General features: G+C 68.9%; 40 protein-coding genes (1 of these 40 only partly in view). 23 read left to right on the plus strand and 17 right to left on the minus strand.

Annotated elements, in window-relative coordinates; translation table 11 throughout:
* The first annotated feature begins 347 nt into the window (after nucleotides 1-347).
* Nucleotides 348-500, plus strand: coding sequence for a hypothetical protein (locus AB3X08_RS03140; RefSeq protein WP_369938395.1), 153 nt, complete (start codon nucleotides 348-350; stop codon nucleotides 498-500).
* 510 nt (nucleotides 501-1,010) lie between these two features.
* On the opposite strand, the gene AB3X08_RS03150 is transcribed toward AB3X08_RS03140, so the two are convergent.
* A complete protein-coding gene (locus tag AB3X08_RS03150) occupies nucleotides 1,011-1,763 on the minus strand; it encodes an SDR family oxidoreductase (protein WP_369936171.1) in 753 nt (250 codons plus the stop codon).
* A 97-nt stretch (nucleotides 1,764-1,860) separates the two neighbouring features.
* Between AB3X08_RS03150 and AB3X08_RS03155 the strand changes: the two genes are divergently transcribed.
* Entirely contained in the window at nucleotides 1,861-2,811 is a 951-nt protein-coding gene (locus AB3X08_RS03155) for an AraC family transcriptional regulator (RefSeq protein ID WP_369936172.1), read from the plus strand.
* Between the two features lie 14 nt (nucleotides 2,812-2,825).
* On the opposite strand, the gene AB3X08_RS03160 is transcribed toward AB3X08_RS03155, so the two are convergent.
* Nucleotides 2,826-3,476 (minus strand): TetR/AcrR family transcriptional regulator, encoded by a 651-nt coding sequence (locus AB3X08_RS03160; protein ID WP_369936174.1) that lies wholly within the window; start codon nucleotides 3,474-3,476, stop codon nucleotides 2,826-2,828.
* Here AB3X08_RS03160 and AB3X08_RS03165 point away from each other — a divergent pair.
* From AB3X08_RS03165 to AB3X08_RS03200, 8 genes are all read left to right on the plus strand, one after another.
* Entirely contained in the window at nucleotides 3,475-3,921 is a 447-nt protein-coding gene (locus tag AB3X08_RS03165) for an alcohol dehydrogenase catalytic domain-containing protein (protein WP_369936175.1), read from the plus strand. The genes AB3X08_RS03160 and AB3X08_RS03165 overlap by 2 nt on opposite strands.
* Nucleotides 3,909-4,508: an NADP-dependent oxidoreductase gene (locus tag AB3X08_RS03170; protein ID WP_369936177.1), complete on the plus strand. Its 600-nt coding sequence runs from the start codon at nucleotides 3,909-3,911 to the stop codon at nucleotides 4,506-4,508. Before AB3X08_RS03165 ends, AB3X08_RS03170 begins: the two co-directional genes overlap by 13 nt.
* Before the next feature lie 17 nt (nucleotides 4,509-4,525).
* Complete coding sequence (locus AB3X08_RS03175; RefSeq protein WP_369936178.1) at nucleotides 4,526-4,900, plus strand: nuclear transport factor 2 family protein; 375 nt, start codon at nucleotides 4,526-4,528, stop codon at nucleotides 4,898-4,900.
* A gap of 433 nt (nucleotides 4,901-5,333) precedes the next feature.
* Nucleotides 5,334-8,726 carry a GH92 family glycosyl hydrolase gene (locus AB3X08_RS03180; RefSeq protein WP_369936180.1) on the plus strand — a complete coding sequence of 1,131 codons (3,393 nt, stop codon included), beginning with the start codon at nucleotides 5,334-5,336 and terminating at the stop codon, nucleotides 8,724-8,726.
* A gap of 283 nt (nucleotides 8,727-9,009) precedes the next feature.
* Complete coding sequence (locus AB3X08_RS03185; RefSeq protein WP_369936182.1) at nucleotides 9,010-12,111, plus strand: TonB-dependent receptor; 3,102 nt, start codon at nucleotides 9,010-9,012, stop codon at nucleotides 12,109-12,111.
* A 143-nt stretch (nucleotides 12,112-12,254) separates the two neighbouring features.
* Complete coding sequence (locus AB3X08_RS03190) at nucleotides 12,255-14,696, plus strand: GH92 family glycosyl hydrolase (RefSeq protein ID WP_369936184.1); 2,442 nt, start codon at nucleotides 12,255-12,257, stop codon at nucleotides 14,694-14,696.
* 75 nt (nucleotides 14,697-14,771) lie between these two features.
* Nucleotides 14,772-15,929: a LacI family DNA-binding transcriptional regulator gene (locus AB3X08_RS03195; RefSeq protein ID WP_369936185.1), complete on the plus strand. Its 1,158-nt coding sequence runs from the start codon at nucleotides 14,772-14,774 to the stop codon at nucleotides 15,927-15,929.
* A 158-nt stretch (nucleotides 15,930-16,087) separates the two neighbouring features.
* Nucleotides 16,088-16,519, plus strand: coding sequence for a gas vesicle protein (locus tag AB3X08_RS03200; RefSeq protein WP_184412262.1), 432 nt, complete (start codon nucleotides 16,088-16,090; stop codon nucleotides 16,517-16,519).
* A gap of 51 nt (nucleotides 16,520-16,570) precedes the next feature.
* On the opposite strand, the gene AB3X08_RS03205 is transcribed toward AB3X08_RS03200, so the two are convergent.
* Nucleotides 16,571-18,118 (minus strand): sensor domain-containing diguanylate cyclase, encoded by a 1,548-nt coding sequence (locus AB3X08_RS03205; RefSeq protein ID WP_369938396.1) that lies wholly within the window; start codon nucleotides 18,116-18,118, stop codon nucleotides 16,571-16,573.
* 183 nt (nucleotides 18,119-18,301) lie between these two features.
* Here AB3X08_RS03205 and AB3X08_RS03210 point away from each other — a divergent pair, with 183 nt between their 5' ends.
* Together AB3X08_RS03210 and map are read left to right on the plus strand one after the other, a co-directional pair.
* On the plus strand, nucleotides 18,302-18,514 hold the full coding sequence (locus tag AB3X08_RS03210) for a ParD-like family protein (RefSeq protein ID WP_184412261.1): 213 nt from the start codon (nucleotides 18,302-18,304) through the stop codon (nucleotides 18,512-18,514).
* Nucleotides 18,511-19,287, plus strand: coding sequence for a type I methionyl aminopeptidase (gene map, locus AB3X08_RS03215; protein WP_369936187.1), 777 nt, complete (start codon nucleotides 18,511-18,513; stop codon nucleotides 19,285-19,287). Before AB3X08_RS03210 ends, map begins: the two co-directional genes overlap by 4 nt.
* Nucleotides 19,288-19,309: 22 nt before the next feature.
* On the opposite strand, the gene AB3X08_RS03220 is transcribed toward map, so the two are convergent.
* Genes AB3X08_RS03220 through AB3X08_RS03230 form a run of 3 tightly spaced genes read right to left on the minus strand, consistent with a single transcriptional unit; the run spans nucleotide 19,310 to nucleotide 22,542 of the window.
* On the minus strand, nucleotides 19,310-20,437 hold the full coding sequence (locus AB3X08_RS03220; RefSeq protein WP_369936188.1) for an MBL fold metallo-hydrolase: 1,128 nt from the start codon (nucleotides 20,435-20,437) through the stop codon (nucleotides 19,310-19,312).
* Nucleotides 20,370-21,083 (minus strand): TetR/AcrR family transcriptional regulator, encoded by a 714-nt coding sequence (locus AB3X08_RS03225; protein WP_369936189.1) that lies wholly within the window; start codon nucleotides 21,081-21,083, stop codon nucleotides 20,370-20,372. Before AB3X08_RS03225 ends, AB3X08_RS03220 begins: the two co-directional genes overlap by 68 nt.
* Nucleotides 21,025-22,542, minus strand: a complete 1,518-nt coding sequence (locus AB3X08_RS03230) for an FAD-dependent monooxygenase (protein WP_369936191.1) — start codon at nucleotides 22,540-22,542, stop codon at nucleotides 21,025-21,027. Before AB3X08_RS03230 ends, AB3X08_RS03225 begins: the two co-directional genes overlap by 59 nt.
* Nucleotides 22,543-22,786: 244 nt before the next feature.
* Here AB3X08_RS03230 and AB3X08_RS03235 point away from each other — a divergent pair, with 244 nt between their 5' ends.
* Nucleotides 22,787-25,051 carry a methyl-accepting chemotaxis protein gene (locus AB3X08_RS03235; RefSeq protein ID WP_369936192.1) on the plus strand — a complete coding sequence of 755 codons (2,265 nt, stop codon included), beginning with the start codon at nucleotides 22,787-22,789 and terminating at the stop codon, nucleotides 25,049-25,051.
* 87 nt (nucleotides 25,052-25,138) lie between these two features.
* Here the strand turns inward: AB3X08_RS03235 and AB3X08_RS03240 are convergent, their stop codons facing one another.
* Together AB3X08_RS03240 and AB3X08_RS03245 are read right to left on the minus strand one after the other, a co-directional pair.
* The gene (locus tag AB3X08_RS03240; RefSeq protein ID WP_369936194.1) at nucleotides 25,139-26,035 is read right to left on the minus strand and encodes an alpha/beta fold hydrolase; all 897 of its coding nucleotides are present in this window, start codon (nucleotides 26,033-26,035) and stop codon (nucleotides 25,139-25,141) included.
* 23 nt (nucleotides 26,036-26,058) lie between these two features.
* Nucleotides 26,059-26,967 (minus strand): alpha/beta fold hydrolase, encoded by a 909-nt coding sequence (locus AB3X08_RS03245; RefSeq protein ID WP_369936196.1) that lies wholly within the window; start codon nucleotides 26,965-26,967, stop codon nucleotides 26,059-26,061.
* Between the two features lie 90 nt (nucleotides 26,968-27,057).
* Here AB3X08_RS03245 and AB3X08_RS03250 point away from each other — a divergent pair, with 90 nt between their 5' ends.
* Complete coding sequence (locus AB3X08_RS03250) at nucleotides 27,058-27,444, plus strand: MerR family transcriptional regulator (protein ID WP_369936198.1); 387 nt, start codon at nucleotides 27,058-27,060, stop codon at nucleotides 27,442-27,444.
* A 75-nt stretch (nucleotides 27,445-27,519) separates the two neighbouring features.
* On the opposite strand, the gene AB3X08_RS03255 is transcribed toward AB3X08_RS03250, so the two are convergent.
* A complete protein-coding gene (locus tag AB3X08_RS03255; protein ID WP_184412253.1) occupies nucleotides 27,520-27,999 on the minus strand; it encodes a VOC family protein in 480 nt (159 codons plus the stop codon).
* 288 nt (nucleotides 28,000-28,287) lie between these two features.
* Here AB3X08_RS03255 and AB3X08_RS03260 point away from each other — a divergent pair, with 288 nt between their 5' ends.
* Nucleotides 28,288-28,443 (plus strand): hypothetical protein, encoded by a 156-nt coding sequence (locus AB3X08_RS03260; protein WP_369936200.1) that lies wholly within the window; start codon nucleotides 28,288-28,290, stop codon nucleotides 28,441-28,443.
* 59 nt (nucleotides 28,444-28,502) lie between these two features.
* Here AB3X08_RS03260 and AB3X08_RS03265 read toward each other — a convergent pair whose 3' ends face one another.
* The 6 genes from AB3X08_RS03265 to AB3X08_RS03290 form a co-directional block, all read right to left on the minus strand.
* Entirely contained in the window at nucleotides 28,503-31,676 is a 3,174-nt protein-coding gene (locus AB3X08_RS03265; RefSeq protein WP_369936202.1) for a bifunctional cytochrome P450/NADPH--P450 reductase, read from the minus strand.
* A complete protein-coding gene (locus AB3X08_RS03270) occupies nucleotides 31,673-32,377 on the minus strand; it encodes a TetR/AcrR family transcriptional regulator (RefSeq protein WP_369936203.1) in 705 nt (234 codons plus the stop codon). The genes AB3X08_RS03265 and AB3X08_RS03270 overlap by 4 nt, the downstream gene beginning before the upstream one ends.
* A gap of 272 nt (nucleotides 32,378-32,649) precedes the next feature.
* Entirely contained in the window at nucleotides 32,650-33,948 is a 1,299-nt protein-coding gene (locus tag AB3X08_RS03275) for a carbohydrate porin (protein ID WP_369936204.1), read from the minus strand.
* A 277-nt stretch (nucleotides 33,949-34,225) separates the two neighbouring features.
* Nucleotides 34,226-35,155 (minus strand): dihydrodipicolinate synthase family protein, encoded by a 930-nt coding sequence (locus AB3X08_RS03280; RefSeq protein WP_369936205.1) that lies wholly within the window; start codon nucleotides 35,153-35,155, stop codon nucleotides 34,226-34,228.
* A 122-nt stretch (nucleotides 35,156-35,277) separates the two neighbouring features.
* Entirely contained in the window at nucleotides 35,278-36,675 is a 1,398-nt protein-coding gene (locus tag AB3X08_RS03285; RefSeq protein ID WP_369936207.1) for an MFS transporter, read from the minus strand.
* 103 nt (nucleotides 36,676-36,778) lie between these two features.
* On the minus strand, nucleotides 36,779-37,633 hold the full coding sequence (locus AB3X08_RS03290) for an IclR family transcriptional regulator (RefSeq protein ID WP_369936208.1): 855 nt from the start codon (nucleotides 37,631-37,633) through the stop codon (nucleotides 36,779-36,781).
* 395 nt (nucleotides 37,634-38,028) lie between these two features.
* Between AB3X08_RS03290 and AB3X08_RS03295 the strand changes: the two genes are divergently transcribed.
* Nucleotides 38,029-38,526, plus strand: coding sequence for a hypothetical protein (locus AB3X08_RS03295; RefSeq protein ID WP_369936210.1), 498 nt, complete (start codon nucleotides 38,029-38,031; stop codon nucleotides 38,524-38,526).
* A gap of 35 nt (nucleotides 38,527-38,561) precedes the next feature.
* Here AB3X08_RS03295 and AB3X08_RS03300 read toward each other — a convergent pair whose 3' ends face one another.
* Both AB3X08_RS03300 and AB3X08_RS03305 read right to left on the minus strand, forming a co-directional pair.
* The gene (locus AB3X08_RS03300) at nucleotides 38,562-38,858 is read right to left on the minus strand and encodes a hypothetical protein (protein ID WP_369936211.1); all 297 of its coding nucleotides are present in this window, start codon (nucleotides 38,856-38,858) and stop codon (nucleotides 38,562-38,564) included.
* 109 nt (nucleotides 38,859-38,967) lie between these two features.
* A complete protein-coding gene (locus AB3X08_RS03305) occupies nucleotides 38,968-39,723 on the minus strand; it encodes a nuclear transport factor 2 family protein (protein ID WP_369936212.1) in 756 nt (251 codons plus the stop codon).
* Nucleotides 39,724-39,861: 138 nt separating this feature from the next.
* Between AB3X08_RS03305 and AB3X08_RS03310 the strand changes: the two genes are divergently transcribed.
* The 7 genes from AB3X08_RS03310 to AB3X08_RS03340 all read left to right on the plus strand — a co-directional run.
* Nucleotides 39,862-41,313 (plus strand): sensor histidine kinase, encoded by a 1,452-nt coding sequence (locus AB3X08_RS03310; protein WP_369936213.1) that lies wholly within the window; start codon nucleotides 39,862-39,864, stop codon nucleotides 41,311-41,313.
* A gap of 72 nt (nucleotides 41,314-41,385) precedes the next feature.
* Nucleotides 41,386-42,102, plus strand: a complete 717-nt coding sequence (locus AB3X08_RS03315; RefSeq protein WP_369936214.1) for a response regulator transcription factor — start codon at nucleotides 41,386-41,388, stop codon at nucleotides 42,100-42,102.
* 477 nt (nucleotides 42,103-42,579) lie between these two features.
* Nucleotides 42,580-50,214, plus strand: coding sequence for an SdrD B-like domain-containing protein (locus AB3X08_RS03320; protein WP_369936215.1), 7,635 nt, complete (start codon nucleotides 42,580-42,582; stop codon nucleotides 50,212-50,214).
* Complete coding sequence (locus tag AB3X08_RS03325; RefSeq protein ID WP_369936216.1) at nucleotides 50,211-53,585, plus strand: hypothetical protein; 3,375 nt, start codon at nucleotides 50,211-50,213, stop codon at nucleotides 53,583-53,585. The genes AB3X08_RS03320 and AB3X08_RS03325 overlap by 4 nt, the downstream gene beginning before the upstream one ends.
* A 10-nt stretch (nucleotides 53,586-53,595) precedes the next feature.
* Nucleotides 53,596-54,615: an OmpA family protein gene (locus AB3X08_RS03330; protein ID WP_369936218.1), complete on the plus strand. Its 1,020-nt coding sequence runs from the start codon at nucleotides 53,596-53,598 to the stop codon at nucleotides 54,613-54,615.
* A gap of 747 nt (nucleotides 54,616-55,362) precedes the next feature.
* A complete protein-coding gene (locus AB3X08_RS03335; RefSeq protein ID WP_369936219.1) occupies nucleotides 55,363-56,157 on the plus strand; it encodes a lipo-like protein in 795 nt (264 codons plus the stop codon).
* Nucleotides 56,158-56,350: 193 nt separating this feature from the next.
* Nucleotides 56,351-57,671, plus strand: the 5' portion of a protein-coding gene (locus AB3X08_RS03340; protein WP_369938397.1) for a methyl-accepting chemotaxis protein. The gene runs 938 nt beyond the window's last position; the window shows 1,321 of its 2,259 coding nt (coding positions 1-1,321); it begins with the start codon at nucleotides 56,351-56,353; its stop codon lies beyond the right edge, outside the window.

Genomic DNA, 57,671 nt, shown 5'->3' on the forward strand with positions numbered 1-57,671 from the left:
TGTGCCTGCGGCGAATTGCTCAATCGTCACCGCTTCACGCGGGGCGAAACGTCCGTATCCAGCAAGTAAGGACTAGCCGGTAGCGGGCGGGCTACCTGAATATCAACTATTTGAACTTTATTCGCTTTGCGGGTATTTGCGGTTAGCTGGATAACGGCTACTGCTCCAATGCCAAAGCGCCACGTTCTGGTCGCCGCGACGCAGTTTGGCGCGACGCAGCAGTTCGCACGCAAGGCGCAAGGACTGACCCAGTCTGCACTGGCCGGCCGTCTCCGCCTGAGCCAGTCGCGGGTTTCCCTTCTAAGGCGCAAGGACTGACCCAGTCTGCACTGGCCGGCCGTCTCCGCCTGAGCCAGTCGCGGGTTTCCCTTCTGAAGTTGAACGCCCATGCCTTGAGCGTGGAGCAGCTCCTGGCGTGGTGCGCGGCGCTGGGGTTGGAGTTGACCATCGGCACCCGCGGCGACCCTGCCGCGTCCTCCAGCACGCAAGCGGAGTGGTGAGATGGGGCGTCGATCGCACGGCCGCAGCCTCTCCATCTGGACCAATGGCGTGCGCGTGGCGCGCTGGACGCTTCCTGCGCGGGGGGACGTGGAACTGCACTACGACGCGGACTGGGTCGGCGCCGACCTGGGCCGGCCGCTGTCGCTGCCGCTGCCCTTCAATCGAGCAGTAGCAATCCGTTGCGGCCTCTGCGCTTGAGTGGGTGGCAAGGTGCGCATCACGATGGCCATTGGCGCCTTGCTGATCGCGGCCGCTGGCGGTGTCGCCTGCGGCGAAGGCACGGCGCCGCGCCACGTCGGGCTGTCGCCGCCGGGCCCTGGCGCGGCAACTGCCGGGGAGCACTGTGAGGCCCGGCAGGCGACCACCGCTACCTGCCGACCCCGCAAGCCTTTGGCCTTCAGCGATGTCGTTGGCCACCAGCAGCATGTCGACGACACCATTGCAGGTTTTCCAGCAAAAGCCGGAACCGCCAGGCGTGTCACGCGGACGCGCTTGGCACGATCGCCAACTCAGCCCGCCGCCCCCGCCGCCCACTGCACCGCATCCGCCCCGGCCGGCAGATACATCGGCGCCGACGGATCGGTCGCCGCGCGCCAGACGGCTTCGGCAACGTCCTGCATGCGCGTGCCCGGGCCGGTGGATTCGGCCATGCGCGCGAGGGTCTGGCGCATGAAGTCGCCATAGATCGGGTCGTCCATGCCGCGTAGGCCGGTACGGGCGGTGTCGCGAAAACGCGTCTCGCCGGAGGACCCCGGCAGCACGAGGCGCACGCGCACGCCGAATGGTTCGACTTCGCTCGCCAGCGACTCGGTGAAGGCATTCACCGCCGCCTTGGCCGCCCGGTACACGCCGACCAGCGGCAGCGGCCTGTAGGTGACGCTGGAGGTGACGTTCACCACGACGCCGGCACCGCGTGCGCGCATCTGCGGCAACACCGCCTGGGTGAGCGCCATGGCGCCGAAGGTGTTGGTGTCGAACAGGGCGCGCACGGTGTCCATGTCCATCAGCTCGAACGGCGCAGGCGCGCCGAAGCCGGCGTTGTTGACCAGCACGTCGATCGGGCCGGCCGCCGCGACGGCAGCGCGGATGCTCTGCGCGTCGGTGACGTCCAACGGCAGCACGCGCAGGCGCTCGGATGGCGGCAGCAGGTCTTCGCGCGGGGTGCGCATGGTGGCGATTACCTGCCAGTCGCGGGCGAGGAAGTAGCGGGCGGTTTCCAGGCCGAAGCCGGAGGAGCAGCCGGTGATCAGGACGGTCTTCAAGGGAATTCCTTTGCGCGTGGACGAGAAGCCACGATAGATTGCGGTCGCCGTACTCGCTACGATCCGGAGTCCTTGATTCGTTTGCGAGCGTCCAGCGATGGTGGATCCCCTTGCCGAGGTGGTGACGCTGCTGCAGCCGACCGCCCGGTTCTCCAAGCACGTGGTCGGTGCCGGTGCCTGGCGCATCCGGCGTTCCGACGCCGGGCAGCCCTTCTACTGCGCGGTGCTGGAAGGCGGTTGCTACATGGCGCTCGATGGCGGCGCGCCGATCCTGCTGCAGGTCGGCGATTTCGTGCTCGTGCCCGCGGCTTACCGCATCACGATGTCCAGCCTTGCGCCGCACGCGGACGTGGCCGAGACCATGCCGACCGCGCTGGGCAGCGGCGAGTTCCGGATCGGCACGCAGGAGGGCCCGACCGACTTGCGCATCCTGGCCGGCCACTGCAGCTTCGGCTCGCCGGATGCGGCGCTGCTGGTCTCGCTGCTGCCGCAGATGGTCTATGTGCACGGCGAGCAACGGCTCGCCACGTTGGTGCAGTTGGTGAGCGAAGAGTCGCGCGAGGCGCGGCCCGCACGCGAGGTCGTGCTTTCGCGTTTGCTGGAAGTGCTGCTCATCGAAGCGCTGCGTTCGGCCGCCGGCACGGCGGCGTCGCCGGGCCTGGCGCGCGGGCTGGCCGATGCGCGCCTGGCCGCGGCGATCCGCGCGATGCACGCGCAGCCCACGCGCGCATGGACGGTGGCGGCGTTGGCGAAGGAAGCCGCGTTGTCGCGCTCGGCGTTCTTCGAGCGCTTCGGCCGCACGGTGGGCATGGCGCCGATGGAATATCTGCTGGCCTGGCGCATGGCCTTGGCCAAGGACCTGCTGCGCCGCGATGAGTTCGGCATCGCCGAGATCGCCGAGCGCGTCGGCTACAGCTCCGCAAGTACCTTCAGCGTCGCGTTCGCCCGCCACGTCGGACAGCCGCCGACGCAGTACGCGCGCGCGAGCGGCCGCGACGCTGCGCGCGGCGAGCCGTTGGTTTCCGAAGAAGTCGAGGGCGTGGAGTAGGCAGGCGGCGCGGCCTACCGCTTCCGGGCCGGTGACTTGGTTGGAGGCGGTGCGGGCTGCGCGAGGACCGCGCCGGTCACGAGTTCGAACAGGCGCTCGGAGCGCTTGGCATGCGACGGCTGTTCGCGCAGCCAGGCCAGCGCGGCGATCAGGTCGAACAGCTCGTCGCCGTCCATGTCGGTGCGGGCCTTGCCATCCGCCTGCGCACGCGCCAGCAAGGTCGCGCCCGCGGAGCGCAGCCGCACGCAGGAGGCGTGCAGCGCGGAGGAGTCGTCTTCGATGGCGGACATCATCGGCGCGATGACGCCGCGCTGGCGATGGGTGAAGGCGATGGTCTCCTGCAGCCAGGCCAGCAGCGCCTGGTCCGAGGTCTTGGCCGTGCGCAAGGCATCGGCCTTCGCCGCCAGCGCCTCGAAGTCGTTGCGCAGCAGCGCCTCGAGCAGCGCTTCGCGGGTGGGGAAGTGGCGATACAAGGTGCCCAGGCCGACTTCGGCACGGCGCGCGATGTCGCGCAGCGAGGCGTCGGCGCCGGTGTCGGCCAGCGCCTCGCGGGCCACGTCCAGCAGGCGTTGATAGTTTTTTTGAGCGTCGGCGCGCATGTTGTCCTTTGCAAATGGAGCAGTGCTCCGTATATTCGGAGCACTGTTCCGATCAGGATACGCCATGCACAGTCCCAACGACACACAGCACACCATGAAAGCCGTCCGCCAGCGGGCGTTCGGCGGCCCCGACGTGCTCCATTACGAGGACGCGCCCATGCCCGTGCTGCGGCCGGGCGAGGTGCTCATCCGGGTCAGCGCCATCGGGCTGAACCCTCCCGACCTGTACCTGCGTGAGGGCTACAGCCGCCTGCCGCCGGAATGGCGCCCGCCGGTGGCGTTCCCACTGATCCTGGGCACGGACGTTTCGGGGGTGATCGCGGCGGTGGCGGAGGACGTGGACGGGCTGTCGCCAGGCGACGCCGTGTACGCGATGGTGCGCTTTCCGAGCGGCCTGGCCGGCGGCAGCCAGGCGTATGCGCAATACATCGCCGCGCCGCCAGCGAGGTGGCGCTCAAGCCGGCCGGGATCGATCACGTGCACGCCGCGGGCGCGCCGATGTCGTTGCTGACGGCGTGGCAGTTCCTGATCGCGCAGGGCCACGACGTCGCCAATCCATTGCAGCCCATGCCGCATAAGCCGGTGCCGCTGCAGGGCAGGACCGTGGTGGTCAACGGGGCGGCCGGCGGCGTCGGCCATTTCGCGCTGCAGTTGGCCAGGTGGCAGGGCGCGCGCGTGATCGCGGTGGCCTCCGGCAAGCACGAAGCCTTCGTGCGCGCGCTGGGGGCCGAGACGTTCCTCGACTACACCAAGGTGGCGGCGGAGGACGTGTTGCGCGACGTGGATCTGGTCGTGGATGCCGTCGGCGGCCCCGGCGCCGGCAGGTTCCTGCGCACGCTCAAGCGCGGCGGCGCGCTGTTCCCCATCTTCCCGCTCGGCTTCGATGGGCACGACGCAGCGGCGGCACTGGGCGTGACGGTGTCCACCACCCAGGTGCGCTCCAGCGGCGCGCAACTCGGCGAACTCGCGGCACTGCTGGATGCGGGCACCGTGCGCGTGGCCATCGACAGCACCTTCGCGCTGTCGCAGGCGCGGCAGGCGCACGAGCGCGCGGAGCAAGGGCACATCCAGGGCAAGATCGTGATGACGGTCGAATGAGGGACGAGGATCGCGTCATGGTCGCCACGCGTCCCGTCCAGGCCGCGGTCGAGGATCTCCTCAACAACCGCGAACTCAGTGTTGCGGAGGCCATGGACCGCCATTTCAGCGTGGCGTTTCGTCAATGCACCGATGGGAAATGGGAAGATCGGGCGGCGGTGATTCAGCGTATCGCGCAGCTGCGCGATACGCTGGAGCATGCGACGTTCACCGTTCACGAGGAGCTGTCGTGCGGGACGCGCTACGCGGAACGGCACACCATCGGCCTGGCGTTGTGCGACGGAAGCGCTATCGCATTCGAGGTCCATGTCTTCGCAGAACGCGATCGTGCGGGGCGCTTCCTGCGGATTGAAGAAGCCACGCGGCGGATCCCGGATGACGTCAGGGGATAGACAGGCAAGGCCGCTCTATGGCCATCGGTTGCTGCGTGCTGCGTGAAAGATGGGCGCCATGCACCTTCCGTAATCAACGGAGAAGCAGCGACGTTAGGTTCCAGTGTCGATACGCGCGCGAACTGTTGCGCAGCAGCATGCCACTCCACGACGGACGTGTTACATCTAGTTCCGTTGGATCGATCCAAAACCGTTGATGCAGTGCATCCGGGGGAAGACGGTAGGTAGGGATCGCGTGCTACGAGTTTGCCGGCGCTTGTTGTTGGATCCGCATGCACATGCGGTCCAGGCACCGCAGCGGAGGCGGGCTTGAGCGGCGATCGAACGGGTCGATCCGGTCCACGTTGCGCGGTCACTGCGCGCCGTTGCATACGGAATTCCGTGACGTCATGCGCGTCACGGGCAACCGACCGACTGAGTTTGGGAGCCTGTCATGCCGTTTCGCCCGCGCTTTGCGCACTTGCCTGAATCTTCGCGCCGGTGGTTGGCATGCGTCGCTGCTTCGGCATTGCTGCTCGCAGGCACATGTGCGGCAGCTGTGGTCGATACCGAATTCGCGTCTTCGTTCGAACATGGCGAAACTGTGCCGGCACTGGATGCGCAGTCCAGTCAAAAGGGCGTGCAGGTCGCCATCGGCAACGGTCCCGAACATCCCTACGCGGCCAAGGCCGGCGTGGGCTACACCGGCCTGCACGCGCTGCGCTATCGCGCCACCGCGGCTGGGCGCGCGCAGCTGTTCGCTGTCGATCTGCCGGCGGAGCCGGACACTGTGCTGTCGTGGATGGTGCTGCCGGAGATCGTCGATGGCGAGACGGTGGCGTCCACGGGCGTGGCGGTGGATCTGCTGTTCGACGATGGACGCCGTTTGTCCGAGTTGGACGTGGAGGATCAGCACGGTGCGCCGGTCAGTGCGGCGGCGCAGGCGGCGTCGAAGACGCTGTATCCGCAGCAATGGGCGTTGAAGCAGGTGCGTTTGGGCGACGTGGTGGCCCTGCGCGGCAGGCGCATCCGCGCGATCGAGCTGCAGGTGCAGCCAGGCACAGGCAAGGTGGCGTCGGGCTGGATCGACGATGTCGCGGTGCGCCGAGAGCCAGCATCGCCAGCGGCGCGGCGCCCCAGCGACGAGGTGGTGACCACGCGTGGCACGCAGTCCAACGGCACGTTCTCGCGCGGCAACAACATCCCCGCGACGGCGATGCCGCATGGGTTCAATTTTTTCGTACCGGCCACCGATGCGAGCTCGCTCGGCTGGCTCTACCGTTGGAACGAGCAGAACGGTGCCGACAACCGTCCGCGGTTGCAGGCGCTGTCGATCAGTCACGAGCCCAGTCCGTGGATGGGCGATCGCCAGACCTTCCAGGTGATGCCCTCGTCCACGCGCGGGGTGCCGGAGGCGGATCGCGCGAAGCGCGCGTTGTCGTTCAGTCACGACCACGAGGAGGCGCGTCCACATCTGTACCGGGTGGACTTCGACAACGGCATCCGCGCCGAGCTGGCGCCGAGCGAGCGGGCGGCGATCTTCCGCTTCCGTTTCCCCGAGGGTGGCGACGCCAATCTGCTGTTCGACAACGTCGATGCGCGCGGCGGGCTGACGCTGGACGCGGCGACGCAGACGTTGCGCGGCTACTCGGATACGCGCAGCGGGCTGTCCAACGGTGCCACGCGGCTGTTCGTGTATGCGCGCTTCGACCGCCCATGGATCGCCAGCGGCAAGATCGACACCGGCCGCCCGACCGGCTACGTGAAGTTCGCGCCGGGCGCGGAACGCACGGTGGTGATGCGCATCGCCACCTCGCTGATCTCGGTGGAGCAGGCGCAGCGCAATCTGCAGCAGGAGATCGGCGATGCCGGGTTCGAGGTGGTGCAGTCGCGTGCACAGGACGCGTGGGACGCGCTGCTCGGCCGGGTGCAGGTGCAGGGCGCCAGCCACGACCAGCGGGTCACGGTGTATTCCAACCTGTATCGATTGTTCCTGTATCCCAACATCGCCCACGAGAACGTAGGCGATGCGGCGCATCCCGATTGGCGGCATGCCGACCAGAACAGCTGGTCCAAGGACAACACCGGCGGCGATGCCGAACGCACCTCGGCGCCGGTGCTCCCGGGCAAGGTCTTCGTCAACAACGGCTTCTGGGATACCTTCCGTACGACTTGGCCGGCGTATGCGCTGTTCGCGCCGGAGCAGGCCGGGGCGATGATCGATGGCTTTCTGCAGCAGTACCGCGACGGCGGTTGGGTGGCGCGCTGGTCGTCGCCGGGCTATGCGGACCTGATGGTCGGTACCAGTTCCGACGTGGCCTTCGCCGATGCCTGGCTGAAGGGCGTGCGCGGGTTCGATGCGCACGTCGCCTATGCGGCGGCGCTGCGCAATGCCACGGTGGTGCCGCCGGTGTCGAACGTCGGCCGCAAGGGCCTGGCGCGCTCGATGTACCGCGGCTACGCCGCCAACGACGTGCACGAAGGGCTATCGTGGACGCTGGAGGGCGCGCTCAACGATTTCGGCCTTGCGCAGATGGCGCAGGCGCTGGCGGAACAGGAACAGGAGCCGCAGCAGGCGCAGCGCTACCGCGAGGAAGCCGAGTACTTCCAGGCGCGCGCCACCGATTACGTCTACCTGTTCGATCCCGCCACCCGCTTCTTCCGCGGGCGTACGCCTGCAGGCCACTGGAATGTGCCGGCCTCGCGCTTCGATCCGCGCGTATGGGGCGGCGACTACACCGAGGCCAATGCCTGGACCTTCGCCTTCACCACGCCGCACGACGCCGCCGGCCTGGCCGGGCTGCTGGGCGGCGAGGACGCCATGGCGGCGCGATTGGACGAACTCTTCGCCACGCCGGAGACCGCGGACCAGCGCTTCGCAGGCAGCTACCGCGGCGTCATCCACGAGATGACCGAGGCGCGCGACGTGCGCATGGGCATGTACGCGCACAGCAACCAGCCCTCGCACCATCTGCCGTGGATGTACGTGGCGGCGGGGCAACCGTGGAAGACCCAGCGCATCACCCGCGAGGTGCTGCGCCGGCTGTACCTGGGCAGCGAGATCGGCCAGGGCTATGCGGGCGACGAGGACAACGGCGAGATGTCGGCGTGGTACCTGTTCGCCATGCTGGGATTGTATCCGCTGCGCATGGGCGCACCGGAATACGTGATCGGCTCGCCGGCGTTCCCGCGCGCCGAGGTCGATCTGGGCCAGGGCCGCAAGCTGGTGGTGATCGCGCGCAACAACAGTGCGCGCAACGTATACGTGCAGTCGCTCGCGCTCAACGGCAAGCCGTGGAACAAGGCTTGGTTGCGCCACCAGGACATCGCCGACGGCGCCACGCTGGAGTTCGTGATGGGCGCGACGCCATCGCGCTGGGGCACGGGCGCGAACGCGCTGCCGCCGTCGCTGACCGCGCCGGGCAGCGCGCCGCGCGGCCTGGAGGACGTGGCGTCGCAGGCCGTTGCGGTGTCGCTGGAAGGACAGCCCAAGGCCGCGGTCCTGATCGACGACGATGCGACGACGGCGTTGCCGCTGCCGCAAGGCGCCACGGTCGACCTTCGTTTCGCCAAGCCGCAACGCGCCACGCACTACACGCTGACCAGTGCCGATGCTGCGTTGTCCGGCGTTGCGTGGACGCTGGAAGGGCGCAACGGCGACGGCGCATGGACCGCGCTGGACCAGCGGCGCGCGCAGCGCTTTGCCTGGGCGCGGCAATTGCGTCCGTTCCGCATCGCCAAGCCCGGCGCCTACAGCGCGTACCGCCTGCGCCTGGAGGCAGGCGAGGGCGTGGCGCTGGCGGAGATCGAACTGCTGCAGCCGGTAAGCCGGCAGGCCGTCCCATGACCGGGTGCGAACGCGGCGCGCGCGTCGTGCCAGCCGCTCATCGCGGACGCCGCACAACTCAGTAGGCCCCTGCGCGGCGGCGAGCGCTGCTGCATGGGCTGTATTTTTTAGTGCATTAGAACGATCTAACCGCAGCTGCGCAGAGGAGAAGGAAGTAGGGAAACCGGATCGCCGTAATTGGGAACCGGACGTTTTCGTGTCACACCGCGCGGAGCTCTTGCCCGATCTTTGGATCGATAGAAATCCGCCGCAGCCGATCAATCTTTGGGAGAGGATGATTGAAATGAACTGCATGCCATTCGCACGCAACCGCAGCACGCTGTCCGCCGGCATCGCCATCGCCTTGTTCGCGACCGCCGCCTCCACCACCGCGTTCGCCCAGCAGGCCGACGGCACCCCGGCGCCCCCGGGCCAGGCCGAATTGCAGGCCAAGGACCTGGATGCGGTGATGGTGACCGGCTACCGCTACGCGATCGAGAAGAGCCTGGAGCAGAAGCGCAACGCCAACGCCGTGGTCGATGTGATCACCGCCGAGGACGTCGGCAAGTTCCCCGACAAGAACGTGGCCGATGCGCTGCAACGCGTGCCCGGCGTGGTCATCACCCGCGACGGCGGCGAGGGCAAGAACGTCAGCGTGCGTGGCCTGTCCTCGGAGCTGGTGCTGACCGAATTGAACGGCAACTACATCGCCACCGCCGAATCCAATGGCGACCCGACGCGCTCGTTCAACTACACGCTGCTGCCGTCGAACCTGTTGGGCAGCGCGGAGCTGTACAAGACGCCGGAAGCGCGCATCGACGAAGGCGGCATCGGCGGCACGGTGATCCTGCAGACGCGGCGCCCGCTGGAACTGGAGCCCCATTCCGGCTTCGTCTCCGCCGAGGGCGTGTGGTCGGATACCAGCAAGAAGACCGACGGCCAGTTCTCCGGCTCGTACTCGTGGCACGACAAGGACAACCGCTTCGGCGTGTTCGTCGGCTATACGCAGCAAAAGCGCACCGCGCGCACGCTGAATTCCAGCACCGAGAGCTGGCAGTGGTATGGCCGCGACGAGGGCGGCGCAGCGGTCGACGTGAACGGCAATCCGTCGGACTTCAACGCCAACTGGTGGGGCGGCACCGGCTTCTGGGATCAGAACGGCAAGTACTACACCCGTTTCATGATGCCGACGTCTGTCAGCCTGGACGTCAAACGCGAGGAGCGCGAACGCAAGGGCGGGCAGCTGACTTTCCAGTTCAAGCCGACCGACGACCTGACCCTGACCGCGAACTACTTCCGCTTCGACCTGTCGCAGAACTCGCAGACCAATACCGTCAAGATTCCCGAGTGGAACATCGCGCGCTATTACGGCGACGGCAACTGGCGCGGCGGCCGCCTGCTCGACGGACTGCAGTTCGATCCCAGCGGCACCGTCGTCACCGGCGCCGCCTACAGCCTGCATCCGGGCAAGACCTACTACTGCAGCGAGGCCCAGGCCGCCGCGGCCGGACTGTCGCCGGGCGGCTGGGGCTCGGACGACTGCACGGTGCCGACGCCGCAGATCACCGGCAGCTACAACATCGAAAAATCGCAGTCGCAGACGGTGGACCTGGGCGGCGAATGGCGTGGCGAGAAGGTGGACGTGTCGTTCAAGGCCGGCCGCACCTGGGCCAAGGGCGGGCCGGAGCTGCAGTTCTCCCTGCCGATCAAGCCGCGCCGCCAGAACGCCGACGGCAGCTGGAGCAACGGCAACTTCGCCAGCGCCTGGGACCTGACCGGCACGCCGACCATGACCTTCTCGCCGGAGCTGATGCAGAACCTGCGCGACGGCATCCTGCAGGTCGACCTGGGCTCGACCGGCTCGTCCTGGACCCGCAACACCAACCAGCAGCAGTACGCGCAGATCGATACCACCTGGCATTTCGATGGAGATTTCTTCGACTCGCTGCAGTTCGGCCTCAAGCGCCGCGACGGCGGCATCCACCGCAACACCGGCAACAATTACTGGGTGTGCCCGGGTACCGATCCGGGCGACTACGACAACCGCTACTGGAATGGACGCTGCAACGCGATCGCCACGCAGTTTTCGCCGGATCTGCTGTCTGCGATGGACAACTTCCCCGGCGGGGTCAAGGCCAGCGCGTTTCCGGCGATCAACTTCCCCGGCTACATCGGCTACTTGAACAGCACCTATGGGGCGATGCAGACGCGCAACGAAGACAACTTCGTCTACAACGTCGACGAGGAGATCTATTCCACCTACCTGCAACTCAACTTCCACACCGAGCGGCTGCGCGGCAACGTCGGCGTGCGGGTGGCGCGCACCGGCCAGCATGCCGATTCCACCGATAAGGTGACCGCCTACAACGATTACTTCTTCGATGGCGCCGACGGCAATCCGCTGGCCTGCCAGCAGGGCGCCGCCATGCCTGGCGGCGCCCCGGCCGACACCTACTGCGGCACCGAAGGCTACTGGCGCCTGTCGGATACCGAGCAACGCACCGAGTCGTTCGTGGTCAGCGGGCTGGACCGCAACTACACCGACGTGTTGCCGAGTTTCAACCTGGCTTACGACCTGAGCGAGAACCTGCTGCTGCGCGCGGCGGCCTCCAAGGTGATCGCACGGCCCAGCTACAACGACATCGCCGCGCCCGGCAGCCTGGAGTACTACAGCCCCGAGTACGTGGCCGACCGGCGCCTGACCGGCGGCGCGAGCGAGCAGGGCTGGTACGGCTCGGGCAGCAACAAGAACCTGGAGCCGTACAAGGCCACCCAGTTCGACCTGGGGCTGGAGTGGTATTTCCAGCCGGGTTCGGTGGCCGGTGTGGGGCTGTTCCGCAAGAACGTGCAGAACTTCGCGGTCGACGTGATCAGCGACGTGAACACGATGATCGACGGGCAGATGGTCACCGTGCAGAACTACAGCACCCAGGCCGGCGGCCAGGATGCGGTGTCGCAGGGCGTGGAGCTGTACGCGCAGCACACGCTGCCGTTCGGCCTCGGCGTGCAGTTCAACTACACCTACAACGACGCCAGCAAGGCGGCGGTGCGGCTGGAGGACGGCACCGAGGTCGGCAAGACCTCCATGCCGGGCAGCGCCAAAAACCAGACCAACCTCACCGTGTTCTACGAGACCGACCGCTTGCTGCTGCGCGCCTCGTACAACCGCCGCGGCGAGCTGGTGCAGGGCCTGGTCAACGGGCTGAACATCTACGAGGAGCCGTATTACCAGATCGATCTGAACGCGGCGTACAACATCACCCCGGCGCTCAGCCTCACCGCCTCGGTGCTGAACCTGACCAGGCAGGCGTCGCGCCAGCACCTGGGCGACGACACCCGCGCTCGCTTCTACACCGGCGGCTACGCCGGCCGGCTGGCGTATTTTGGGCTGACCTACAAGTTCTAGACCCAAGCGTCGTGCCCATGCCACCTTCCGTCGCACGGCAGGCTGGTATGGGCGCGGTGGCCTGGCGACGACCGGGCCACCGTTTCTGCCGTCCACGGCCGCTCGTTGCGCTTGCCGCGGTCGTTCACCACAGGACCCATTGCATGAAGCCTTCCCCACTGCCTTCCCTGCTGCGCACGCTCACCCTGTCCCTGTTGCTTGCCGCGCCTGCGCTGGCCGCCGCGCCGCGGCCCAGTGCCGAGGTCAACACCTTCATCGGCAGCAAGGACGACGGCAACACCTTTCCCGGTGCGTCGGCGCCGTTCGGGATGATCCAGGTCAGCCCGATCGGCGCGCACTACGCGGGCTGGCGCTACGACGATCCGCAGATCCGCGGCTTCGGCCATTCCTTCCTGTCCGGCGCCGGCTGCTGGGAACAGGGCGGGCAGGTCTCGGTGCTGCCGGTGACCGGGCGCATCGGACCCGGCGGCGAGTTCGACACGGCCGATCCCAAGGCGTTCGACCACACGCGCTACGGCGCGCGCTATCGGCACGACGGCGAGCGCGGCCAGGCCGGCTACTACAAGGTGCGGCTGACCGATTACGGCGGCATCGACGCCGAAGCCACTGCGCTGACCCACGCCGCGGCCGAGCGCTACACGTTTTCCGCCTCGGGCGAAGGCCATGTGCTGGTCAACATCGGCCAGGCCAACGCCCGCCACGTCGTGACCGGCAGCGCCCTGAGCGTGGTCGGCGACCGTGTGGTGGAAGGCAAGCTGGTGACCCAGAGCTTCTGCGGCGGCCACCAGTACACCACCTGGTTCCGCCTGGAGTTCGATCGCCCGTTCAAGGCCTTCGGCACCTGGGGCGAAGCTGGCGGCGTGCCGGGATCGCGGCATGGCATGGAGGGCGAGGGCAAGCCCAGCGGCGCGTGGCTCAGCTTCGACCTGGGCAAGGGCCGTGCGGTCACCGCCATCTCGGCGATCTCGCACGTGGACGCCGAGGGCGCGCGCAACAACCTGCGCAGCGAGGGCATGGCCAATGGCCGCCTGCTCGGCTTCGATGCCATGCGCGCCCGCGCGCAGCAGGCCTGGGACAAGGAACTGGCCAGCGTGCGCGTGCGCGGCGGCAGCGGCGACGACCGCACGGTGTTCTACACCGCGCTGTACCACGCGCTGCTGCAACCGCTGACCGGCAGCGATGCCGATGGCCGCTACCGCGGCTACGACGACGGGATCCACCGCGCCGACGGCTGGACCTATCACGAGTTCTTCTCGCTGTGGGACACCTACCGTTCGCAGAACCAGTTGCTGGCGCTGTTGCGGCCGCAGCGCGCCGCCGACATCGCCCGCTCGATCCTGGCGATCGACGCGCAGGGCGGCTGGCTGCCGCGCTGGGGCTACGCCAACTTCGAGAGCAACGTGATGACCGGCGATCCGGTCACGCCGTTCCTGGTCGACCTGTGGCGTTTCGGCGCGCTGCAGGGGCGCGAGGCCGAGGCCTACGCCGCGCTGCGCCGCAACGCCTTCGAGATGCCGCCGTTGAACTCGCGGCTCGCCGGCCGTTCCGGCAACGCCAACTACCTGGCGCAGGGCTTCGTGCAGTACGACCGCGCATTCCCGTCCAAGGGCATGGATGTCGATCCGCACCACGGCGGCTCGGCGACGCTGGAGTACGCGCTGGCCGACTGCGCGCTGTCGACCATGGCCGGCGCGTTGGGGCATGCCGAGGATGCGGCGGTACTGCATCGTCGTGGCCGCAATTGGCGGACGGTGTGGGATCCGACGGTGCGCGATACTGAAACCGGCTTCACCGGTTTCCCGCGGCCGCGCACCGAGGACGGTGCGTGGTACACGCCGTCGGATGGCCATTACACCCCGCGCTCGCAGCACGGCTTCCATGAAGGCACCGCCTGGCAGTACCAGTGGCTGGCGCAGCAGGACGTGCCCGGCCTGGTGCAGGCGATGCACGGGACAGAGCAGGCCGCGCGACGCCTGGATGCCTTTTTCGCCTACGACGCGCTGCTGGCCGATCCGGCCGGCGCCGCGCGCAAGGAATGGGTGGTGGGGCCGTACAGCTACTACAGCCAGTTCCGCTACAACCCCAACAACGAACCCGACCTGCACGCGCCATGGATGTACACGCTGATCGGCCAGCCGTGGAAGACCAGCACCGTGCTGCATGCGGCGCAGACGCTGTTCACCAATGCGCCGAACGGCGTCACCGGCAACGACGACCTGGGCACGATGTCGGCGTGGTACCTGTTCAGCGCCATGGGCCTGTATCCGGCGGTGCCCGGCACCGGCCAGTTCCTGCTGCATGCGCCGCGCTTCTCGCGCATCGAACTGGACGTGGGACCGGGCCGCACGCTGCGCATCGACGCGCCGCAGGCCGGCGACGGCAAGCTGCGTTACGTCGGTGGCGTGTCGCTGGATGGCCACGCGCACGCGCCGGTGTGGCTGGACTGGGCGCAGTTGCAGCGGGGCGGCCGGCTGCGGTTCGCGCTGAGCGATGCGCCGCAGCCGCAGGGCTGGGGCACGCGGCCGCAGGATCTGCCGCTGTCGCCCTGCGCCGACCCCGCCGCGACGCAGGTGAGCTGGCGTTGAGCCCGCGCACGCGGCGGGACGTCTCGCGCAGCCAATGGTTTACGCTGCGCGTCTGGCCAGAAGGGAAGCGATCCGATGCGTCAAAAGCGTCCACCCCGTGCCCCGTCTGCACGCGCGTCCAAGGTCGTTTCGCCCAAGGCGGGGCAGGTGGCGACGGGCGCGGATAGCCCGGGGAAGGCCGCGCCGGCCGCCGCAGTGCGCGACCGGCAACGCGTGGTCACCGTCACCGACATCGCCGATGCGGTCGGCGTCTCCCGCGCGACCGTCTCGCTGGTGCTGCGCGGCAGCCCATTGGTCCACGCCGATACCCGCGCGCGGGTGGAAGCGGAACTGAAGCGGCAGCGCTACGTCTACAACCGTGGCGCTGCCAATCTGCGCCGGCGCACCTCCACCTGCGTGGCCTTGGTGATCAACGACCTGGCCAATCCGTTCTTCGCCGAGTTCGCGGCCGGCGTGGACGAGGCATTGGGGGAGAAGGGCTACGTGACCCTGCTCGGCAGTACCGGCGAGTCGCCCGAACGGCAGCAGGCCATCCTGGGTTCGCTGATGGAGCACATGCCGGCGGGGGTGATCCTGTCGCCGGCCGAGGGCAGCGACGCCGCACAACTGCGCAAGGTGCTGGGTGTGCGCGCGAACCTGCTGCTTTTCAATCGCGAACTCAGCGGAGCCGACGACTGGGGATTCCTGGGGCTGGACAACCAGCGCGGGGCGCAACTGGCCACCGAGCACCTGATCGCGCTGGGCCATCGCCGCATCGCCTTCTACGGCGGGCATGCCGATTCCAGTTCGTGCCGCCAACGCCGTGCCGGCCACGCGCAGGCGATGGCGCAGGCGGGGTTGCCCGTCGATCCGGCCTGTTTGATCGAGTCGGCGCCCAATCGCGTGGACGCGGCGGCGCGCCTTGGCGAACTGTTCGGCATGCAGGCGCCGCCGACCGCCGCGGTCTGCTACAACGACATGGTCGCGCTGGGCCTGATGCTGGGCCTGCTGGCGCGCGGCATCCGGCCGGGCCAGGACTTCGCCGTCACCGGCTTCGACGACATCGCCGAAGCGGCGATGAGCGTGCCGCCGCTGACCACGCTCGCCGTCCATCCGCGCGCGTGCGGCCGCCAGGCGGCGCAGTTGGTGCTGGACCAGCTGAACGAAGGCGCCGCGCCGCGCAGGACGATCGCGCCGGTGAGTCTGTCGGTGCGCGAGAGCAGCGGCGCATCGCCCGTTTCCGCCCGCGCGTAGCGCTGCGATCATCGGTTCGGCGAGAGTCGACAGTGGCCGTCGCCCTCCGATGCACCTCACGCGACATGGGGAACGCGTCCGGTCGTGCGTCCGCCACCTAATCTGTATACCCTCATGCCACCATGGGATCGCCGTGGCGACGCGAAGGGAGAGGACACATGTCAGAACACGAAGAAACATCGACCGCGGCACTGGATACCGATGCGCTGCTCGCCGCGGCGCATCATCCCGACTACCTGCTGCAGGACCTGGTGGCGATCGCCAACCTGGGCGTGCAGATCGGGCTGACGCTGACGGTGGGCGGCAGCACCATCTCCGGCATGCTGATCGGCGGCAAGGAATTCATGCAGCGGCTGACCGAGTCGATCACCGAGGTGGCGCCCGACGAACTGGTCGCGCCGCTGCAGGAACGCTTCCAGCCCTACCGCGACATCTACGAACAGAGCGAGCTGAAGCCGGCCACCTTCGTGCACCTCGCCGATGCACGGGTGGTGGCCACGGGCGGCGAGTTTCCGGTCAACGGTTGTCTTTGGCGCGGGCGGATCAGCCAGGTGTCCGGCTTCAGCATCGGCCTGATGTCCAGCGTCTGACCGGTTGCAGCAACAGCGCATGACCCCGCTTCGGCGGGGTTTTTTGTGCGGCTAGGTGGAGACGCGATCCCGGCCCGCCTGCTTGGCCCGGTACAGCGCGGCGTCGGCCATGCCGACCAGTTCGGCGGCCGACCACGGTTGGTCCTGCATGCTCACGCAGGCGATGCCGACGCTCACCGTCACCTGCGGGGCGGTCGGGCTGGACGCGTGCGGAAGGTCCAATGCGCGCACCGCCGAGCGCACCTGCTCCGCCAGTTTTTCCGCGCCGGCGTGGTCGGTGAACGGCAGCACGATCGCGAATTCCTCGCCGCCGTAGCGCGCGGCGGCGTCGTGCAGCCGCGATGCGCAGGCCGCCAGCGCTTGTCCCACCTGGCGCAGGCAGGCGTCGCCGTTCACGTGGCCATAGGTGTCGTTGTAGAGCTTGAAATGGTCGATGTCGATCATCAGCAGCGAGACGGGGGAGTGCACGGCTTCGCTCTGCTGCAGCGCGCGCCGCAGTTTGTGGTCGAAGCCGCGCCGGTTGTAGATGCCGGTGAGCGTGTCGATCCAGGCCTCTGTGCTCAGCCTGGTCTCGCTTGCGTGCATCCGCCGCAGTTGCTGGTCCAGCCAGATGCCGAGGCCGACGAACAGGGCGCAGCCGATGAGGGTGACGATCGAGCGGCGCAGCACCAGTTTCCGCCATGGCCCCAGCACTTCGCGCGAGGACACGCCGGCCAGCACCGACAGCGGATAGGGCCGGGCCTGGGCGAAGCCGGAAATCCGCTCCACGCCGTCGAGCGGCGAAACGTAGGTGACCCAGCCGCGGTGCAGCCGCTGCATGGTCCGGTGGATCGGCGAGCCGGCGATGCTGGTGCCGCTCAGGCTCTCGTCGCCCGGGTAGCGGGAGATGATGGTGCCGTCGTCGTGGATGATGGCGATCGATCCGTGGTGACCGACGTCGAAGGTGCTGTGGAAGCGCCTGAAATAGTCCAGGCGGATGCTGGCCAGCACGACGCCACCGAAGGAGCCGTCGGGATTGTTGATGCGCCGGGTCAGGGTGACGATCCACGAGCCGTCGGAGCGGCTCTGGATCGGGTGGCCGACGAACGGCAGGCTGTCGTGTTGGTTCTTGTGGTGCTTGAAGTAGTCCCGGTCGGCATTGTTGTGGTGGCGCGGCCCTCCCGGCAGCGAGGAATTCACCCATTGCCCGCTGGCGTCGTAGACGAAGATGGCGTGCACCCGGTCCGAACGGTTGGCTTCTTCGACCAGGAAGGTATGCAGCGCCTTGGGTTCCTTGTCGCCGGTTTCCACACGCGCCACGATGCCCGACAGCAAGGTCTCGGCGATCGCGAACGAGTCGCTGGTGTGCTGGGCCAGGGAACTGGCCAGGTTCAGCGAACTGGTCTGCGCGGTACGCAACGCCGTGCTCCTGGCGTCGCGCAGGGACGAGTATTCCGACGCGGCCAGCATCGCCCACGCCGCGGTGACGAACAGGTACAGCGCCACGCGCTGGGCCAGGTGCCGTCGGTGTTTGTCTGCGCTCACGTCCGCCTTCCGCCAGGGGGCCAATGGGCTCTTCCTGCAATCCCCGTGCCGCAGTTGGCGGCGGCCGGCCGGCATGCGCCAGCACGCAGGCGGCGCAGCGCTTGGTCGCGGTGCCGCGGACGTGCGGCAGCGACGGCGCAGTGGCCGCAGGAGCGGTCGAGCGCCGCCGGACGCCGCGCCAACAATGCCGGCAGCGATTTGCCCGGGCATATGCGAAACGTATATGATCCATATAACGTCTTGGCCGGGGGAACTCACATGGGTATCGTCAACATCGACGACGACCTGCACGACCAGCTGCGCCGCGCCTGCACGGTGACCAGCCGCTCGATCAATGCGCAGGCCAACTTCTGGATCAAGATCGGCATGCTGTGCGAGATGCATCCGGAGCTGTCGTTCCAGGATCTGGTGGCGCGCGAGTTGCGCGCGGCCGGAGTGCAGCCGCAGGCGTTGAAATCGGGACGGGCGTGATCAAGCGGCCGGAGGAGATCGCGCTGATGGCCGAGTCCGGCCGGCTGCTGGCGCAGGTGTTCCATGCGCTGGACCGGTTGCCGCTGCAAGGCCGCAGCACGCTGGAACTCAACGCCTTCGTCGAACGCATGATCGTCGAGGACCTGGACGCGCGGCCGGCCAGCAAAGGCCAGTACGGCTTCCCGTTCGTGCTCAATGCCTCGATCGACGATGTGGTCTGCCACGGCGTGCCGTCGGCCGAGGACGTGCTGCGCAGCGGCCAGATCGTCAACCTGGACATCACGCTGGAGAAGAACGGCTACCTCGCCGATTCCAGCACCACCTACCTGGTCGGCGAGGTCGCCTATCCGGCGCGGCGGCTGGTGCAGGCGACCTACCAGGCGATGTGGAAGGGCATCGCCGCGGTGCGCCCGGGCGCGCGCCTGGGCGACATCGGCCAGGCCATCGCCCGCCATGCGCGCGAGCACGGCTACAGCGTGGTGAAGGAGTATTGCGGACACGGCATCGGCCGCGAGATGCACGAAGACCCGCAGATCCTGCACTACGGACACGCCGGCACCGGTCTGGAATTGCAGGAAGGCATGGTGTTCACCATCGAGCCGATGCTCAACCAGGGCCGCGCGGCGATCCGCTCCGAGCCGGAGCAATGGCCGGTGCACACGCGCGACGGCAAGCTGTCGGCGCAGTTCGAGCACACCGTGGCGGTGACGCGCAGCGGAGTGCGCGTGTTGACGTTGCGGCCCGGCGAGAAGCCGCTTTGCCGGATCGACTGAAGCGAACGGCAGGCGCGCGGCGCTACGCCGCCGGAGCGGCGAAGTCGAAGACCTGTCCAGGTTCGGCGGCGACGAATCTGGCGGCGTCGATGCCTGCCAGGCGCAGCGCGTCCGCGAGCGCCTCGCGCGGCGCCTCGCGGCCTTCGTCGGTGAGCTGGAAGGTGCCCCAGTGGATGCCCAGCGCATGCCGGGCGCCAGTGTCCTGGAAGATGTGCACCGCTTCGGTGGGGTCGATGTGCTGCGGCGCCATGAACCAGCGCGGCGCGTAGGCGCCGATGGGGATCAAGGCCACGTCGGGCGCGCCGTACCTGCTGCGGATCTCGCGAAAGATGGCGCCATCGCCGTAGCCGGTGTCCCCTGCGAACCAGAGGGAACCCTGTGCCGTTTCGAGGAAGAAGCCGCTCCACAACGCCATCCTGCGGTCGCGCACGCCGCGGCTGGACCAGTGGTTGGCGCGGGTGAGGGTCACGCTTGCGCCCTCGCCGATCGGGAGCCGGTCGTGCCAGTCGCCGGTGCCGATTCGCGCATCGGGAACGCTGTTGCGCAGCAGGCGATCGTTGCCCAGCGGCATCACGAACAGCGGGCGATGCGCCCGATGCAGCTTGCGCAAGGTGTGGAGATCGAAGTGATCATAGTGGTTGTGGCTCAGCAGGACCGCATCGATCGGCGGCAGGTCCGCGAAGCGCACGCCCGGGGCCGTGACCCGCTTCGGACCGGCGATCTGCGAGGGGCTGGCGCGTTGCGACCAGACCGGATCGGTGAGGAGGTTGAGGCCCGCCACCTGGATCAGCAACGTGGCATGGCCGACCATGGTGACGTGCAGGCGCTGGTGCCGCGGCGCAGGCACGGCGGGCGTGACCGGCACGTGCCTGGGCCAGCGCACGGTGTCCATGGCGGCTTTCCAGCGCAGCACCTTTGCCAGCGAGTTGTCGATGGTCGGTTGGCCGGGATTGAAGAAGCGCACGCCATCGAAGTGGTCGCTGACCGGGCCGTTGTAGTAGGGGTTTTTCATTGGAAGTGCGTCGATGGAGGGGGGATGGCGCAAGTCGCGCAGTGACGAACGGGCAAGTTCCGGTTTCGGCTCATCCGTCGGCCGATCGCGGTTCGATCCCGTGCAGCAACAGCCGGCCATGCTGCTCAGCCAGTGCATGCAGGTCCGGCACGTGCGCGCTGTCGTTGCCGAACACCTGCTGGAACAGCATCGCCATCAGCATCGGTCCCATGATCGACAGCACGTAGAGCTTGGGGTCGCCGGCGGGGGCCGTGCCGCGCGCCTGGGCGGTTTCGATGAGGCCGGCGATGGTGGACATTACCCGGTCGATGGCTTCGGCGTGCCAGATGCGGGCCAGCTCCGGAAACGCACGGCTTTCGCCGATCACCATGCGCATGATCGCGGGCAGACGCTGGTCGCCCATGCGCTCGGCGGCGCGCGCCAGCAACAGGGTGGCGAGTTCGGCGAGGCCGCCTTCGAAGGTGGCGGCGGCTTCCTCGATCGGGGCGAGGTTGGTCAGCAGCGCGTGGCGCACCACCGCGGCGAACAGGTCTTGCTTGTTGTCGAAATACAGGTAGAGCGTGCCTTTCGCCACGCCTGCGCGTTTGGCCACGTCCGCCAGTTTGGTCTCGGCAAAGCCGTTCTCGGCGAAGGCGTCGAGCGCGGCGCTCAGGATTTCCGCAGGGCGTTCGTCCTTGCGGCGTTTCCATTTGGGCGTGGTCGCTTGCGTCATGCGGTCTCGATGCTCAGTGCGGGCTGTACCCGTGGGACACACGATACGTATCCAGCGCCGCGAGGGATGCATCGGCCACGGCGCAGGCGACATAGCCGTCGGGACGCACGAGATAGGCCGCGTCCTGCGCGAAACCGGCAGCGTGATGTTCGGGCTGCCATGCGAAGACGCGCAGGGCGATGCCGCGGGCGTTGCACCACGCGTCCAACCCGGGCCGCGCGCTGCCGTAGACGTGCAACTGCCAGCCAATCTGCGGCAACGCTGCATAGTTGTCCGCGTCCGCGGCCTGCACCCACGGCAGGCGATCGCCGCCGGCGACGGCGCCGGCCTTGCCGGCGCTCAGCGGGCTGTCGCGATAGTGCAGCATCGTCTGCGACACGGTGCGGAAGATCAGCTCGCTTACATTGCGCAGCCGGTAAGCCAGGCTGGCCACGGTCGGAGCGATGTAGGTTCTGACGAAACCGGCGACGCTGCCTTCGGCGGTGACCAGGGTGAAGGCGCGGTCGGTGGTGGCGACCAGGGTGCGCGCGAACGCCTGCCGCTCGGCGGCGTAGCTGTCGAGCACGGCATCGGACGTGCGGCCCTTGAGCACATCGGCGAGCTTCCAAGACAGGTTGATGGCGTCGAGGATACCGGTGTTCATGCCCTGTCCGCCGACCGGACTGTGGACGTGCGCTGCATCGCCGAGCAGGAACACGTTGCCGCGGCGGAATGCGTCGGCGACGCGATGGTGCACGCGGTAGGTCGAGAACCAGTTGACCCGTTCGATGCGCACGCCGAGGTTGCGGATGGCGTCCTGGCCGACGTCGGCGAAGGTCAGGCTCTCGGCGCGGTCGGCACGCTCATCGCGCACGGTGCCGATCAACCGATAGTGTCCGCGCTTGCTGTAGGCCAGGACCAGGATGAAGTCGCCGTCGCCCAGGGCGATATGCGCTTCGTCCATCGACTGCAGGCCGCCAAGTTCGACATCAGCGACGTAGAACACCTGCCTGTAGGTGCCGCCCTCGAAGCCGATGCCGAGCTGGTGGCGCAGCGGCGAGCGCGCGCCGTCGCATGCGGCCAGGTAGCGCGCCTCCGCGGCCTGTTCGCTGCCGTCGGGCAGGCGCAGGCGCGCGACGACGCGATCACCGTGGTCCGCGAAGGAGAGCAGTTCGGTCGTGCGTTCGACCGCGACGCCGAGCGTGTGCAGCTGCGCGATCAGTAGGCGCTCATGCTGGTCCTGCGGATAGATCAGCATGAACGGGTAGGGCGAGATGCCCACCGCGGAATCGCGCAGTGCGATCCGCGCGCGACGCTTGCCGCGTGCCCACAGGTTCATGGCCGGGGTGCGATGGCCGGCGGCGACGACCGCATCGGCGATGCCCACCTGCCGGTACAGCTCGAGGGTGCGCGCCTGCACCGCCATGGCCCGCGAGGTCTCGCCCGGGCCGCCGCTCTTGTCGATGAGACGCACGCTTACGCCCTGCCGCACCAGCCATAGCGCCAGGGTCAGCCCGGTGGGGCCCGCGCCTGCGATCAGAACGTCGGTCATGCCACGCCTCGTTTAAATGACCAATGGGTCATTTATTGGCGCGAATGGCCTCGCCGTCAAGGGCGCACCCCTCTTGGAAGCCATTTGTCGCCAACGCGTTCAGCAATGAAATGGGATCGCTTCCTCAGGTTTGGATTGGCGATGCCGTTACCTCTCCAGCGACATTGCCCCAATTCCACCTCGGCGGAATTGGATGCCGCCGGCAGCCTTCAAGGGCCGGACACTCTCTGACGGAGTTGCAACCATGAAGTGGTTTCAAGATCTGCCCATCGCCCGCAAACTGACAGTGGGGTTCACCCTGACGACCCTGATGACGGTGATGCTGGGTACCTTCGCCCTGATCCGCCTGGGCGACGCGCACGCCGAACTGGCGGCGATGGCCGGCAACGAGATTCCGTCGGTGCAGCACCTGGGCGAGGTGCGCGCGCAGCTCGGCGAGTTCCGCACCTTCGAGCTGTCGCTGCTGACCATGCTGGCCAAGCCCGACAAGGTCGCCGACTACAACAAGCGCATGGACGCGACCACCAAGCTGGTGCGCGAAGAGTTGACCGCCTATGCGGCGCTGCCCGCCGACGCCAGGGAACAGGCGCTGTACCGGAAGGTCGAGGCGGACGTGAACGGGTACTTCGGCGCCAACGCCGAGATGCGCGCGGCCGTCGCCGCCGGCGACGGCGCGCTGGCGCAGCAGATCTCCGACGACAAGTCGCGTCCGGCGCGGCGCAAGCTCTTCGAGTCGCTCAAGGAACTGGGCGCCTACAGCGCCGAGCAGATGCAGGCGAAGATCGACAAGGCCAATGCTACGCATCGTGCCAGCGTCATCGCCATCGTCGCCTGCATGCTGCTGCTGTCGCTGATCGCCGCCGCGCTGGCGGTGGTGATCTCGCGTGCGGTCACCGGCCCACTGGGCAAGGCGGTGCATGCGATCCAGTCGGTCGCGCGCGGCGACCTGTCGGTGAACATCCAGGCCACCAGCGCCGACGAGGCAGGCAAGATGCTGGCCGCCACCCGCGACATGACGGTGATGCTGCGCCGCTTCTCCGGCGAAACCCAGCAGATGATGCAGATGCATGCCGGCCCGGACATCGGCCACCGCATTCCGGAGGATTTCCCGGGCGTGTACGGCCAACTCGCGGCCGGCATCAACACGGTGATCTTCGAACACCTGGACGCGATCAAGGACGCCATCGCCGTGCTCAACCGGTATGCGGCCGGCGATCTGTCGCAGGACGCGCGGCGCCTGCCCGGCAGCCGCGCGATCCTGCATGAATCGATGGACGCGGCCAAGGCCAGCCTGTTGGCGATCAATACCCAAATCCAGTCGCTGGCGCAGGCCGCGGCGATCGGCGATTTCAGCCAGCGCGGCGACGCGCTGCGCTTCGACCATGATTTCCGCTCGATGATCGAGCACCTCAATACCATGATGCAGGTCGCCGACGACAACCTCGCCCAGGTCTCGCAGCTGCTGCGGGCGATCGCCAACGGCGACCTGACCGTGCGCATGCACGGGCAGTTCCATGGCGTGTTCGCCGGCATGCGCGACGATGCCAACAGCACCGTCGCGCAGCTGACCCAGATCGTCGGCCGCATCCAGCAGGCGTCTTCCAGCATCAGCACCGCGGCCGGCGAGATCGCCTCGGGCAACGACGACCTGTCGCGGCGCACCGAGCAGCAGGCAGCGAACCTGGAAGAGACCGCCGCATCGATGGAGGAACTGACCTCGACGGTGAAGCAGAACGCCGAGCACGCGCGCCAGGCCAACCAGCTGGCGATCGGCGCGGCGTCGGTCGCCTCGCAGGGCGGCGAGGTGGTCGGCCGCGTGGTCGCCACCATGCACGAGATCGACGCGTCCTCGCGGCGCATCGCCGACATCATCACGGTGATCGACGGCATCGCCTTCCAGACCAACATCCTGGCCTTGAACGCGGCGGTGGAAGCGGCGCGCGCCGGCGAACAGGGCCGCGGCTTCGCCGTGGTCGCCTCGGAAGTGCGCACCCTGGCGCAGCGCTCGGCCAGCGCCGCCAAGGAGATCAAGGGGCTGATCGACGAGTCGGTCGGCAAGGTCGCGGTGGGGTCGCAGTTGGTCAACCAAGCCGGCGACACCATGGGCGAGATCGTCGCCTCGGTGCGGCGCGTGACCGACATCATGGCCGAGATCGCCGCCGCGTCGCAGGAACAGTCGGCCGGCATCGAGCAGGTCAACCAGACCGTGACCCAGATGGACGAGGCGACCCAGCAGAATGCGGCGCTGGTGGAGGAAGCCACCGCGGCGGCACGTTCGATGGAGGAGCAGACCGGTCACCTCAACGATGCCGTGGCGCTGTTCACGCTGGACCCGCATGCCGCCGCGTCGGCAACGGTCGCCGCGCCGCGCGCGGCCGCCGCTGCGGTGGCGGTGCGTGCGCCGGCCAAGGTGGCGGCCAAGGCGGTGGCCCCGGCGCGGCGCGCGGTGGCGCGCGCGCCAGCTCGCGAAGTGGTGGCGGCCGACGGCGGCGACTGGCAAGAGTTCTGAGTTCCGCCGGCGCCGCCAGCGCAGCGGCGCCGCCCTGCCGCGCTGCGGGGCGTGCCACGCAGGACGGACGAGGCGCGAGGTCTGTGCCTAGCGCCGCGACAAGAACGCCAACAGTTCCGTCAACACCTCTTGCGACGATTGCTCCGGCTGCAGATGCCCGCCGGAGATCGCCTTGCCGCTGACGTCGTCGGCCCAGCGCCGCCACAGCTGCAGCGGCGAGGCCGTGCCCGCTTGCGCCTGCGGCCACAGCACCAGTACCGGGCAGCGCAGGGTGGCGCCCGCGGCCCGGTCTGCGGCGTCGTGCTCCAGGTCTTCGTGCACCGCGGCGCGGTAGTCTTCGCAGATCGCGTGGCGCACCGCGGGATCGCGGAACGCCGCCTTGTACGCCGCGACCGAGGCGGCGTCGAGGCGGTCCAGGCCGCCGGCCATCCGTGCCAGCGCCGCTTCGATGAAGGCGTCGGGATCGGCCGACAGCAGCCGCTCCGGCAGGTCGAACGGTTGCGCGAGCAGGAACCAGTGGTAGCTGGCCAGGCCGCGGCGCATGTCCATCGCGTCCCATGCGTCCTGTGTGGGGACCACGGTCAGCGACGCATAGTGCGTGACCCGGTCCGGATGATCGAGCGCCAGCCGATACCCGGCGCGCGCGCCGCGGTCGTGGCCGACGACGGCGAAGCGTGCGTGCCCGAGTTGCGCCATCAACGCGGCCAGCGCCTCGCCGACGCGGCGCTTGCTCCAGCGCGGCTGGTCGCGGTGGGTGCGGCTGGCGCCATAGCCGGGCAGGTCCGGCGCGATCACCGTGAACGCCTGCGCGAGCCGCGGCGCCACCCGCCGCCACGCCAGGTGCGTCTGCGGGAAGCCGTGCAACAACAGCAACGGCGGGCCGGCACCGCCGATCACGCCGGCGAACGCGACCCCGCCGGCATCGACCTGCAGGCGGGTGAAGCCGGGAAACGCGCTGGATGCTTGAGAAGAGTGAATCGACATGACGGCCTCCTGCGCTTGCGCGCTCACTGCGCGGTGGCGGCGTCGAGGAAGCCGGCCAGGTCGCGGTCGAACCGGTCCGGTTCTTCCAGGAACGGCGCATGCCCGGACTGTGCGTAGAGCGTGCTGCGGATGCGCGGATTGATCGCCTTGGCGCGGGCGATCGCCGGCCTGGCCTGCACCAGCGCGTCGCGCTCGCCGTACAGCAGCAGCACCGGCACCTGCGCCTTGCCCAGCCCTTGTTCGGCCTGCACCGTCATCGACTGGACCGCGCGCTGCATGTCCCAGGAGGCCATCGCGGCATTGGCGAACAGGCGCTGGAAAGTGGCCTGATCCGGCTGGGTATGGAAGCACAGGCTGAGGAATGCGCGCACCGTGTCCAGGTGGGTCTTCAGGTCCGGCGAATTCAGGTCGCGGTAGACCTGCGGATGCGCCACGATCTGCTCGGGCTTCAGCTCGATCACGCCATCCACATAGACCGCGCCGGCGATGCCGCTGTCGCCGAACTTGGCCAGATAGTTGGAGATTACCGCGCCGCCCAGCGACCAGCCCACCAGCACCGGCTTGCGTGCGTGGCTGGCGGCGATGACGGCCTGCAGGTCGTCGGCCCAGCGCGTGCCGTCGGCGTAGGCATTCGCGTCGGTCGGCTTGCCGGACAGGCCGTGGCCGCGCAGGTCGTAGGTGATCATGCGGTAGCGCTGCAGTTGCGGGCTGTTGACCTGCGCGTCCCAGTTGAGGTGGCTGCCGAGCAGCCCGTGCACGAAGACGATGCTGGGACCGTCGGGGTTCCCGGCTTCCTGCACGGCCAGGGTGACGCCGTCGGCCGCGGTGACGGTGTAGCGCTTGGTTTCGGCGTGTGCGGCCAGCGGCGCCAGGCAGAGCGCCGCGACGAAGGCGAGGGCGAACAGGATGTGCTGCAAAGGTCGGATGGACATTGGGGAACTCCGTGGGTTGGGCGAGTCCCGCTAGCCTCCGCCCTCACACTGGTGTGAGGGTCAACGATCATGGGTGGTATGCTTTTTTCCATGGGCACCCCGACTTCGCAGCGCACGCTGAGCATCGGCGAACTGGCACGCGACACCGGCGCGAGCGTGCGTTCGCTCCGCCATTACGACGCGCATGGCCTGCTGACCTCGTTCCGCAGCGACAACGGCTATCGTGCGTTTCCGCAGGCGGCGGTCACCCAGGTGCGGCAGATCCAGCGCATGATCGCGACCGGGTTCAGCCTGGCCGAGATCCGCGCCTTTCCCGACTGCATGCGCATGATCGAGGGCGCCAGCGCCTGCCCCGAAACCAGCGCGGCGCAGCGCAAGCGGCTGGCCTCCATTGAGCGGCAGATCGCCGATCTGGAGCGCCGCCGCGCACGCCTGCTGAAGACGCTGGCCGAAGGCGTCGTTCCTCCGCTGGAATAGAGCTGCCACGCGGTCGGGATGCGCCTTGCGCCCTCCCTGCGGGCGCCTGCGGCCAGCAAGTGCTCGCCGAGGGCGTCAGCCGCGCCGCGCGGCCTCGATCGCGGCGATGTCGATCCTGGTCATCTGCATCATCGCCTCGAAGGCGCGCTTGGCCGCCGCCGGATCGGGATCGGCGATCGCCTCGGTCAGCGCGCGCGGGGTGATCTGCCACGACAGTCCCCACTTGTCCTTGCACCAGCCGCAGGCGCTTTCCTGGCCGCCGTTGCCGACGATCGCGTTCCACAGGCGATCGGTCTCCGCCTGGTCGTCGGTGGCCACCTGGAACGAGAACGCCTCGCTGTGCCGGAACGCCGGACCGCCGTTGAGGCCGAGGCAGGGAATGCCGAGGACGCTGAATTCGACCGTCAGCACATCGCCCTGCTTGCCCGCAGGATAGTCGCCGGGTGCGCGATGCACGGCCTTCACCGCGCTGTCGGCAAAGGTGGCGGCGTAGAACGTGGCGGCCTCCAGCGCAGTGCCGTCGAACCACAGGCAAACGGTGTTCTTGCTGATCATCTGGACTCTCCTGAGTGGACGCGGATCGTGCAATGGAGGCGTCGCCGCCGTGCGGCCTGGGAATCGCCGAGCCGTCTGCGATGCAACGCGGATCGCTGACGCGCAAGCCTGCCGCACGGCGGATTCTAAGGGCGTGGACCGCGGCTGCGCCTCGAGCGACAAGGCCTGTCGCACAACGCCCTGACGCATTCAGGCCGCGGCGATCGCGGTCGATGCGTCTGTCGGGATAGCAAGCCCTTCACCTGCAGTGTGGTGTTTTAGAGGGCGCACAACCATATGGAGCTTTGCATGGACACCACATTGATGCCCTGGGTCGCCGGACTGTTCCTCCTGTTCGTCGGCTCGGCCTTCTATCTGGTCACCCGGGCCAAGAAGAATCGCAACCGTCCGGCCAAGGACGCGGCCGCGACCAAGTCCGGCGACGATGCCTCGTTGAAGAAGTAGCGTTGCCTCCGCGGCCTGCGCGTGGCGCGCTGCCGCGCGCGTCCTGGCCGTCCTCGCCGCTACGAGAAAATATCCGCCACGTAGCGGCCATGTTCGCGTTCGATCCGATCGGCCCAGGCGTTGGCCGCCTCGGCGCTGACGCCCATGCTGTCGCGATAGATGCGCACGAAGGTGTCGCGCACCGCCGGCGCCATGTGCTCGCCGTCGCCGCAGACGAACACAGTGGCGCCTTGCTGGAACAGCGCCGACACGCGCGCGCGGTCCTGCCACATGCGGTGCTGCACATAGGCGACGCCGTCCTGCGGCGCTTGCGAGCAGGCCAGGCGCACGTCGACCACGCCCATGTCCTGCCAGCGGCGCAATTCGTCCTTGTACAGGTAGTCGACGTCGGGATGGTCGATGCCGAAGAACAACAAGGCCTCGCCGACGTCGCGGCCGCCCGCCTTCTGGATCGCCCGCTCCTGCAGGAAGCCATGGAACGGCGCGATGCCGCTGCCGGCGCAGACCAGGATGATCGGCGTGGCCGGATCTTCCGGCGGATGGAAGCTCGCCTGCGAGGGCCGCACCGCGACCGACACCAGCGCGCCTGCGTCCAGGCCGGCCAGATAGGTGGAGGCCACGCCGCGGCGTCGCCCCATTCCCGACAGCGCCGGTGCGTCGAGCACGGCCACGGTCAGCGAACACTGCGCCGGGTCGCGCAGCGGCGAGGAGGAAATGGAGTATTGCCGCGCGCGCATGGGCGGAAGCGCGCCGAGGAACGCGCCCAGCGCCAGGTCGCAGGCGGGGAAGCGCTCCAGCAGGTCGAGCAGGCTGGTTTTCTTGGCGAGCACCTCGTCGGTATAGACCGGCTCGGTGGCCAGCGCTTCCAGCGCGTCGCGATCGGGCGGGCAGCGCGTGGCGGCGGCCAGCTGCGCGACCTGCGCGCGCGTCGCCGGTTGCGCCAGTTCCACGTAGTCGGCGAGCACCTGCGCCAGCGCGACCGGATAGCCGCTGGGCGGGCCGGAGGCGGCACCGGGACGCTGGCCGATGACGACCTGCGTATCGCTGGCCAGACCGAAACGCCGCAGCACCCGCTCGACCTGCGCGGCGGGGTTGCGCGGCAGCACCGCGAGATAGTCGCCGGTGCGGTAACGCATGCCGTCGGGCAAGGCGATCTCGATGTGGCGCTTGGAGCGCGCGAACGGGGCGGACATGTCGACCAGTTCGCGATTGTCGACGATGCGTCCGTGGTCGAGTTCGGTCAGCCGCAGCGCGCCGAGCCGCGCGGAGGGGACGATGTCCACCTGCAGCGCCTGCGTGGTCTGCTCCAGCGCCGCCTTTCCCAGCGCCTGGCCCAGGTCCGGCCACAGTCCCGCGTACCAGGCATCGAAGCCGCCGAAGAAATCGCCGCCGGCGTCGGTTTCGCCGCGCGGTCTGAAGCGCGTGGCGCCCGCCGCCTCCAGCGCGGCATCGACCCGTTTCGGAATCGCCTGGTAGGTGCGCGCCCATTGCCGGTTGCCGGATCCGAACACGGCGTAGCGCAGCCCGGCCAGATCGCCGGCCGCCAGGGTTTCGATCCAGTCCACGAAGCGGCGCGCGTTGTCCGGCGGCTGGCCTTCGTAGGAGGAGGTGACCACCACCACCGCGCCGTCGCGCGGCAGGCGGCCGACATGCTCGTCCAGCGGCGCGACCACCGGCGCGTAGCCTTGCGCGGCCGCATCGCCGCCGATGCGCTGCGCGAACGCTTCGCACGAGCCGGAATTGCCGCCGTACAGCACCAGCAGCGGCGTGCCTGGCGCGGTGCCGGCCGCGGCCGTCGCCGCCGCTGGCGCCAGCGGTTTCTGCGGAGCCGTCGGCAGCGCACTGCGCGAGCGCACCGCGACATCGGCGCGGCGCCGCGCGCGGATGCGAAAGCCATCCGGCTTCAGGGTCAGGGTTTCCGCGACCTCGAGCTGGTAGTTCGGATCGACCTGGTCCAGGTCGAACCGTTGCAGGATCATCGTCAGCACCAGCTGCGCTTCCTGCATCGCGAAGCCGCGTCCGATGCAGGCGCGCGCGCCGTTGCCGAACGGTTTCCAGGCATTGGGCGGCAGCCGCTCGGCCGCGTCGGGATCGAAGCGCTCCGGGCGGAACGCTTCCGGCTCCTCCCACACTTTCGGATCCCGATGCAGGGTGGGAATCAGCACCAGCAGCGTGTCCTGCGGCGCCACCGCATAGCGGCCGGCCAGCGTGGTCGCGGTACGGGCCGCGACCGCGAACGCCGGCGCGGTCGGCCACAGCCGCAGGGTTTCCTGCAGGATCTGTTCGATGTAGCGCAGTCTGGCCAGATCCTCGACCTGCGGCGGCCGCGTGCCCAGCGCGGCGTCCACCGCCTGGCGCGCCTGCGCCATCGCCGCCGGATGGCGCAGCAGCAGATACAGCGCGAACGACAGCAGGCCGCTGGTCGTCTCGTGGCCGGCGATCAGGAAGGTCACCATCTGGTAGCGGATGTTCTCGTCCGACAGCGCTTCGCCGGTGGCCTGGTCGCGTCCGTACAGCATCAGGTTGAGCAGGTCGTCGCGCGACGCGGCGTTGGGGTCGGCCCTGCGTTCGGCGATCAAGGTGTCGGCGACGCTGCGGATCATCGCCAGGTCGGCCTCGTAGCGGCGCCGGCCGGGCGCCAGCAGGCGGTTGGCGAGGTCCGGCCGGCGCGCGCGCGCGCCGGCTTCGGCCAGGGCGCCGACCATCGCCGCGACGAAGGGATGCATCTCGTTCTGATAGAAACTGTTGAAGCGGTAGTCGAACGCGCACAACGCGATCGTGTCGAGCGTCAGCCGGGTCATGTTGTCGGCCACGTCGATCACCGCGTCCGGGCCGAACCGCTCCCAGCGCTGCAGCATCTGTTCGGCGATGTCCTCCATGCGCCCGAACATCGCGCGCACGCCGATCGGACCGAACGCGGGCATCAGCAGTCGGTGCGCCTTGGCCCAGTTGGGTTCGTCGTTGTAGGCGGTGAACAGGCCGTCGCCGCCGAGGTCGCGCAAGGTCTGCAGCGGACGGTGCAGCTTCTTCTCGAAGCGGGTTTCGTCGCAAACCTCGTCCACCAGCTCCTGTCCGCTCAGCACGGTCAGCGACAGCGGGCCGCTGTTCAGGCGAAAGATCGGGCCGTGCGTTTGGGCGAGCCGCATCAGGCTCTGCACCGGCGCATCGCCATCGAGATGGTGGAAATTGCCGAGCAGCGGCAGCGAACGCGGTTGTGGGATTGCCTGCGTCATGGGGTGCCTTCCGGGGGAGTGTGCGGTGCGGCGACCGGTGCGGGACCGGTGCCGGGCTGCGGGGAATGCAGCAGGGTGGCGAGCACGGTCTCGACCAGCCGCGTGCGCGCCGCGCCGGCCCCGATCTCCGGGGCCAGCCGTGCCAGCAGCTGCGGGAATTCCGGAGGCTGGCTCAGCATGCTGTTGAGCAGCACGAAGAACAGCGCCGGGTGCGTCGCCTTGACGATGCCGGCCTCGATCCCGGCACGGATCAGCGCATGGCCGGCCTCGTAGGAAGGACGCAGCAACCGTTCGGCGAGGATGGTGGCGCGCTCCGGGCTTTCCGATACCACGCGCGCGACGAAGTCGCGGACCGCGGGGTTGGCCTCGTAGAAGGCGGCCATGATCAGGATCGCGTCCGTCAGCCGTTCGTGCAGCGGGCGCTGGTCGTGGCGCGTCAGCTGCGCCATGGCCGCAAGGCGCGGGACGACGTCCTGCGCGAGCTGGTCCACGCAGGCGTTCCACAGTTCGGCCTTGCTGCCGAAATGCACCCGCACCAGGCTCGGGCTCACCCCCGCGGCGGCGGCGATGGTGCGGATATCGGCCCGCTCGAAGCCGTGTCGGGCGAAGCCGTCGGTGGCCGCCGCCAGCAGCGCCTGGCGGCCGTCGGCCTGGTCCTTGCTCGGGCGGCCGCGCGGACGCGGGGGTGGTTTTGCCGCCATGTCCGGTGTTCCTGCATAAATGTTCAGATGTACATTTAATGGCAGTGGACGGCCTTTGCAACTCGGTCGTTCAGCGGGGAGCGCGTTTGTGTGGCCGATGGCGCAGGCACGACATCGCCGCGGTCCTGCTCCGGAAGCGGGCGGTGCGCCCTGCCGCGAAGCGTGCGGTGCGCTGCGTTGTCCGTCGGCGTTGCCCGATCGGCAAGCAGTGCAGGCGCGCGGCCGAGCAAGCCGCAGCGCTCGCCGTTATCGCGGTACGGCCCGCATGCGCTTCATTTCGGGTTGCCCAGCCCGCCGATGTTGACCATCACCCGTAAGCCGATCACCAGCGCGTTGTCCGGCGCGCGGCGCGCGGCGGTATTGCCCAGGATGTCGGGATTGACGATGTACTGCACGTTGGGCACCAGCGACAGCGGCAACCGGCCGACGCGATAGCTGTAGTTGAGTTCGAAGATGGTCTCGTTGCGCGAGATGTCCGGTGCGGCGCCGCGCTTGCGCAGCAGGTCGTTCATGTAGCCCTGCTGGTCGGCGCTGAAACGGTAGTAGTTCGCCATGACGCCGAGTCCGTCGGCCGGACGCGATGCGAACGGGCCGCTGTAGTACAGGCCGGCGGTGACCTGCAGGTCGTACATCTGGCGCGCGTCCAGCGGCGCGGCGATGTTGCCGAACGCGACCAGCATGCGTTTGCCGGCCATGCCCTGCGGCCGGTAGAGCGCGCGTTCGCCCATCGCATAGACGCCCCAGCGGCCACCGTCGTACATGCGCGCCTGCCCGCCGACCAGGCCGCGCAATCCGCCGCTGCGGTTGTAGCGCAGGTCGGCGTAGTCGGCCGAGTTGTACCAGACGCCGGCCACGTAGCGCGGCGCGCCGCGGCCGAGCGCGGGGTCGGGTTCGTAGCCGACTTCCAGGGTGCTCAGTACGCCGCTGCTGTCGGCGGTGCTCCAATCGAAGCCGTCATTGTTCTTGCGTTGCGGATTGAGTTCGAACGCGCCCACCGACACATAGGTCGCGCCCGGTTTGTAGCGCAGCTTCGCGCCCCAGTTCACGTACGGAAAGCCGACGAAGCCGCCATCGGCCTGGCTCAGCTGGAACGGGCAATCCGATGCGCCGACGAAGCGGCAGCCGTAGCGGCTGCGCGCGAATTGCCAGGTGGTGTTCATGCGTCCGGCGACCAGCTGCCAGCGGCCGTCGTCGAACACCTGTTCCCAGGTCAGCTGCGCCAGTTGCGCCTGTTGTTGCGGATACCAGTAGCCCTGCACCTTGACGTTGTTGCCGATCTGGCGCTGCGACAGGCTGTCGCCGTAGTACCAGGCGCCGGTCGCGTGCACGGTGGCGCCGGGGATGCCGAACAGGCGCTGCAGATCCAGGTCGGCACCGGCGACCACGCCGCCGGCATCGCGATCGCCGCGCGCCAGGCCGCCGTCGGCATTGCGCGCGTAGTCGTTGGACCAGACGAAGCGCGGCGCGATGCCGTGTTCGTCCAGCCAGCCCGCGCTGTCGGCGGCAACGGCGGTGACGGGCAGCGCGGCGGCGGCCGCCAGCAACGAGACGAAACAACGCGATCGGGACATGGGACGCTCCACGGACGAGGCGAGGCACTCGCTGGACCGCGCGATAGGCAGGCGGCGTCGCGGCAGTGCGCGAAGGGAAGACACTTTCCGGTCGTGAGCCACGGCACGGCATCGCGGCCGTCGGCGACGGGCACGGCCTGTGCGCAGACCTGTAGGGGACAGCTGAAAAATGCGACGACAGAACAGAACGCGTTGCGCGGCGCCGAGGCGGCAGCCATCGACGCAGCGGATGGGCCGCGCAGCTGCGCGGCCCATCGAACGGGATGCGACCCTCGGGTCAGGCCACCTTGCCGAGGCCGGCGGCGGCCATCGCGTCGGCGATTTCCTTGTCGGCGCCTTCGGCCAACGGCAGAAGCGGCGACCGCACCGTGGCGTGATCGAGCAGGCCGCGCGCGGCCAGCGCCCACTTCAGCGCGACCGAGCCTTCCATGTGCGAGCCGCGGTGGTAGACGCTCTTGGTCACCGGCAGCAGGCGGTCGTGCAGTTCGCGCGCCTTGGCATAGTCCTTGGCCTTGCCGGCGGCGATCATCTCGATCAGCGGTTCCGGCGCGATGCAGCCGTAGCCCACCAGCGCGCCGTCCACGTCGAACATGGTGTGCAGCAGGTACTCGTCGTGGCAGGTCAGCACCGGCACGTTCGGGCGCTCCTTGCGGAACACCGGGATCTCGGTGTCCCAGCGCTTCATGTTGCGCACGCCGTTCTTCATCGCGATCACGCCCGGCAGCGCGGCGATCTCCAGCAGCGTCTCCAGGTTGTAGGTGGCCTTGGTCACGTCCGGATACTGGAACAGGATCATCGGCAGGCCGCTGGCCTCGTGGATGGCCTTGTAGCGGTCCTGCGGCGCGCCCTTCTGGTAGCCGAAACGCAGCCAGCCGTGCGAGGGATAGATCAGGCCCGCCGAGGCGCCGGCGGCGACCGCGCGCTTGGCTTCGTCGGCCGCCACGCGGGTGCCTTCCAGGGTGATGCCGGCGATGATCGGAATGCGGGCGTCGACCGCATCGCGGAACGCCTCGATCACCTTGGCCTGTTCGTCGCGCTCCAGGAACGTGCCTTCGCCGGCGTGGCCGAGCACGGTCAGGCCCTTGACGCCGTCGATGCTGCCCAGCCACTTGCCGATGCGCTTGATCGCGGGATAGTCGACGGCGCCGTCGCGGGTGAACGGGGTGACGGGCGCGGGAACCAGGCCTTTCAGGTCGATGTTGCTCATGGGGTGTTTCCTCTTCTTCGGGTCAACGGGGGATGGAGTCGAACGCGGGGCTCGACGTGGGGTGGTACGAATCGGTGGCGCGCGGCGGCGTGCGCGGCCGCGGCATCAGCGGGCCGCTGGACTCAGGGCGAGAGTTCTTCCAGCGATTTGCCCTTGGTCTCCAGCGCGCACAGCAGCGTCACCGCAGCGCCGGCCAGCAGCACCGCGGCGAAGGCGACGAACACGTAGCGCAGGCCGATGCCGGCGATGACCGCGCCGACCACCAGCGGCCCGCTGGCCGAGCCCAGGCGCAGCCAGGCGCTGCCCAGGCCGGTGCCGATGGCGCGGATGCGGGTGGGATAGAGTTCGGCCGAATACAGGTACAGCGAGAAGGTGATGGTCTGCACCGCGGCATAGCCCAGCGCCGCGAACACCAGCACCTGCAGTGCCGAGGTACCGCCCAGCATCGCCAGCGCCAGCAACGGGATGCTGCCGGCGGCGAAGGCGAGCACGTACCAGCGCTTGCGCCCGACCCGGTCGATCGACAGCGCGCACGCCACCGCGGCGGCGACGCCGGCCAGCGAGGTGAGAAAGCCGTAGGCGATGCTCTGCTGCAGGGACAAGCCGAAATGCTGGCGATACAGCGTCGGCAACCAGGTGATGAGGCCGTTGGCCACCAGGTAGGAGCAGAACCACAGGCACCAGATCACCAGCGTGCGCTTGAGATAGACGCTGCCGAACAGTTCGCGCCAGTCCGAGCGCTGCGCCTTGGGCAGCGCGTTGCGGTCGAACACCGGCGCCGGCAGCGGGCCATGGCGGCGCTCGGCGCTGCGCTCGAGCTCGGACACGATCGCGTCGGCCTTGTCGTAACGGCCCTTGGAGGCCAGCCAGCGCGGCGATTCGAACATGAAAAAGCGCAGCGGGATCATGATCGCCGCGGGCACCAGCCCGACCATGAACATCGCCTTCCAGCCGTAGGCCGGCACCAGGAAGTAGCCGATGCCGCCGGCGGCGACCAGGCCCAGCAGGAACATCACCTCGTACAGCAGGAAGAAGCGGCCGCGTTTCTTCGAGCCGATCAGTTCGTTGATGTAGGCGCTGGCCACCGGCACTTCGCCGCCGGTGCCGATGCCCTGAATGAAGCGGAACGCCATCATCGCCGCGGCGCCGCCGGCGAACAGGCAGGCGACGTCCATCGACACGAACAGCAGGATGGTGAACAGCAGCACGTGCAGGCGGCCGACGCGTTCGGCCAGCCAGCCGAAGAACACCGAGCCCAGCAACTGGCCCAGGTAGCCGGCCGACAGGATCATGCCGATCTGCGCCGGCGACAGGTTCCACTCCTTGGCCAGCACCGGCATCGCGTAGGCGATGGCGATCACCGTGTAGCCGTCGAAGAAGGTGGCGGCGCCGACGATGTTGCGCGCCCACCAGACCTGGCGGGTGATGGGCAGGCGTTCGAGCCGCGCGCCAATCTCCGCCTGCGCCTCGGCGGGCGGCAGCGAACGGGCAGTGGCGGCGGTGGCGGGGGTAGTGGGCATGAGCATCGTTGCTGCCTCTGGCAGGACAAGAAGAACCCGGCGCGGGCGCCGGAGCGTCCACGAAGCGGTCGAATTGCAGGGGACCGGGCGGGCGCCCGGACGGTCAGGTGCTGGGTGCGGTCACGGCGACGCTCCCGCTGGCCTGGATCGCGAAGGCGATGTCCTTGGCCGCGAGCAGAGTGGGTTGGAGGGCGGTGTTGAGCAGTTCGTCGTGGCTGGTGCGCACCGACGGCGCGGCGACGCTGATCGCGCCGAGCGGATAGTCGTCGGCATCCAGCACCGGCACCGCCAGCACGCGCAGGCCTTCGGTCAGCATCGAATCGAGGATCACGTAGTTGTCGCGGCGGATGCGCTCGAAGGTGCCGAGCATGGCGACGATCTCCGGCGCGTGCGGCGCGTGCACGTTGACCCCGGTCACCCGCGTCACTTCCGCCGGCGACAGGTGCGCGAGCATCGCCAGGCCGATCGCGGTGCGGGTGCTGGGCACGGTGGTGCCGATGCGGATGTCCACGCCCAGCCGAGTGATGCCGGCGCGCACCCGTTCGATGTAGAGCACGTCCGGACCCTGCAGCACCGCGAAGCTGGCCGCTTCGTTGACGTCGCTGACCAGCGCGCGCAGCAACGGCCGCACCACGCTGCGCAGGTCGCGGCGGGCGATGGCGTGGAAGCCGAGGTCGAGCACCTTCAGGGTCAGGCGGAAACGGCGGCTGTCGGGAATGCGATGCACGTAGCCCAGCTCGACCAGGGTGTTGAGCATGCGGAAGGTGGTCCCCGGATCGAGCCTGGCCAGCGTGGCGATCTGGCTCAGCGACAGTTCCTCCTGTTCGGAGGAAAACGCCTCGAGCACGCGAAAGCCCTTCGCCAGCGACTGCACGGTGCTGCGCAGCTTCTTGTCCGCCGCGTCGCCGCTGTCTTCGGCGGTGGCGTCCAGCGCGCCTGGGGAGATGGTCTTAGTCATCGGCAGTTCCTGGTGGCTGTCGTGCGTCGCCAGCTTGCCGAACCGGCTGGCTGGTGTCGCTTGACAAGCGTGTTTCGGATTGCGAAAATTATTTCGAAAGTACGTGCCAAGATTCCGCCGGCGCAGTCGCTGCGTCAAGTTGCGGCGCAGCATGCGTTGCGGCCTGGCATCGCGGGTGTTGGCGGCGGTGCGATCGCGGCATGCGATGACGATGGCCAAAGGCCATGCCGACGACGATTGCGCCATGCCCGATCGAGCGGCTTCGCCGTGCCGTGTCGGCCATCGATCCTCGGCCGATCGCGCCATCCTTCGACCGATGCGTGCGGCGACGGCGGAGCGCTGTGTAGACGGAAGCTTCCGCGGATCCGCGGTGCAAGCTGTGCTAACAGACAAGCATGCGCGACGCCGATAGCGTGGCGTGCATGGCCCGAGCGAACCGTCAGCCGCCGCAACCGCCTGCGCAGAAATGGTGGCAGACGCTGTCGTTCAAACGCGCCGCCGCCGAGGTGTCGGCGGTGCTGGTAGTGGTCGGCGGCACCTACGGCTTCGTGCAGTACGTGGAGGTCCAGCCGCTGCAGCGGCAACTGGCCGAAGCGCAGGCCGCCGCGTGCAAGCCCGCGCCCAGCTCGCCATTGATCGAGTTCAGCCTGCTGCCGGGCGACAGCCGCGTGCTGTGGGACGGCACGCTGACGGTGACCAATGCGACGCGCGGCGAGGACGGCGCGAAGACGCGCCTGCGGGCGACGCCGCGCGATGCTGCGCCGGTCGAACGGGCAGGGCTATCGCCAGGGGACAGCTTCGATGTGCCGGTCTCTGGACAGGGCACTTATCGGGTCTACCTGAAAAGGAGCACGGCGGACTTCATAGAAGGGTCCGTGCTGCATCGGCGGTGAGGGCTATCTGCCGAGTTCGGTCGCGCTACGTCCGACTAGTCTGGTTCATTGCTGTCCTGAGCTTCAGTACGTATTCGCTCCAGAATAACTGCCCGGACTGCCTGACCCACCACAGCGCCCGCCAATGCCAGTCCCCACAATACAGGGGAGTACATCAGAGACAAACCGAACATCCACAACAGGGTGTCGTCCTTCTGGAAAGACGCATAGAAAAGTCCTGCGACCTGGCCGGAAAAAATCAGGAGCGCTAGCCAGATGAGATGCCTTCGGCTGAGTAGTACGGCCGCAATGAAACCAATGATGGCAACGATGACTACGCTAGTTATGTCCATCTTTTCTTCCTTGGGCAGATTGGTGGCCAGGGTTACTTTCCGAGAACAGACAAATTTTATAGGAGGCGACAACGGCTAGGTGCTCGGTAAAGTCGTGTGTAGCCACCGCTCACGGAGCCTGCGCGGTCTCGACGACGCTGCCGTTCTCGTACACGCTCAGTTGGCGCGCGCTTGTGTCCGTTGCGGGCGCGAACACGAAGCGCAGGTCGCGTTCCTCGGCGAAGAAGCGCGTCGGCGATTCGGCGCGCAGGGTGACGACCAAGGTGCCGGCGGTGAGCTGCAGATGGTCGCCGTCCACGGCGACGCGGATGTCGCCGACCTTGTTGCCGCGATAGGTGCCGGCGTAGCCGGCCAGCACGTCGGGCGCCAAGGTCAGGCGTGTGGCGGGCGGCACGTACGCCACTGCACCGTGCGCATAGCTGTAGATGCGGCGCATGCGCCAGTGGCCATCGACCGATTGCCAGAGCGTGGTGAATTCGGCCTGGCCGTCCAGGTGTTCGGGCGTGCCGTCGCGCCGCACGTAGAAGCGGTGCGTGCCCGACAGCAGCGCGAAGCCGCCGGCCAGCGGATGGAACTGCAGGCTGTCGGCGACCGCTTCACGGCGCAGGTGCAGCGTTGGATCTGCACAGGGGCCGTTGCGCAAGGATTGCAGCACCGCTGGCCTGGACGCGGTCAGGCCGGTCTTGTCGTGATAGAACTCCACGTCGTCGGTGAGCAGTTCGCCCATCGCGCGCATGTCGCAGGCGTTGTAGGCCAGCCAGTAGCGCGCATCGGCGGCGCGCACCGCGGCTGCGTCGTCGTTGGCCGCCGCTGCGGCGCCGCTCAGGCACAGCAGGGCGCACAGTCCGAGGTGACGAAAGCGCATGGCGGGCTCCTGCAGCGGAGCCGCGATTGCAGCGCACTTTGGCGGCGGTGGCGCGTGCAGTACGTCATGCGCACGAATGGGACGGTGAGGCCAGCGCGGGCCTTACGTCTTCACACGCGCATGAAGGATGCGGATGAGATGCAATCGTCGCATACTGGCCGCGCAGGGGTGCCAGTGGAGGAGCGGTTGTCGGTGCTGACGCGGGGAGAGGGGACATTCAATCGGTTGTTGCGCGGCCCGGTTAGATGGTTGCGTGCGGTGCCGATCGCCGATCCGGTGGATCTGCGCAACGCGCCGATGTTCCAGGTGGTGCTGCTGCTGTTCGGGACCTTGCCCGTCGCTGCGTGGCTGTATCGCGCGATCGCGGTGCCGGTCGCGTGGCGCCCCGGCGAATTGACCAGCCTTGCGTTGAGCGCACTGTTCAGCGCGGTCGCGTTGCTGAGCGTGGTGCTGATCCGCTTCGGCCGGTTCCGCTGGGCCGCTTACCAGATGCTGTGCGTGTTCGCGATCTCGGTCTTGGCGAGCTACGCTGCCAGCGGTTTCGGCGGGCAACGCTTCGAGCAGCCGGTGCTGGTGGTGCCGATGGCGATCGCCGCGCTGGCGGTGGGGCGACCGGCGCTGTGGACGATGTTCGCCATCGTCGCGCTGTCGTTCGCGCTCGGAACGTACGTGGACATCGGCAACGGCGAACCGGGGGATTTCATCGGCGATGCGGTGATCAGCGGCGTCATCTTCCTGCTGATCGCCATCGTGCTGGACCGCACCTCGGCCGCGCTGCGGCAGAGTTTGCGCGACGTGCAGGCGAGGGCCGAGCAGCTCGGCCTCGCGCACGGCACCTTGCAGCGCGAAGTGGCGGAGCGGCAGCGGGTCGAAGAGCAACTGGTGAACGCCAAGAAGGTGGAGGCCGTGGCGCGCCTGGCCGCCGGCCTCAACCACGATTTCAACCATCTGCTGAGCCTGGTGCTGGGCCATGTGCGGCAGGGGCGCCGCGCCGGCGATGCGCAGGCGGTCGCTGCCGCGTTCGACGGCGTCGAATCGGCGGCCAGGCGTGCCACCGCGGTGAGCGGCAAATTGCTCAGCTTCAGCCGCCAGGACGAGCCGCAGACCGAAATGCTGGATCTCGGCGACGTGGTGGCGACGCTGCAGCCGTTATTGAAGCAGTCGCTCAAGCCCGGCATCGCGCTTGAGGTGCAGGTACCGTCCGGGCTGCAGGTGCAGTTCGACCGGCATCAGCTGGAGCTGATTCTGCTCAACCTGGTCGCCAACGCCGACGATGCGATGGAGCACGGCGGCACGGTGACGCTGCAGGGCCAGCGCGTGGGCGGCGAAGCCTGGCTGCAATGCCGCGATACGGGCCCGGGCATTCCCGCGGATCTGCACGACAGGATCTTCGAGCCGTTCTTCACCACCAAGCCGCCCGGCCAAGGCACCGGGCTCGGCCTGGCGATGGCGAACGGGCTGATGCAGCGCCACGGCGCGCGGATCTGGGTGGATGCCCAGACCGGGACCGGCGCCGCGTTCGTGCTGAGCTTCCCGCACGACCATGCGCAGCCGCCTGCGCTGGCTGGCACGAATGGCGGGGAGGGCTAGCCGCGTGGCGTGCGCTTCCCCGATGCCTTGCGCAACGTCCAGGGCGTTGTCGCCGTTCGGAACTTGTCGGCGATGAGTGCTTCGCAAGGCCTGGTGCTGGACGGTGTGCGAATCGCAGTGGTCGAGGACGACGCCGAACTGTGCGCGATCATCGTCGACGAGCTGGGCCACGAGGGCGCGCAGGTGCTCGGCTTCGGCAGTGCCGAACTGCTGTACCGGCATCTGCTCGGCCATGTGTGCGACCTGGTGGTGCTGGATGTCGGGCTGCCGGGCGAAGACGGCTATTCGGTGGCGCGCTATCTGCGGCAGATCGCGCCGCAGGCGGGCATCGTGATGCTCACCGGCCGCGGCGCCAATACCGACATGACCCGCGGCTTGCTGCAGGGCGCGGATATCTACCTGGTCAAGCCGCTGGATGTGGAACTGCTGATCGCCGCGTTGGCCAATCTGCGTCGACGCCTGCAGCCTGCCGCGCCGCCGGAGGCGTTGCCGGCCCAGGAGTGGCGCTTGAGCGACGACGGCTGGACGCTGTCCTCGCCGGCGCAGCGCACGCTGGCGCTGACCGAGGCCGAACGCGGCCTGCTCAAGGCGCTGTTCGCGCAACGCGGCGCGCCGGTGGATCGCGACACGCTGATCGCCGCGGTCACCGATGCGCCGTGGGATTTCGATCCGCACCGGCTGGAGGTGCTGGTGCACCGCCTGCGTACGCGGGTGACCGCGGCCACCGCAGCCGCGCTGCCGCTGCGCGCGGTGCGCGGGCAGGGCTACCTGCTGGGCGACGGCGCCTAGTCGTCGACGCATTCGCGCCCGCATCCGCGCCGCGCACCGGGCCGATGCCACCCGATCGGTAGACAGATCGCCGCGTTTCGTCCCCCATGCCGGCGTCAATCCTTCCGTCACAGTGCGACCAGGAGCCGCATCTCATTGCCATTGCGGCATGCGTCGCGCTGTGCGTGTGAGGAAGTGAGAGCGAGCGCGAACTGCTGCTACTGACTGCCTGCGCGCCCCTGCGCAGAATCCGCGCCACCACACCGGCAGGCCTCGCCTGCGCGTTCGGAGTGGGTACCGATCCCGATCGTCAGCGCGCCCCGCACGGCCTAGGCCTGGGGCGCCGGTTCGTGGGTCCGGCTTGGATGCTTGGGGAGAGAGAGGCACATGGATCATCTGATGCGCGGCAGCCGTGCGGCTGCACTGCGGGCGTGGGCGCGTGCCGCCTGCGAACACCACCGGACCACGGCGTCGTCGGGGCGACGCCTGCGGTTGCTGATGGCCGTCCTGCTGTCGGCCGCGCCTGCGCTGGCCGCGGCCGCGGATCTGCAGATCACCAACCTGTCCGACACCGGCTACGATCCGACGCCGGCCGGCGGCAGCGTGGTCTACAGCGTCACCGTCGAGAACAGTGCCGCCGATACGGTCAACAACGCGGTGGTGGTGTTCGACCTGCCCACAGGCGCGCGGGCAGGCTCGCCGTTGCCGTCCTACTGCAGCGTTGCCGCCGGCAACCCGCAGCGCATCGAATGCCGGGTCGGCACGCTGGTCGGCACCTTCTCTTCCAACGGCGCGCCGGTGACCTTCCAGTTGCCGGTGAGCACGGTCGGCCTGGCCCCGGGCACGATCGAGATCCGCGGCGCGATCGGCGTGGAAAGCGGCCTGCCCGCGGCGAGCACGCCGATCGCATCGCTGGCCGATGCCGATCCGTTCTTCGCCGGCGACACCAACGCGGCCAACAACCGCCGCCTGGAAGCGACCACGCTGGAATCGGCGGGCGACCTGAGCGTGGAGAAGACCGCCACGCCGAACCCGGTCGTCGCCGGCGCCGAGGTCACCTATACCGTCACCGTGCGCAACGCCGGGCCCAGCGCCTCGGCCGGCTTCACGGTGGTCGACACCTTGCCGGCCGCGGTGCAGTACGTGGCCAACAGCTTCAGCGGCAGCGGCTGGACCTTCAACAGCGGCAGCATGACCGCCACCCATGCCGGCGCGCTGGCCAACGGCGGCAGCAGCAGCTTCACCTTCCGCGCGCGCGTCACCGCGGCCAGCGGCAACATCGTCAACACCGCGCGGGTGGAGGCCGGCAGCACGCCTGATCCGTTGCCCGACAACAACACCGGCAGCGTGACCACCACGGTCACCGCCGGCGCCGACCTGGCGCTGAGCAAGAGCGTCACCCCCTCGCCGGCGATCTCCGGTCAGCCGGTCACCTTCAACATCCAGGTGCGCAACCAGGGTCCCAGCGCCGCGCTCAACCCGCGCTTCGTGGACAACCTGCCCACCGGCTTCCTGGTCACCGGCGGCACCGTGCCGGCCGGCTGGACCTGCACCAACAGCAACGGCAACGCCACCCGCACCTGCGCGTTGAACGGCAGTCTGGCGGTCGGCGCCGTGGCCGATTTCACCATCGAGAGTACGGTGCCGGCGTCCGGCACCAACAGCAGCGGCGACGTCACCAACAGCGCCACCGCCAGCTCCGATACGCCCGATGCCAACAACGTCGACAACACCGGCAGCACCACCTTCACCGTGCTCGCCGACGGCGCCGACCTGTCGCTGCAGAAGACCAAGACCCCGGCGCTGGTACCGGTGTGGAGCGGCATCGGCAGCGATCTGGACAGCCGCATGACCAGCACCATCGTGGTGCGCAACATGGGCCCGCGCCCGGCCACCGGCCAGGTGCAGGTGGTGGACACGCTGGCCAGCGGCGAAGAACTGCTGCAGCCGGACGGCAGCGTGGCGCAGCCTGGCGTGCCCTTCGCCAGCGGCGCGTGGACCTGTGCCGTGGACCAGGCCTACAGCGGTGGCGGCGTGCAGCACGTGACCTGCGACCTCGGCGCGGGCTCGCTGCCGTTGGCGGTGGGTGCGCAGGCGCCCAACCTGCAGTTGTTGACGCGCGCACGCAGCTCGTCGGCCAACCTGCTCAACAACGCCTGTACCGGTGGCTCGGGCGGCTCGATCGAACCGCTGACCGGCAACGGCATCGACCGCGACCCGGTCACCAGCAACGACTGCTCCGGCGCGGGCACCCGCACCACCGACGAGCGCGCCGACCTGTCCATCGCCAAGCAGACCAATGGCGTCGGCACCGCCGACAACGTGCTGGCGGCCAACCAGGACACGCTCAGCTACACCCTGACCGTGACCAACAACGGCCCGGACAGCACCACCGGCGTGGTGGTCAACGACACCGTGCCCGGCTTCGTCAGCGGCCGCACCCAGATCAGCGTGACCACCACCCCGGCCGGCTGGAATTGCGCCATCAACGGCGCCTCGGTGGTGTGCCGCTCCGGCACCACCGCGCTGGCCAACGGCGCCACCGCGCAGATCGTCATCCAGGTCAAGCGCGCGCTGTTCGACAGCTTCAACCAGCCCGCCGGCACCTGCGGCGGCACCGCCATCAGCGGCGCGTTCTGCAATACCGCCGGGGTCGGCATCGATGCGGCCGTGGCCGGGTCGGTGGGCGAGCTCAACGGCAACAACAACCAGGCCTCGGACTGGATCCGCATCGCGCGCGTGGCCAACGTCGCCACCACCGCCAAGACCATTTCCTCGGGCACGCCCGGCCGCGCCGGCGTCAACACCACCTACGTGATGTCCTACCTCAACCAGGGCCCGTCGACGGTGCCCGGGGTGATCTTCCGCGACGTGTTCACCCTGCCGGCCAACGACACCGGCTTCGTGCTGGTGTCCGCGCAGCGCACCGGCGCCGGCACCCGCACCTGCACCGCGACCCCCGGCGCCGGGGTCACCGTGACCGCCACCGCCGGCGGCAACTCCTACGCCAACCCGACCGGGTCGCCGGCGCAGGTCACCGTGCAGTGCCCGGCGCTGCCCTCGATGACCAACCAGCAGACCGAAACCCTGCAGGTGGTGATCCGGCCCAACGTCAACAGCGGCAACACCGGCCGCCAGTTCGACAACGTCGCCGACTTCGTGATCGATCTCGATGGCGACGGCGTCGGCGATGCCACTGCCGGCACCGACAGCGACGGCAACACCTACGACTTCAACACCGACACCAGCGACGACAGCAAGAGCGCGCAGCTGCCGTTCGAGGCCGGCCAGGTCGACCTGATCACCAACAAGGTGGACACCGGCTTCACCGGCGGCGTGGATCCGCTCGGCTTCGACGCGACCAATGCCGCGGCGAACCTGATCACCTACCGCGTCACCATCCGCAACAACGGCCCGTCGGTCGCCACCGACGTGCGCCTGGCCGACACCTTCACCCCGCCGGCCGGCCGCACCGTCACCTTCATCGGCGCCTCGGCCACCCCCACCGGCAGCTTCGATCCGGCCGCCTGTGCGGTGACGTCCGGCAGCAACCCGACGGTGGGCGCGGTGCAGGTGCTGAACTGCCTGATGCCCGGCATCGGCTTCAGCAACAACGTCGCCGGCGTGATCGCGTCCGGCCAGACCAGCACGCTGTACCTGCGCTACCGCTACGACACCCCGCCCGGCGCGGCCGGCGACACGGTCAGCAACCTGGCCCAGGCCACGTCCGCCGAAACCGACAGCAATACCGCCAACAACGGCGCCAGCCAGGAGACCACGATCCGCGCCTCCGCCGACGTGGGCGTGAGCAAGCACGTGGTCACCACCACGCCCGATGCCGATCCGGATGCGGCGCTGCCGGCCAATGCCACCTCGGTGGGCCTGCGCCAGCCGTTCTTCTACGTGATCGACGGCATCAACAACGGTCCGGGCGCCAGCCTGTCGCGCGACCGCAGCGGCAGCAGCCCGCTCAACGGCACCGGCACCGTGGTCAGCGACACGCTGCCCGCCGGACTGGTGGTCGTGGGCCAGGTGACCTGGCAGAAGAAGGGCCCGATTCCGGGCGGCGGTGGCGGCGAAGTGCCCAACGGCACCGGCACCTGCACCCAGGCCTCGGCCACGCTGACCTGCAACCTCGGCGACGTCACCGTCAGCGGCAAGCTGCGCATCGTGGTGCCGGTGCGCTGGGACACCTATCCGGGCGCGTCGGCGATCAACAACACCGCGACCATCGCCACCGAGCAGGTCGATCGCGTTCCCGCCAACAACACCTCTACCGTGCCGATCCTGGTCACCCGCGCGTCGCTGGCCGGTGCCGTGTTCGAAGACCGCGACCGTGCCGGCGGCAACGGCGGCGTGCGCCAGAACGGCGAACCCGGCATCGCCGGCGTGACCATCGTGCTGAGCGGCACCGATGCCTACGGCAACGCGGTCAACCGCAGCACCACCACCGCGGCCGACGGCAGCTACAGCTTCGACAACCTGGCCGCGGCCGGCGCGGGCGGCTACACGCTGACCCAGACCCAGCCCAGCGGCTACCGCAATGGCCCGGTGGATCCGCCGGCCGCCGGCGCCAGCGCGCCGTCGCTGGGCGGCACCTATGCCGCCGGCAGCCCCAACTCCAGCTACACCACGATCCCGGTCGGCGCGAACGACACGGCCGTGCGCTACGACTTCCCGGAAGTGCGTCGTCCCAGCCTGTCCGGCCGGGTCTACGTGGACCTGAATTTCAACAACGTGCGCGACGGCGGCGATCCGGCGATCGCCGGCGCCACCGTGGAACTGCTCGATGCCGTCACCGGCGCGGTGCTGGCCACCACCAGCACCGACGGCAACGGCGCCTATCGCTTCGACGACCTGGATCCGACGCTCACCTACAGCGTGCGCGAGCCGCTGCCGAGCGGGCAGTACAGCAATCGTCCCAGCGCGATCAATCCCGGCCAGATCGGCGGCGCCGCGTGCGCGGCAGGCGGCTGCGTGGCCGGCACCGCGGTGGCCGCGCCCGGCGGCCCGGATGCGGCGAGCACCGACCGCATCTCGCAGATCCAGCTGGGCGCGGGCCTGGACGGCACCGAGTTCAACTTCGGCGAAAACCCCAGCGGCAGCGCGATCCAGGGACGGGTGTGGCGCGACGACGACAACGACGGCGTGATCGACCCGGCCGAGACCGGCCTGGCCGACGTGGAGCTGGTGCTGACCGGCACCGACCAGAACGGCCAGGCGGTCAACCTGACCACCAAGACCGATGCGACCGGCAACTACAGCTTCCTCGGCCTGCTGCCGGGCACCTACACGGTGACCGAGCCGACCCAGCCGACCGGCACCCTCAACGGCAAGACCGTGCCCGGCGACAAGGGCGGCACCGCCACCGGCGTGACCACCGCGCCGTCGGCGATCGCCACCATCGTGCTCGGCGCCAACCAGCAGGGCCAGCACTACGACTTCGGCGAAGTGGCGGCGGCGTCGCTGTCCGGCCGCGTGTACTACGACAACGACGACAACGGCGTGGTCGGCAGCGACGAATCGGGCATCGCCAACGTGCGCGTGGTGCTGACCGGCACCGACGATCTCGGCGCCGCGGTGCAGCTGAGCGTGCAGACCGATGCGCAAGGCAACTACCGTTTCGAGAACCTGCGTCCGGGCACCTACACGGTGACCGAACCCGATCAGCCCGCCGATACCCGCAACGGCATCACCACCGCCGGCACCGTCGGCGGCGCCATGCGCGGCGTGGCGACTCCGCGCGAGACCGTGCCGTCGGCGATTTCCGCGGTGGTCCTGGCCCCGGGTGCGCAGTCGATCGACAACAACTTCGGCGAGATCGCCAACACTCCGGACCTGGTCGTCAGCAAGCTCGCCGACCCGGTCAAGTTCACCGTCAACAACATCGCCCGCTACACCATCAGCGTGCGCAACATCGGCCCGCGCCCGACCGCCGGCGTATACCAGGTGCAGGACCGCCTGCCGCCGGGCGTGACCCTGGCGGCGCTGCCCACCGGCAGCGGCTGGACCTGCAGTGGCGCGATCGGTGCCGACCGCTTCAGCTGCGATGCCAGCGCGGTGATCGCGCCCGGGCAGACCGCCAGCGAGCGCATCCAGGTGCAGGTCGCGGTCGGCGCGGCGGCGGCGACCGGCAACCCGGTCAACAACGCGGTGCTGGTGCAGGGCGGCGGCGAAGACGCCACCCACAGCCCGACCCCGGCCGAACGCGGCGCGTTCGATGGCGACGTGACCCAGCTGCCGGTCTGCGATCCGGCAATCACCCAGAACGCCTGCCGCCTGCCGACGCAGGTGCAGTTGGCGGCCTCGGTGTCGGGCACGGTGTGGTTCGACGTGGGCAGCGACGACACCCTGCTCGACGGCGGCGATCGCCGCCTGCAGAACTGGATCGTCGAACTGGTCGATCCGAGCAGCGGTCAGGTGGTCAAGACCACGCTCAGCGCCGCCGATGGCAGCTACCGCTTCGGCGACGTGATCCCCGGGCAGAAGTGGCGCATCCGCTTCCGCGATCCGAGTTCCGGAGTGATCTGGGCGTTCCCGGTCAGCGGCGAGACCGCTTCCGGTGCCGTGGCCCCGTGCGCGGCCGACGCGGCGATCGGCAACGGCACTACCAGCTCGTGCCGGATCAGCGACGGCGGCGTCAGCCAGCTGGAAGTGGTGCTCAAGGCCGGCGAGAACCTGCCGCAGCAGAGCCTGCCGGTGGATCCGTCGGGCGTGGTCTACGACGCGGTCACCCGCGACCCGGTGCCCGGTGCGATCGTCACCCTGGCCCCGGTGGGCGTCTGCGCCGGCTACGACCCGGCCACCAGCCTGCTCAACACCGCGGCCGGCGGCTACCGCATCGACGGCAACGCGGTGTCGATGACCGTGGGCAACGATGGCTACTACCAGTTCCTGTTCGGTCCTGCGGCGCCGGCGCGTTGCGAGTTCGCGCTGACGGTGACCCCGCCGGGCGGCTACGTCTTCGTCTCCACGCTGATTCCGGCCGAAGACGGTTCGCTGTCGCCGCCCGGCGCGGTGGGCAGCAGCTATCAGGTGCAGTCCAACGCGCTGGCGCCGACCGGTCCGGTCGGCACCGCGACCCAGTACTACCTGCGGCTGTTCGCCGGGTCGGCCACCGCCGGCATCGTGCACAACCACATTCCGCTGGATACCGCGGTGGCCACCGGCCTGGCCATCACCAAGACCGGCGACCGCCAGACCGCCGAAGTGGGCGATACCGTGCAATACACCATCACCATCCGCCAGACCGCCGGCAGCCCGCTGCAGACGGTGAACGTGGTCGATCGCCTGCCGCGCGGCTTCACCTACATCGAAGGCACCGCGCGCGCCAACGGCGTGGCCGTGGCCGAGCCGCTGGGCAAGCCGGGCCCGACCCTGGGCTTCAGCGCCGGTCCGATCCAGGTCGGCCAGCAGATCGCGCTGACCTACCGCGTGCGCATCGGCGTCGGTGCGCAGCAGGGCGACGGCATCAACCGCGCGCAGGCGCACGGCTGCTCGATCGCCGGCGGCTGCATCGATCCGGTCTCGCTGCAACCGCGTTCCGGTTCGCTGCCGTCCAACCAGGCGCAGTACCGCGTGCGGGTCAGCGGCGGCGTGTTCACCGAGGAAGGCTGCGTGCTCGGCAAGGTGTTCGTGGACTGCAACGTCAACCATGTGCAGGACCGCGAAGAGCTCGGTATTCCCGGCGTGCGCCTGTACTTCGAGGACGGCACCTGGGTGATCAGCGATTCGGAAGGCAAGTACAGCTACTGCGGCCTGCCGCCGCGCAGCCACACGCTGAAGGTCGATGCGTCCACGCTGCCGGTCGGCGCGCGCCTGACCACCAGCAGCAACCGCAACCTCGGCGATGCCGACAGCCTGTTCATCGATCTCAAGAACGGCGAGCTGCATCGCGCCGACTTCGTCGAGGGCAGCTGTTCCAACCCGGTGATCGAGCAGGTCAAGGCACGCCGCACGCAAGGCGAAGTGCGCGCGCCGGAAACCGAAACCGGCCATGCGCCGCTGCGCTTCAGCAGCAAGCCGTTGCGCGCGCCGCAGCAGGCCACCGACAGCGCGGCGCAAGCGCCGATCGTCAAGCCACGCGGCACGCCACCGCCCGATGTCGCCGTTCCCGCGGAGGTGCAGCCATGAGCCGGCCCGTCACGACGCGCCGCCTGCCGCGGCTGACCCTGCTCGCCTGCGCCCTGGCCGCGTTGCCTGCGCTGGCCCAGCAGACCGTCGGCAGCAGCCGCTTCACCCCGGTGCTGGGCGAGGCCGGCACGCTGTACCCGCGCACGCCGAGCAGCGCCGATGCCGCCGCGCAGACGCTGGCGCCGCGCGGCGCGCTCGACGCGCACGCCGCGCAGGGCATGGACCAGGTGCAGGTGGAGGTCGACCGCGATGGCGCGCCGGCCGACGGCCAGACGCCGGTGCACGTGACCGTGCGCCTGCTCGACGACGCCGGCAAGCCGTTGCAGGGCGAGCACTTCGCCACCGTCGAACACACCGGCGGCCGCATCCTGCTGCCGGGCTCGCGCACCGACGAACTGGGGCCGGGCGCGGCCGATGCCGATAAGGTCACCCCTGGCGTGCAGCTGCCGGTGCGCGACGGCGTGGCCGAGTTCGACCTGCTCGCGCCGGACCAGCCGCAGGACGTGGTGCTGCGGGTCACCGCCGGCGGCCACAGCGCCGAAGGCACGATCGGCTTCGTGCCGGAAATGCGCGAGATGATCGCCACCGGCCTGATCGAGGGCGTGGTCAATTTCGGCCGCCGCGACAACAGCGGGCTGATCGCGCCGGTCGACCACGACGACGTGTTCGAACGCGACATCCGCCGCTGGGAAAAGCAGTTCAACAACGGCAAGGCCAACGCCGCCGCGCGCACCGCGTTCTTCGTCAAGGGCCGGATCAAGGGCGAGTACCTGCTCACCGCCGCCTACGATTCGGACAAGGACGTGCGCGCCCGCCTGCTGCGCGACATCCAGCCGGAAGAGTTCTACCCGGTGTACGGCGACTCCTCGCTGCGCGGCTTCGACGCGCGCTCGGCCGAACGCCTGTACGTGCGCGTGGACAACCGCCGCAGCTATCTGCTGTACGGCGATTTCCAGACCGGCGACACGCTGGCCACCGCGACCGGCGTGGGCGCGCGCAGCAGCATGCCGCAGCGCAGCCTCGGCACCTACAACCGGACCGCGACCGGCCTGGGCTGGCACTACGAGAACGCACGCGTGCGCTCCAACGTGTTCGCCATCCAGGACTCGCTGCGCCAGGTGATCGAAGAATTCGCCAGCCAGGGCAGCGGCCCGTACGCACTGCGCAACAACGCGGTGCTGGAAGGCAGCGAGCGGGTGGAAGTGGTCGTGCGCGACCGCAACCAGCCCTCGCGCATCGTCTCGGTGCAGCCGCTGGCGCGGTTGGTGGACTACAGCTTCGAGCCGTTCTCGGGGCGCATCCTGCTCAACCAGTTCCTGGCCGCGTTCGACAGCGACCTCAATCCGGTGTCGCTGCGCATCACCTACGAGCTCGACCAGGGCACCGAGCGCTTCTGGGTCTATGGCGCCGACGGCCAGCTGCGGCTGACCGACGCGCTGGAAGTCGGTGGCGCGGTGGTGGACGACCGCAACCCGTTCGCCGAATTCCGCATGGGCAGCGTCAACGCCGGCTACCGGTTCGGCCCGAACACCGCGATGGCGGTGGAGTTCGCGCGCACCCAGAGCGAGATCAACACCAACTCGATCAACCAGGTCGCCACCCCGGGCCTGCAGGATCTCAGCGGCCGCGTCGAAGGCGATGCGTGGCGCGTGGAATTCGGCCACGACGGCGACAAGCTCGACGCCAACCTGTTCGCCGCGCGCACCGATCCGGCATTCAACAACCCGGCTTCGCCGCTGTTCGGCGGGCGCGGCGAATACAACGCCAAGGTCGACTATCACCTGACCGAGCGGGTGGAGCTGTATGCCGAAGGCCTGCGCAGCGAGGACCGCAATCCGGACGGCGGCAAGCGCGATGCCGGCGGTGCCGGCGTGCGCGTCGGCGCCACCGAGAAGCTCACCCTGGACTTCGGCGTGCGTTCGATCCGCGAGACCGTCGGCGCGTACTCGCCGTGGTCCTCGGGCCTGGGCTACGGCAACGCCGGCGGCCTGACCGGCGGCTTCGCCACCGGCGCCGGCGGCGGCGCGCTCGGCTACGGCCAGCAGCCGCTGGATCCGCTGACCGGCCTGCCGGTGATCGGCTCCAGCAGCGCCGTCACCGGTACCGCCAGCGATTTGCCGATCGGCACCCGCCTGGAATCGGACAGCGCGCGCATCGGCGCCGGCTACCGCGTCGGTACGAAACTGTCGCTGGGCGCCGAGTACGAGCAGAGCGTCTCCGGCGAAGACCGCAACCGCATCGCCGCCGGCGTCGATTACCAGGTGCTGGAACGCAGCCGCCTGTACGGCCGCTACGAGAAGCAGACCGGCCTGACCAGCGCCTACGGCATCACCACCACTGACCGCGAGGCCGATGCGCTGGTGTTCGGTATCGACAGCAGCTACGTGCGCGACACCCAGGCGTTCTCCGAGTACCGCATGCGCGATGCGATCAGCGGCCGCGACGTGCAGGCCGCCTCCGGCATCCGCAACACCTGGGACGTGCGCGAGGGCGTGCGCCTGAGCAGCTCGGCCGAACACGTGAAGGTGTACGACGGCAACACCGGCGATGCCACCGGCCTGGCGCTGGCGCTGGACTATGGCGTCAACCCGCTGTGGCGCGGCTCGGTGCGGGTGGAATACCGCATCAGCGGCGACGTCGCCCAGACCGCGACCGACGAGGCGTTCGACACCACGCTGGTGCAGTTCATGCTGGCGCGCAAGCTCAGCCGCGACTGGACCCTGCTCGGCCGCAACTACCTGCTGCAGACCAACTACGCCGCGCGCGGCGACGTGCTGCAGAACCGTTTCCAGCTGGGCGTGGCCTACCGCGATACCGACACCAACCGGATCAACGCGCTGGCCCGCTACGAGTACAAGCTGGAGCGCGACGAGAGTGGGTTGACCCTGCTCGACGGGCAGGCGGTGGACGGCAGCAGCCAGGACATCAGCAGCCGCGCGCACATCGTCTCGACCCATGCCGACTGGCATCCGTCGCGGCCGTGGTGGCTGACCGCGCATGTGGCCGGCAAGTGGCAGCAGGACCGTTTCGCCTATGCCGACGGCGGCCGCGTGGACAGCCGCTTCCACGCGGTGCTGGTGTCCGGGCGCGTGGTCTACGACATCACTGAGAACTGGGACATCGGCGTGCTCGGCTCCACCTTCCGTGGCCAGAGCGGGTCCAACCAATACGCCTACGGCGTGGAGGTGGGCAGGCTGCTGCGCCAGAATCTGTGGCTGTCGGCCGGCTACAACTGGTCGGGCTACGCCGCCGACCGCGACCTGTCCGGTTACGAGTACACCCAGCAGGGCGTGTTCCTGCGCCTGCGCTTCAAATTCGACGAAGACCTGTTCCGCCGGGATCCGGTCCGTTACCGCGACCCGGCGCGCTGAGGAATCCATGATGACCACGACCCACTCCCGCTTCGTCCTGTCCCGCACTGTCGCCGCCGCCCTGTTGCTCGGCGCCTGTGGCGCCGGCACCGCGCAGACCCAGTTGCTGCCGCAGCAGCACCGCATCAGCGACGAAGCCATCGCCGCCGACCTGCACGGCTACCAATCCGTGCAGGACCGCATCCAGGCGCTCAACGACGGCGGCCGGCCGGTGCGCGACTACGCCCTGTCCAAGGCGCAATGCTGGCTCGACGTGTCCTTCCACGAATACACCCGCAACGACCGCAGCGCGTTCCCGCAAGGGGCGCTGAGCGAGTCGGAGAAACTGGTGCAACTGATGGAGCAGGGCGCCGCGACGATCCCGACCGAGACGCCGCTGGTCAACGACGCCAAGTACCTGCGCGACGACCTGTGGCAGCGCCTGCGCGCGCTGCACGGCACTGCCGGCTTCAGCTGCGCGCAGCAGGCGGCGGCCTGCGGCGAGGTCGAGCTGGTGCATGCCGGCAACGAATTCAACCAGCAGCAATGGCGGCACTCCAAGCCCTACATCCAGATCGCCGAGGACCTGGTCAACGACGCCGAGGCGCTGGCACGGCAGTGCGACGGGCCGAAGCAGGCGGACACGCCGGCGGCGGCGCCGATTCCGCTGGTGGCGAATGTGCTGTTCGAGTTCGACCGCGACGGCTACAAGGACATCCGCACCTATTCGCTGGAAAGCCTGGATCGCGCGCTGGCCCGCATCGCCGAAGAGAAGCTGACCCTGCAGAACGTGGAACTGGTCGGCCATGCCGATCGCATGGACGGCCGCGGCCACGACTACAACCAGGGCCTGTCCGAGCGCCGCGCGCGCACCGTGCGCGAACTGCTGATCGGCCGCGGCGTCGCCGCCGACCGCATCCGCTACGAATACCGCGGCGACAGCCAGCAGGTGCAGCAGTGCGCCGGCGTGACGCCGCGTGCGGCCTTGCTGGAATGCCTGCTGCCGAACCGCCGCGTCGAAGTGCGCCTGGTGGTCGGCCGCGGCGACTAGAGCCCCTCTCCCCCCGGAGGGGGGTTGGGGTGAGGGTACGGCGCGAAAGCGACTCGCGGAGTTGGGGGCGCGAGGCTTCGCCCGTACCTCATCCGCCTCCTTCGGGGCACCTTCTCCCCGATGAGAGAAGGAACAGCCGCTAGCCCCTCTCCCCCCGGGAGAGGGGTTGGGGTGAGGGTACGGCGCGAAAGCGACTCGCGGAGTTGGGGGGGGGGCGCGAGGCTTCACCCGTACCCTCATCCGCCCCTGCGGGGCACTTCCCCCAAAAAGGGGGCCATGGTCCCAACGGGAGAAGGGAACAGCCGAGCCCCTCTCCCGTCGGGAAAGGGGTTGGATGAGGGTACGGCGCGAAAGCGACTCGCGGAGTTGGGGGCGCGAGGCTTCGCCCGTACCCTCATCCGCCCCTTCGGGGCACCTTCCCCCAAAAAGGGGGCCATGGTCCCAACGGGAGAAGGTAACAGCCGAGCCCCTCTCCCACCGGGAGAGGGGTTGGGGTGAGGGTACGGCGCGGAAGCGACTCGCGGAGTTGGAGGGGGGACGCGAGGCTTCACCCGTACCCTCATCCCCCCCTGCGGGGCACTTCCCCCAAAAAGAGGGCCATGGTCCCGTGGGGGAGAAGCGAGCATTCGCACAGGGAGGAGGCACTGCCGGCCTACATCGCTCAAGAATTCCCCCTCAGCGCCGCCATCATGGAGAAGCGAAGCCGCTTTTCGCCGCCCGGATCGGGCCGTCCATGAGGGAACGCGCATGCTGTCCTTGCCCCGCCTGCTGGGTCGTCACCTGGCCAAGTTCCTGTCCAAGCCGCGCCGGCACCGCTCGGAACTGCCGACCAGCCCGCCGCAGCTGCTGCAGGCGGCCTTGCGCAAGGGCGACGTACTGCTGGTCGAGGGCAACAGCCGCTTCTCCACCGCGATCAAGTACCTGAGCCAGTCCACCTGGTCGCACGCCGCGCTGTACATCGGCGATCACCTCGGAACGACAGCCGACGCAGACGCGCCGACGTTCTGCGATGTGGACATCAACGTCGGTGTGCGCCTGGTCGGCCTGAGCGAATTCGCCGGCCTGCACACGCGCATCTGCCGCCCTGTGGGGCTGGGCGCCGACGAGATCGACGCGGTGGTCGACTACATGGTCAGCCGCGTCGGCAACAGCTACGACCTGAAGAACATCCTCGACCTGGCGCGCTATCTGATCCGCACGCCGCCGCTGCCGTCGTCGGTGAAGCGCCGCTTCCTGGAACTGGGCAGCGGCGAGCCGACCAAGGCGATCTGCTCGACGCTGCTGGCGCAGGCCTTCGGCTCCATCCGCTACCCGATCCTGCCGGAGATCGGCAGCGTGCCGGTGCCCGACGCGCAGGATGCGGAAGTGCTGCACAACCGCCATCACAGCCTTTATCTGCCGCGCGACTTCGATGTGTCGCCCTACTTCAACGTGGTGAAGCCGCGCCTGCAATCCGGCTTCGATTTCCATCGCCTGGTCTGGCAGGGCGATGCCGGCCACGACGCGCTGCAGCGCCAGCACGACGTCGCACGGGTTGCATGAAAGCGGCCGCGGCGCTGCGCCGCGGCGACACAGAGGTGGATCCTCACGGCGGCACGGCGCAAATCGCGAATTCCATCACAACGTATTCAGTCCGCGGTGTCGCCAGGCGTCAAGTTCGAAGCGGCTGCGGCCGCTATCAGCAGACATACATCAACGGCATCGCCCCAGGATCGCTATGAATCCCGTCCATTTCCTGCGTCGTCGCATCGCCAACTTGCCGATGACCCGCAAGTTCGTCGTGCTGTGCACCCTGCTCGCCATCGGCGTGATCCTGCTCGCGGTCGCCGCCGCGCGCCTGCAGTATCTGGACTTGGTGGATGCGCGCAAGCAGACCGTGAAGACCCAGATCGACATGGGCATGAGCGTCATCGAGCACTATGCCGACAAGGCCAAGCGCGGCGAACTCACCGAGGCGCAGGCCCAGGAAGCGGCCAAGTCGGCGCTGGCCGACATGAAGACCAACGGCGGCGTGGACTACTTCTTCATGCTCGACCCGCAGATGCGCATCCTGATGCATCCCAAGCGCAAGGTCGGCACCGACATGAGCGACTACAAGAGCGATGCCGGCGAATACGTGTACCGCGACATCCGCACCGCGGTGACCAGCGGCGACGGCTTCAGCTACTACAGCGCGCCCAAGCCGGGCAAGAAGGAACAGCTGCCGAAGATCAGTTACGCCAAGCTGTACCCGCAGTGGAACTGGGTGCTGGTGATGGGCGTGTACGCCGAGGACATCCAGGTCGAGGCGCTGGGCTTCACCAAGATCCTGACCGTGATCGGCGCCGCGCTGGTCGCCCTGGTGGTCGGGCTGTGCTGGCTGATCGCCAGCGCTATCGTCACCCCGCTGCGCGCGGCCACGCGCACCGCCGAGGCCATTGCCGGGGGCCGTTTCGACAACGCCATCAAGGTGGAGTCGCGCGACGAGACCGGGCAGCTGATGACCAGCATGCAGCAGATGCAGACCCAGTTGCAGCGCTTCAACGGCGAGATGCAGACCCTGGTGCAGTTGCAGCAGGGCGACGACATCAGCCACCGCATGCCGGAGGATTTCCCCGGCGATTACGGCACGCTGGCGCGCGGCATGAACACCGCGCTGTTCGAACACCTGGACGCGATCATCGAGGCGATGGCGATCATGGGCGAGTACGGCCGCGGCGATCTGCGTCGCGACATGCGCCGCCTGCCGGGCCAGCGCGCCGCGCTGCATGAAGCGCTGGATGCGGTGAAGGGCAATCTGTCGGCGATCAACGGCGACATCGCGCGCCTGGCCGATGCGGCGGCACGCGGCGATTTCTCCGCACGCGGCGACGAAGCGCGCTACCAGTTCGCGTTCAAGGAAATGGTGGAAGCGCTGAACCGGCTGATGCGGCAGGCCGAAAGCGGCCTGGCCGACGTCGGCCGGATCATGGGCGCGATCGCCGACGGCGATCTGTCGCAGCGCGTGGACGTGCGCTACGAAGGCGCCTTCGGTCACCTGGCCGATGCCGCCAACCGTACCGCCGAGCAGCTGACCA

The sequence above is a fragment of the Xanthomonas sp. DAR 34887 genome (assembly GCF_041245805.1).
Classification (GTDB): Bacteria; Pseudomonadota; Gammaproteobacteria; order Xanthomonadales; family Xanthomonadaceae; genus Xanthomonas_A; species Xanthomonas_A tesorieronis.

Excerpts from the sequence above, each read along its gene's own strand:
- AB3X08_RS03155 (WP_369936172.1), top strand. The coding sequence starts at position 1,861 with ATGGTGGATCCCCTTGCCGAGGTGGTGACGCTGCTGCAGCCGACCGCC.
- AB3X08_RS03165 (WP_369936175.1), top strand. The coding sequence starts at position 3,475 with ATGCACAGTCCCAACGACACACAGCACACCATGAAAGCCGTCCGCCAG.
- AB3X08_RS03160 (WP_369936174.1), bottom strand. The coding sequence starts at position 3,476 with ATGGCGTATCCTGATCGGAACAGTGCTCCGAATATACGGAGCACTGCT.
- AB3X08_RS03170 (WP_369936177.1), top strand. The coding sequence starts at position 3,909 with ATGTCGTTGCTGACGGCGTGGCAGTTCCTGATCGCGCAGGGCCACGAC.
- AB3X08_RS03175 (WP_369936178.1), top strand. The coding sequence starts at position 4,526 with ATGGTCGCCACGCGTCCCGTCCAGGCCGCGGTCGAGGATCTCCTCAAC.
- AB3X08_RS03180 (WP_369936180.1), top strand. The coding sequence starts at position 5,334 with ATGCCGTTTCGCCCGCGCTTTGCGCACTTGCCTGAATCTTCGCGCCGG.
- AB3X08_RS03185 (WP_369936182.1), top strand. The coding sequence starts at position 9,010 with ATGAACTGCATGCCATTCGCACGCAACCGCAGCACGCTGTCCGCCGGC.
- AB3X08_RS03190 (WP_369936184.1), top strand. The coding sequence starts at position 12,255 with ATGAAGCCTTCCCCACTGCCTTCCCTGCTGCGCACGCTCACCCTGTCC.
- AB3X08_RS03195 (WP_369936185.1), top strand. The coding sequence starts at position 14,772 with ATGCGTCAAAAGCGTCCACCCCGTGCCCCGTCTGCACGCGCGTCCAAG.
- AB3X08_RS03200 (WP_184412262.1), top strand. The coding sequence starts at position 16,088 with ATGTCAGAACACGAAGAAACATCGACCGCGGCACTGGATACCGATGCG.
- AB3X08_RS03205 (WP_369938396.1), bottom strand. The coding sequence starts at position 18,118 with ATGCCGGCCGGCCGCCGCCAACTGCGGCACGGGGATTGCAGGAAGAGC.
- AB3X08_RS03210 (WP_184412261.1), top strand. The coding sequence starts at position 18,302 with ATGGGTATCGTCAACATCGACGACGACCTGCACGACCAGCTGCGCCGC.
- AB3X08_RS03220 (WP_369936188.1), bottom strand. The coding sequence starts at position 20,437 with ATGCACTGGCTGAGCAGCATGGCCGGCTGTTGCTGCACGGGATCGAAC.
- AB3X08_RS03225 (WP_369936189.1), bottom strand. The coding sequence starts at position 21,083 with ATGCATCCCTCGCGGCGCTGGATACGTATCGTGTGTCCCACGGGTACA.
- AB3X08_RS03230 (WP_369936191.1), bottom strand. The coding sequence starts at position 22,542 with ATGACCGACGTTCTGATCGCAGGCGCGGGCCCCACCGGGCTGACCCTG.
- AB3X08_RS03235 (WP_369936192.1), top strand. The coding sequence starts at position 22,787 with ATGAAGTGGTTTCAAGATCTGCCCATCGCCCGCAAACTGACAGTGGGG.
- AB3X08_RS03240 (WP_369936194.1), bottom strand. The coding sequence starts at position 26,035 with ATGTCGATTCACTCTTCTCAAGCATCCAGCGCGTTTCCCGGCTTCACC.
- AB3X08_RS03245 (WP_369936196.1), bottom strand. The coding sequence starts at position 26,967 with ATGTCCATCCGACCTTTGCAGCACATCCTGTTCGCCCTCGCCTTCGTC.
- AB3X08_RS03250 (WP_369936198.1), top strand. The coding sequence starts at position 27,058 with ATGGGCACCCCGACTTCGCAGCGCACGCTGAGCATCGGCGAACTGGCA.
- AB3X08_RS03255 (WP_184412253.1), bottom strand. The coding sequence starts at position 27,999 with ATGATCAGCAAGAACACCGTTTGCCTGTGGTTCGACGGCACTGCGCTG.
- AB3X08_RS03260 (WP_369936200.1), top strand. The coding sequence starts at position 28,288 with ATGGACACCACATTGATGCCCTGGGTCGCCGGACTGTTCCTCCTGTTC.
- AB3X08_RS03265 (WP_369936202.1), bottom strand. The coding sequence starts at position 31,676 with ATGACGCAGGCAATCCCACAACCGCGTTCGCTGCCGCTGCTCGGCAAT.
- AB3X08_RS03270 (WP_369936203.1), bottom strand. The coding sequence starts at position 32,377 with ATGGCGGCAAAACCACCCCCGCGTCCGCGCGGCCGCCCGAGCAAGGAC.
- AB3X08_RS03275 (WP_369936204.1), bottom strand. The coding sequence starts at position 33,948 with ATGTCCCGATCGCGTTGTTTCGTCTCGTTGCTGGCGGCCGCCGCCGCG.
- AB3X08_RS03280 (WP_369936205.1), bottom strand. The coding sequence starts at position 35,155 with ATGAGCAACATCGACCTGAAAGGCCTGGTTCCCGCGCCCGTCACCCCG.
- AB3X08_RS03285 (WP_369936207.1), bottom strand. The coding sequence starts at position 36,675 with ATGCCCACTACCCCCGCCACCGCCGCCACTGCCCGTTCGCTGCCGCCC.
- AB3X08_RS03290 (WP_369936208.1), bottom strand. The coding sequence starts at position 37,633 with ATGACTAAGACCATCTCCCCAGGCGCGCTGGACGCCACCGCCGAAGAC.
- AB3X08_RS03295 (WP_369936210.1), top strand. The coding sequence starts at position 38,029 with ATGCGCGACGCCGATAGCGTGGCGTGCATGGCCCGAGCGAACCGTCAG.
- AB3X08_RS03300 (WP_369936211.1), bottom strand. The coding sequence starts at position 38,858 with ATGGACATAACTAGCGTAGTCATCGTTGCCATCATTGGTTTCATTGCG.
- AB3X08_RS03305 (WP_369936212.1), bottom strand. The coding sequence starts at position 39,723 with ATGCGCTTTCGTCACCTCGGACTGTGCGCCCTGCTGTGCCTGAGCGGC.
- AB3X08_RS03310 (WP_369936213.1), top strand. The coding sequence starts at position 39,862 with ATGCAATCGTCGCATACTGGCCGCGCAGGGGTGCCAGTGGAGGAGCGG.
- AB3X08_RS03315 (WP_369936214.1), top strand. The coding sequence starts at position 41,386 with ATGAGTGCTTCGCAAGGCCTGGTGCTGGACGGTGTGCGAATCGCAGTG.
- AB3X08_RS03320 (WP_369936215.1), top strand. The coding sequence starts at position 42,580 with ATGGCCGTCCTGCTGTCGGCCGCGCCTGCGCTGGCCGCGGCCGCGGAT.
- AB3X08_RS03325 (WP_369936216.1), top strand. The coding sequence starts at position 50,211 with ATGAGCCGGCCCGTCACGACGCGCCGCCTGCCGCGGCTGACCCTGCTC.
- AB3X08_RS03330 (WP_369936218.1), top strand. The coding sequence starts at position 53,596 with ATGACCACGACCCACTCCCGCTTCGTCCTGTCCCGCACTGTCGCCGCC.
- AB3X08_RS03335 (WP_369936219.1), top strand. The coding sequence starts at position 55,363 with ATGCTGTCCTTGCCCCGCCTGCTGGGTCGTCACCTGGCCAAGTTCCTG.